Source organism: Heyndrickxia sp. FSL W8-0496, assembly GCF_038007825.1.
Taxonomy (GTDB): Bacteria; Bacillota; Bacilli; order Bacillales; family Bacillaceae_C; genus Heyndrickxia; species Heyndrickxia oleronia.
This window is the reverse complement of the sequence record NZ_JBBOXX010000001.1, coordinates 3749246-3806916: the sequence shown is the minus strand read 5'-3', so window position 1 is coordinate 3806916 and position 57671 is coordinate 3749246. Positions and strand designations below refer to the sequence as shown.

Annotated in this window: 58 protein-coding genes, 5 pseudogenes and 1 other annotated feature (2 of these 64 running past the window's edge); of the genes and pseudogenes, 51 read left to right on the top strand and 12 right to left on the bottom strand. The window is 35.7% G+C overall.

Features of this window, described 5'->3' with window-relative positions; all coding sequences use genetic code 11:
• From NST63_RS19305 to NST63_RS19210, 21 genes and pseudogenes are all read left to right on the top strand, one after another.
• Positions 1 to 161, top strand: partial view of a thioesterase family protein gene (locus NST63_RS19305; protein ID WP_058003414.1) — the 3' portion only. The gene continues 244 nt to the left of window position 1, outside the view; 161 of the gene's 405 nt are visible here — the last part of the coding sequence; its start codon lies beyond the left edge, outside the window; it ends in the stop codon at positions 159 to 161.
• Positions 162 to 193: 32 nt separating this feature from the next.
• Positions 194 to 1303, top strand: coding sequence for a Leu/Phe/Val dehydrogenase (locus tag NST63_RS19300; RefSeq protein WP_212945909.1), 1110 nt, complete (start codon positions 194 to 196; stop codon positions 1301 to 1303).
• 26 nt (positions 1304 to 1329) lie between these two features.
• Positions 1330 to 2391: a pyruvate dehydrogenase (acetyl-transferring) E1 component subunit alpha gene (gene pdhA, locus NST63_RS19295; RefSeq protein ID WP_341044222.1), complete on the top strand. Its 1062-nt coding sequence runs from the start codon at positions 1330 to 1332 to the stop codon at positions 2389 to 2391.
• A complete protein-coding gene (locus NST63_RS19290) occupies positions 2388 to 3386 on the top strand; it encodes an alpha-ketoacid dehydrogenase subunit beta (protein WP_212945910.1) in 999 nt (332 codons plus the stop codon). Before pdhA ends, NST63_RS19290 begins: the two co-directional genes overlap by 4 nt.
• Before the next feature lie 32 nt (positions 3387 to 3418).
• Positions 3419 to 4609, top strand: a complete 1191-nt coding sequence (locus tag NST63_RS19285) for a dihydrolipoamide acetyltransferase family protein (protein WP_341044221.1) — start codon at positions 3419 to 3421, stop codon at positions 4607 to 4609.
• Between the two features lies 1 nt (position 4610).
• Positions 4611 to 6041 carry a dihydrolipoyl dehydrogenase gene (gene lpdA, locus NST63_RS19280; protein WP_341043444.1) on the top strand — a complete coding sequence of 477 codons (1431 nt, stop codon included), beginning with the start codon at positions 4611 to 4613 and terminating at the stop codon, positions 6039 to 6041.
• Positions 6042 to 6618: 577 nt separating this feature from the next.
• Positions 6619 to 8973: an ABC transporter permease gene (locus tag NST63_RS19275; RefSeq protein WP_341043443.1), complete on the top strand. Its 2355-nt coding sequence runs from the start codon at positions 6619 to 6621 to the stop codon at positions 8971 to 8973.
• A 103-nt stretch (positions 8974 to 9076) separates the two neighbouring features.
• The gene (locus NST63_RS19270; protein WP_341043442.1) at positions 9077 to 9844 is read left to right on the top strand and encodes an ABC transporter ATP-binding protein; all 768 of its coding nucleotides are present in this window, start codon (positions 9077 to 9079) and stop codon (positions 9842 to 9844) included.
• Positions 9845 to 10354: 510 nt separating this feature from the next.
• Positions 10355 to 11293, top strand: a complete 939-nt coding sequence (gene qoxA, locus NST63_RS19265; RefSeq protein ID WP_058003420.1) for a cytochrome aa3 quinol oxidase subunit II — start codon at positions 10355 to 10357, stop codon at positions 11291 to 11293.
• Between the two features lie 21 nt (positions 11294 to 11314).
• Positions 11315 to 13258, top strand: a complete 1944-nt coding sequence (gene qoxB, locus NST63_RS19260) for a cytochrome aa3 quinol oxidase subunit I (RefSeq protein ID WP_212945914.1) — start codon at positions 11315 to 11317, stop codon at positions 13256 to 13258.
• Positions 13258 to 13866 (top strand): cytochrome aa3 quinol oxidase subunit III, encoded by a 609-nt coding sequence (gene qoxC, locus NST63_RS19255; RefSeq protein WP_212945915.1) that lies wholly within the window; start codon positions 13258 to 13260, stop codon positions 13864 to 13866. Before qoxB ends, qoxC begins: the two co-directional genes overlap by 1 nt.
• A complete protein-coding gene (qoxD, locus tag NST63_RS19250; RefSeq protein ID WP_058003423.1) occupies positions 13866 to 14153 on the top strand; it encodes a cytochrome aa3 quinol oxidase subunit IV in 288 nt (95 codons plus the stop codon). Before qoxC ends, qoxD begins: the two co-directional genes overlap by 1 nt.
• Before the next feature lie 156 nt (positions 14154 to 14309).
• Positions 14310 to 14852, top strand: a complete 543-nt coding sequence (locus tag NST63_RS19245; RefSeq protein ID WP_341043441.1) for a dihydrofolate reductase family protein — start codon at positions 14310 to 14312, stop codon at positions 14850 to 14852.
• A 64-nt stretch (positions 14853 to 14916) separates the two neighbouring features.
• The gene (locus NST63_RS19240) at positions 14917 to 15372 is read left to right on the top strand and encodes a GNAT family N-acetyltransferase (protein WP_341043440.1); all 456 of its coding nucleotides are present in this window, start codon (positions 14917 to 14919) and stop codon (positions 15370 to 15372) included.
• A gap of 547 nt (positions 15373 to 15919) precedes the next feature.
• Complete coding sequence (locus NST63_RS19235) at positions 15920 to 16132, top strand: DUF3951 domain-containing protein (protein WP_341043439.1); 213 nt, start codon at positions 15920 to 15922, stop codon at positions 16130 to 16132.
• 111 nt (positions 16133 to 16243) lie between these two features.
• The gene (locus NST63_RS19230) at positions 16244 to 16720 is read left to right on the top strand and encodes a hypothetical protein (RefSeq protein ID WP_341043438.1); all 477 of its coding nucleotides are present in this window, start codon (positions 16244 to 16246) and stop codon (positions 16718 to 16720) included.
• A gap of 122 nt (positions 16721 to 16842) precedes the next feature.
• Positions 16843 to 17049 (top strand): DUF3923 family protein, encoded by a 207-nt coding sequence (locus tag NST63_RS19225; RefSeq protein ID WP_071977109.1) that lies wholly within the window; start codon positions 16843 to 16845, stop codon positions 17047 to 17049.
• A 153-nt stretch (positions 17050 to 17202) separates the two neighbouring features.
• On the top strand, positions 17203 to 17745 hold the full coding sequence (locus NST63_RS19220; protein ID WP_341043437.1) for a GNAT family N-acetyltransferase: 543 nt from the start codon (positions 17203 to 17205) through the stop codon (positions 17743 to 17745).
• A 398-nt stretch (positions 17746 to 18143) separates the two neighbouring features.
• Positions 18144 to 18290: pseudogene (locus NST63_RS27820) on the top strand (RNA polymerase sigma factor); the annotation flags it as partial.
• A 43-nt stretch (positions 18291 to 18333) separates the two neighbouring features.
• Positions 18334 to 18900: a sigma factor-like helix-turn-helix DNA-binding protein gene (locus NST63_RS19215; protein WP_212945923.1), complete on the top strand. Its 567-nt coding sequence runs from the start codon at positions 18334 to 18336 to the stop codon at positions 18898 to 18900.
• Between the two features lie 3 nt (positions 18901 to 18903).
• Positions 18904 to 19827, top strand: coding sequence for an alpha/beta hydrolase (locus NST63_RS19210; protein ID WP_212945924.1), 924 nt, complete (start codon positions 18904 to 18906; stop codon positions 19825 to 19827).
• Between the two features lie 288 nt (positions 19828 to 20115).
• Here the strand turns inward: NST63_RS19210 and NST63_RS19205 are convergent, their stop codons facing one another.
• Together NST63_RS19205 and NST63_RS19200 are read right to left on the bottom strand one after the other, a co-directional pair.
• Positions 20116 to 20277 carry a hypothetical protein gene (locus NST63_RS19205; RefSeq protein WP_341043436.1) on the bottom strand — a complete coding sequence of 54 codons (162 nt, stop codon included), beginning with the start codon at positions 20275 to 20277 and terminating at the stop codon, positions 20116 to 20118.
• An 81-nt stretch (positions 20278 to 20358) separates the two neighbouring features.
• Complete coding sequence (locus NST63_RS19200) at positions 20359 to 20958, bottom strand: TetR/AcrR family transcriptional regulator (RefSeq protein ID WP_341043435.1); 600 nt, start codon at positions 20956 to 20958, stop codon at positions 20359 to 20361.
• A gap of 297 nt (positions 20959 to 21255) precedes the next feature.
• Here NST63_RS19200 and NST63_RS19195 point away from each other — a divergent pair, with 297 nt between their 5' ends.
• The 3 genes from NST63_RS19195 to NST63_RS19185 all read left to right on the top strand — a co-directional run bounded on the left by NST63_RS19195 (position 21256) and on the right by NST63_RS19185 (position 24191).
• A complete protein-coding gene (locus tag NST63_RS19195) occupies positions 21256 to 22035 on the top strand; it encodes a nuclear transport factor 2 family protein (RefSeq protein WP_341043434.1) in 780 nt (259 codons plus the stop codon).
• 256 nt (positions 22036 to 22291) lie between these two features.
• Positions 22292 to 23476, top strand: a complete 1185-nt coding sequence (locus NST63_RS19190) for a YhgE/Pip domain-containing protein (RefSeq protein WP_212945927.1) — start codon at positions 22292 to 22294, stop codon at positions 23474 to 23476.
• A gap of 295 nt (positions 23477 to 23771) precedes the next feature.
• The gene (locus NST63_RS19185; RefSeq protein WP_212945928.1) at positions 23772 to 24191 is read left to right on the top strand and encodes a GNAT family N-acetyltransferase; all 420 of its coding nucleotides are present in this window, start codon (positions 23772 to 23774) and stop codon (positions 24189 to 24191) included.
• A 304-nt stretch (positions 24192 to 24495) separates the two neighbouring features.
• Here NST63_RS19185 and NST63_RS19180 read toward each other — a convergent pair whose 3' ends face one another.
• The 3 genes from NST63_RS19180 to NST63_RS19170 are packed head-to-tail and all read right to left on the bottom strand — an operon-like array spanning position 24496 to position 25683.
• On the bottom strand, positions 24496 to 25167 hold the full coding sequence (locus tag NST63_RS19180) for an IS3 family transposase (protein WP_341044220.1): 672 nt from the start codon (positions 25165 to 25167) through the stop codon (positions 24496 to 24498).
• Positions 25168 to 25213: 46 nt separating this feature from the next.
• Positions 25214 to 25378, bottom strand: coding sequence for a hypothetical protein (locus NST63_RS19175; protein WP_212945929.1), 165 nt, complete (start codon positions 25376 to 25378; stop codon positions 25214 to 25216).
• 8 nt (positions 25379 to 25386) lie between these two features.
• Positions 25387 to 25683, bottom strand: coding sequence for a transposase (locus tag NST63_RS19170; protein ID WP_071977797.1), 297 nt, complete (start codon positions 25681 to 25683; stop codon positions 25387 to 25389).
• 187 nt (positions 25684 to 25870) lie between these two features.
• Here NST63_RS19170 and NST63_RS19165 point away from each other — a divergent pair, with 187 nt between their 5' ends.
• On the top strand, positions 25871 to 26326 hold the full coding sequence (locus NST63_RS19165; protein ID WP_212945930.1) for a DUF523 domain-containing protein: 456 nt from the start codon (positions 25871 to 25873) through the stop codon (positions 26324 to 26326).
• Between the two features lie 345 nt (positions 26327 to 26671).
• Here NST63_RS19165 and gltX read toward each other — a convergent pair whose 3' ends face one another.
• Complete coding sequence (gltX, locus tag NST63_RS19160; protein ID WP_341043433.1) at positions 26672 to 28336, bottom strand: glutamate--tRNA ligase; 1665 nt, start codon at positions 28334 to 28336, stop codon at positions 26672 to 26674.
• 240 nt (positions 28337 to 28576) lie between these two features.
• Positions 28577 to 28813 (bottom strand) — a binding site (T-box leader).
• Between the two features lie 416 nt (positions 28814 to 29229).
• Here gltX and NST63_RS19155 point away from each other — a divergent pair.
• On the top strand, positions 29230 to 29682 hold the full coding sequence (locus NST63_RS19155; protein WP_341043432.1) for an NUDIX hydrolase: 453 nt from the start codon (positions 29230 to 29232) through the stop codon (positions 29680 to 29682).
• A 471-nt stretch (positions 29683 to 30153) separates the two neighbouring features.
• On the opposite strand, the gene NST63_RS19150 is transcribed toward NST63_RS19155, so the two are convergent.
• Positions 30154 to 31020 (bottom strand): LysR family transcriptional regulator, encoded by an 867-nt coding sequence (locus tag NST63_RS19150; protein WP_212946585.1) that lies wholly within the window; start codon positions 31018 to 31020, stop codon positions 30154 to 30156.
• 568 nt (positions 31021 to 31588) lie between these two features.
• Here NST63_RS19150 and NST63_RS19145 point away from each other — a divergent pair.
• Positions 31589 to 32761 carry an MFS transporter gene (locus NST63_RS19145; RefSeq protein WP_341043431.1) on the top strand — a complete coding sequence of 391 codons (1173 nt, stop codon included), beginning with the start codon at positions 31589 to 31591 and terminating at the stop codon, positions 32759 to 32761.
• 388 nt (positions 32762 to 33149) lie between these two features.
• Here NST63_RS19145 and NST63_RS19140 read toward each other — a convergent pair.
• A pseudogene (locus tag NST63_RS19140) lies at positions 33150 to 33761 on the bottom strand (transposase); the annotation flags it as partial.
• A 333-nt stretch (positions 33762 to 34094) separates the two neighbouring features.
• On the opposite strand from NST63_RS19140, the gene NST63_RS19135 reads away from it, so the two are divergent.
• The 3 genes and pseudogenes from NST63_RS19135 to NST63_RS19125 all read left to right on the top strand — a co-directional run.
• Positions 34095 to 34610: a TetR/AcrR family transcriptional regulator gene (locus NST63_RS19135; protein WP_212946586.1), complete on the top strand. Its 516-nt coding sequence runs from the start codon at positions 34095 to 34097 to the stop codon at positions 34608 to 34610.
• 312 nt (positions 34611 to 34922) lie between these two features.
• The gene (locus tag NST63_RS19130; protein WP_212946587.1) at positions 34923 to 35489 is read left to right on the top strand and encodes an NAD(P)H-dependent oxidoreductase; all 567 of its coding nucleotides are present in this window, start codon (positions 34923 to 34925) and stop codon (positions 35487 to 35489) included.
• 757 nt (positions 35490 to 36246) lie between these two features.
• Positions 36247 to 36454: pseudogene (locus NST63_RS19125) on the top strand (MFS transporter); the annotation flags it as partial.
• On the opposite strand, the pseudogene NST63_RS19120 reads toward NST63_RS19125, so the two are convergent.
• Positions 36422 to 37048 (bottom strand): annotated as a pseudogene (locus tag NST63_RS19120) (CPBP family intramembrane glutamic endopeptidase); the annotation flags it as partial. The pseudogenes NST63_RS19125 and NST63_RS19120 sit on opposite strands and share 33 nt — an antisense overlap.
• A gap of 305 nt (positions 37049 to 37353) precedes the next feature.
• On the opposite strand from NST63_RS19120, the gene plsY reads away from it, so the two are divergent.
• From plsY to NST63_RS19100, 4 genes are all read left to right on the top strand, one after another.
• Complete coding sequence (gene plsY / locus NST63_RS19115; RefSeq protein WP_212946592.1) at positions 37354 to 37977, top strand: glycerol-3-phosphate 1-O-acyltransferase PlsY; 624 nt, start codon at positions 37354 to 37356, stop codon at positions 37975 to 37977.
• Positions 37978 to 38296: 319 nt separating this feature from the next.
• Complete coding sequence (locus NST63_RS19110; protein ID WP_180213790.1) at positions 38297 to 38662, top strand: hypothetical protein; 366 nt, start codon at positions 38297 to 38299, stop codon at positions 38660 to 38662.
• Positions 38663 to 38988: 326 nt separating this feature from the next.
• A complete protein-coding gene (locus tag NST63_RS19105) occupies positions 38989 to 39828 on the top strand; it encodes a PHP domain-containing protein (RefSeq protein ID WP_341043430.1) in 840 nt (279 codons plus the stop codon).
• A 300-nt stretch (positions 39829 to 40128) separates the two neighbouring features.
• Positions 40129 to 40824, top strand: a complete 696-nt coding sequence (locus NST63_RS19100) for an aspartate/glutamate racemase family protein (protein WP_212946594.1) — start codon at positions 40129 to 40131, stop codon at positions 40822 to 40824.
• Between the two features lie 163 nt (positions 40825 to 40987).
• On the opposite strand, the pseudogene NST63_RS19095 reads toward NST63_RS19100, so the two are convergent.
• Positions 40988 to 41193: pseudogene (locus NST63_RS19095) on the bottom strand (Asd/ArgC dimerization domain-containing protein); the annotation flags it as partial.
• 369 nt (positions 41194 to 41562) lie between these two features.
• Between NST63_RS19095 and NST63_RS19090 the strand changes: the two are divergent.
• The 3 genes from NST63_RS19090 to NST63_RS19080 all read left to right on the top strand — a co-directional run bounded on the left by NST63_RS19090 (position 41563) and on the right by NST63_RS19080 (position 43213).
• Entirely contained in the window at positions 41563 to 41799 is a 237-nt protein-coding gene (locus NST63_RS19090) for a hypothetical protein (protein ID WP_341043429.1), read from the top strand.
• Positions 41800 to 41979: 180 nt separating this feature from the next.
• On the top strand, positions 41980 to 42276 hold the full coding sequence (locus NST63_RS19085; protein ID WP_341043428.1) for a hypothetical protein: 297 nt from the start codon (positions 41980 to 41982) through the stop codon (positions 42274 to 42276).
• A 235-nt stretch (positions 42277 to 42511) separates the two neighbouring features.
• Complete coding sequence (locus tag NST63_RS19080) at positions 42512 to 43213, top strand: MBL fold metallo-hydrolase (RefSeq protein WP_341043427.1); 702 nt, start codon at positions 42512 to 42514, stop codon at positions 43211 to 43213.
• Positions 43214 to 43501: 288 nt separating this feature from the next.
• On the opposite strand, the gene NST63_RS19075 is transcribed toward NST63_RS19080, so the two are convergent.
• The gene (locus NST63_RS19075; protein WP_212946598.1) at positions 43502 to 44692 is read right to left on the bottom strand and encodes a cytochrome P450 family protein; all 1191 of its coding nucleotides are present in this window, start codon (positions 44690 to 44692) and stop codon (positions 43502 to 43504) included.
• Positions 44693 to 45317: 625 nt separating this feature from the next.
• On the opposite strand from NST63_RS19075, the gene NST63_RS19070 reads away from it, so the two are divergent.
• The 7 genes from NST63_RS19070 (at position 45318) to NST63_RS19040 (ending at position 50807) form a co-directional block, all read left to right on the top strand.
• On the top strand, positions 45318 to 45791 hold the full coding sequence (locus NST63_RS19070) for an Lrp/AsnC family transcriptional regulator (protein WP_341043426.1): 474 nt from the start codon (positions 45318 to 45320) through the stop codon (positions 45789 to 45791).
• A gap of 12 nt (positions 45792 to 45803) precedes the next feature.
• Complete coding sequence (azlC, locus tag NST63_RS19065; protein WP_341043425.1) at positions 45804 to 46571, top strand: azaleucine resistance protein AzlC; 768 nt, start codon at positions 45804 to 45806, stop codon at positions 46569 to 46571.
• Positions 46568 to 46900, top strand: coding sequence for a branched-chain amino acid transporter permease (locus NST63_RS19060; RefSeq protein WP_212946601.1), 333 nt, complete (start codon positions 46568 to 46570; stop codon positions 46898 to 46900). The genes azlC and NST63_RS19060 overlap by 4 nt, the downstream gene beginning before the upstream one ends.
• 32 nt (positions 46901 to 46932) lie before the next feature.
• Positions 46933 to 47388, top strand: coding sequence for a PaaI family thioesterase (locus NST63_RS19055; RefSeq protein WP_212946602.1), 456 nt, complete (start codon positions 46933 to 46935; stop codon positions 47386 to 47388).
• 683 nt (positions 47389 to 48071) lie between these two features.
• Positions 48072 to 49226 (top strand): MFS transporter, encoded by a 1155-nt coding sequence (locus NST63_RS19050; RefSeq protein ID WP_341043424.1) that lies wholly within the window; start codon positions 48072 to 48074, stop codon positions 49224 to 49226.
• Positions 49227 to 49450: 224 nt separating this feature from the next.
• The gene (locus NST63_RS19045; RefSeq protein WP_341043423.1) at positions 49451 to 50203 is read left to right on the top strand and encodes an SDR family NAD(P)-dependent oxidoreductase; all 753 of its coding nucleotides are present in this window, start codon (positions 49451 to 49453) and stop codon (positions 50201 to 50203) included.
• Between the two features lie 124 nt (positions 50204 to 50327).
• Positions 50328 to 50807, top strand: coding sequence for a DUF3291 domain-containing protein (locus NST63_RS19040; RefSeq protein ID WP_341043422.1), 480 nt, complete (start codon positions 50328 to 50330; stop codon positions 50805 to 50807).
• A gap of 356 nt (positions 50808 to 51163) precedes the next feature.
• Here NST63_RS19040 and NST63_RS19035 read toward each other — a convergent pair whose 3' ends face one another.
• Entirely contained in the window at positions 51164 to 51631 is a 468-nt protein-coding gene (locus NST63_RS19035; RefSeq protein ID WP_341043421.1) for a hypothetical protein, read from the bottom strand.
• Between the two features lie 478 nt (positions 51632 to 52109).
• Between NST63_RS19035 and NST63_RS19030 the strand changes: the two genes are divergently transcribed.
• From NST63_RS19030 to NST63_RS19000, 7 genes are all read left to right on the top strand, one after another.
• On the top strand, positions 52110 to 52733 hold the full coding sequence (locus NST63_RS19030; RefSeq protein ID WP_341043420.1) for a CGNR zinc finger domain-containing protein: 624 nt from the start codon (positions 52110 to 52112) through the stop codon (positions 52731 to 52733).
• Between the two features lie 278 nt (positions 52734 to 53011).
• The gene (locus NST63_RS19025) at positions 53012 to 53827 is read left to right on the top strand and encodes a nucleotidyltransferase domain-containing protein (protein ID WP_341043419.1); all 816 of its coding nucleotides are present in this window, start codon (positions 53012 to 53014) and stop codon (positions 53825 to 53827) included.
• Between the two features lie 117 nt (positions 53828 to 53944).
• Positions 53945 to 54382 carry a GNAT family N-acetyltransferase gene (locus tag NST63_RS19020; protein ID WP_071977137.1) on the top strand — a complete coding sequence of 146 codons (438 nt, stop codon included), beginning with the start codon at positions 53945 to 53947 and terminating at the stop codon, positions 54380 to 54382.
• A gap of 120 nt (positions 54383 to 54502) precedes the next feature.
• Positions 54503 to 55183 (top strand): phosphopantothenoylcysteine decarboxylase domain-containing protein, encoded by a 681-nt coding sequence (locus NST63_RS19015; RefSeq protein WP_341043418.1) that lies wholly within the window; start codon positions 54503 to 54505, stop codon positions 55181 to 55183.
• 435 nt (positions 55184 to 55618) lie between these two features.
• Positions 55619 to 56395 (top strand): MBL fold metallo-hydrolase, encoded by a 777-nt coding sequence (locus NST63_RS19010; RefSeq protein ID WP_341044219.1) that lies wholly within the window; start codon positions 55619 to 55621, stop codon positions 56393 to 56395.
• Positions 56396 to 56494: 99 nt separating this feature from the next.
• Complete coding sequence (locus NST63_RS19005; protein WP_326160701.1) at positions 56495 to 56854, top strand: ArsR/SmtB family transcription factor; 360 nt, start codon at positions 56495 to 56497, stop codon at positions 56852 to 56854.
• 71 nt (positions 56855 to 56925) lie between these two features.
• Positions 56926 to 57671: the 5' portion of an MFS transporter gene (locus NST63_RS19000; protein ID WP_341043417.1), read on the top strand. Its footprint extends 586 nt past the window's final position; the window shows 746 of its 1332 coding nt (coding positions 1-746); its start codon is at positions 56926 to 56928; its stop codon lies off the right edge, out of view.

Here is a 57671-nt window from a genome sequence, read left to right as displayed (position 1 = left end):
TAAAAGCAACATTGACCGAAATAAAAAATAATATAGTGATCACGCGAACAGAAGCTTGGAATGAAAAAGGTTTGATTGGTCATGGGGAGGTCAAACAAGCAATTTTACCAAAGGAAAAAATTATTCAAATGATCGCTGATTCAAAACAGGATAAGGAATAAGCAATAAACTTCTAGAGAGGAGAGCTTCGCAAATGGACTTTTTTACGAAAATGAATGAGCATGAACAAGTGATTATCTGTAATGATCCGAAAACCGGATTAAAAGCTATAATTGCTATACATAATACGACCCTTGGCCCTGCAACTGGGGGCTGTCGAATGTATCCGTATCAAACATTCGAGCATGCATTAAATGATGCGCTAAGACTTTCCAAAGGAATGACTTATAAATGTGCTGCTGCTGATGTTGATTTTGGTGGGGGGAAAACCGTCATTATCGGGGATCCAGCAAAGGATAAAACCCCGGAATTATTTCGTTCATTAGGACAATATATTGATTCCTTAAATGGTCGCTATTACACGGGGACTGATATGGGAACCACCCCAGAGGACTTCGTCCATGCGATGAAAGAAACAAATTGCATTGTAGGTATTCCTGAAGAATATGGCGGTAGTGGCGATTCTTCAGTTCCCACTGCACAAGGTGTTGTTTATGGATTAAAAGCGACCAATCAAGTATTGTTTGGTTCAAATGACATTGGTGAAAAAACATATGCCATTCAAGGACTTGGTAAAGTCGGATTTAAGGTGGCAGAAACCTTACTTGAGGAGGGGGCTTCACTTTATGTGACAGATATTAATTCAGACGCTATTCAGCAATTATTACATCGTTCTCAGGAAATTGGAAACAACCAAATAAAAGTCGTTCAAGGAAACGATATTTATGGTGTTGAGGCAGATGTATTTGTCCCATGTGCACTTGGGGGAATTATTAATGATGATACGATCGATGTATTAAAAGTAAAAGCAGTGGTTGGATCTGCAAATAATCAGCTCCTTGAAGACCATCATGGAGATATCCTAAAGCAAAAGAATATTGTCTATGCGCCAGATTATATTGTAAATGCAGGAGGACTCATTCAAGTATCAGATGAATTATATGGTCCAAATAAAAAGCGTGTGATGAATAAAACAAAAGCTATTTATAATTCTTTGATTGAGGTGTATCGCCACTCTGAGCAAAAAGGCATTTCAACTGTTGATGCAGCAAACCATTTTTGTGAGGAAAGAATGGAGGCAAGAAAACATCGAAATAGCTTCTTCTCACATCATAAACGTCCAAAATGGGAAATTAGACATTAAGACAAACAGGAGGGATTAGTTTGGAGATGTTTAAAAGGATCCAATACCTTGATGAAAATGGGAATCTATTAAACAATGATATTTCGAAAGCGCTTACAACAAGCTTTGTTCAGTCATTATATGAAAAATTAATTCTTGTAAGATCCTTTGACCGCAAAGCGATTAGCCTTCAAAGGCAAGGACGATTAGGAACCTATGCCCCTTTTGAAGGACAGGAGGCTGCTCAAGTGGGCAGTGCTCTAGCGTTACAAGCTGATGATTGGCTTTTTCCCACGTATCGTGATCATGCCGCAACGATCACCTTTGGACATTCATTAAAAACGATTCTTTTATATTGGAATGGAAGAGTAGAGGGATGTATCCCACCAGAGGGTAAAAAGATTTTTCCGCCAGCTGTACCGATTGCTACACAATTGCCACATGCCACAGGGGCTGCATTAGCAGAAAAAAGAAAGGGAACTAAAAATGCTGCGATTGTTTACTTCGGCGACGGGGCTACATCTGAAGGTGACTTTCATGAAGGATTAAATTTTGCAAGTGTGTTTAAAGCACCTGTCGTGTTTTTTAATCAAAACAATCAGTTTGCCATATCGGTTCCAATTGAGAAACAAATGAATTCAGAAACGATTGCTCAAAAATCTGTTGCTTATAGTATTCCAGGAGTACGACTAGATGGAAATGATATTTTTGCCGTCTATTTTGAAACTAAAAAAGCATTAGATCGTGCAAGAGAAGGGGATGGCCCAACACTAATAGAGGCTGTCACATGGCGTTATGGAGCCCATACAACAGCAGATGATCCAACCAAATATCGGAATCAAGATGAAAGTGAAAGAAAAAGAGCGACAACCGATCCAATATCACGATTAGAAAAATACATGAAAAATCAGGGGATATGGGAGGATGCTTGGCAGGAGTCCATTATAACTAAAGCTACGCAAAAAATTGAACAGGCGATTGAAGAAATGGAGGCATATCCACCACCCAATGTAGATGATTTATTTGATCATGTATTTGCCGTGCCAACCTGGACCATTAAAGAGCAAAAGGATCAATATTATGAATTTTTGCGAGGTGTGAATCAATGAGTACGATAACAGCAAAAACGCAAAAGCTATCCATCGTTCAAGCAGTCACAGACGGGCTCCGCACTGTTATGAAGGAACAAGAAGAAGTCCTTGTTTTAGGAGAAGATGTAGGGAAAAATGGTGGAGTATTTCGCGCCACCGAAGGACTTCAAGAACAGTTTGGTCCTGATCGGGTGATAGATACACCATTAAGTGAGTCAGGTATCGTAGGAACAGCCATTGGTCTCGCCATCAATGGATTTTTGCCGGTAGTAGAAATGCAATTTCTCGGATTTATCTATCCTGCCTATGAACAAATCATGACACACGCGACTCGGATACGAATGAGAACATTAAGTCATTTCCATGTTCCATTAGTTATTCGAGCACCTTATGGGGCAGGTGTGAAAGCACCGGAAATTCATTCTGACAGTGTCGAGGCTTTGTTTACACATATGCCGGGAATAAAGGTTGTTTGTCCTTCCAATCCATATGATGCAAAAGGGCTTTTAATAGCGAGTATAGATGACCCAGACCCAGTTCTTTTTCTAGAGCCGATGCGATCTTATCGTGCCTTTAAAGATGAGGTTCCTACTGACAGATATACAGTCGAAATAGGAAAAGCGAGTCTAGTTGAGGAAGGAACAGATCTCACATTGATTGCTTGGGGAGCAATGGTGCCATTGGCTGTAAAGGCTGCACAAAAAGTAAGAGAGCAGAATATTTATTGTGATGTCCTTGACTTGCGGACATTGTATCCACTCGATAAGGAAATGATTGCAGAATCCGTACAAAAGACAGGTAGAGCTGTTATTGTGCATGAGGCTCATGCAACAAGTGGGTTAGGTACGGATATTATTGCACTGATTCAAGATACCTCATTTCTGTACTTGAAATCTCCTATCCAAAGAGTGACAGGATTTGATGTGCCTGTACCATTTTACACATTAGAACAACACTATTTGCCTAATGAAGATCGAATTATTGAGGCGATTCATAAAGCGATTCAATTTTAATTAGAATTCTAGATAAAGTAGGTGATAGCGTGATCGAAGTAAAGCTTCATGATATCGGTGAAGGAATGACAGAAGGAGAGATATTAACATACTTTGTCAAGGTCGGCGATCAGGTACTACCGGATCAACCATTAGTTGAAGTTCAAACAGATAAAATGACCGCTGAGCTCCCATCTCCAACAGCGGGAATAGTTAAAGAAATTCTCGTCACTGAAGGAACAAATGTTGAGGTGGGGACGACATTACTAATCATTGAATCTTTAGGAACGAAACCGGTTCAACAAAAGATTGAAAACACTCCTATGAATAGAAACAGTATGACGATAAAAAAAGTAGATCGTGATAATGGTCCTAAGCGTTTGATATTAGCAGCACCATATACACGGAAAATTGCACGAGAATTAGGAATTGATATCGAGAAGATTAATGGGACTGGGCCAGCAGGCAGGGTGACTGATGAGGATGTATATCGTTATGTCAATCAGCCGGAGCCGGTTGAGGAGAACAAAAATGATATTCAACCAACTATAGCTGAAGTCGAAGAAATTCCTTTTAATGGTCGAAGGAAGCAAATTGCATCACTTATGAGTAAGTCTCTATATACAATTCCCCACGTTACTCATTTTGAAGAAGTCGACATGACGAACTTATTAGACAGCAAAAAACAATTAAATGAAGCCGGAGTCAATATATCGGTGGCAGCCTTTTTTATTAAGGCCATTCAACTAAGCTTAGCTAAATATCCTATCTTCAATTCAGTATTAGATGAAGAAAAGGGAGTGATTAAGCTAAAAAAGGAATATAACATCGGTATTGCCGTTGATGCAAAAGAGGGTCTGATTGTGCCAGTCATTCGTCATGTGGAGCAGAAAACATTGAGCGTTATTCATGCAGAAATGAAGGATTATATTGAAAAGGCGCAAAATAATACACTTACAAAACATGATATTTCGGATGGGACTTTTACAATTAGTAATGTTGGTCCATTAGGAGGGATTGGTGCGACACCAATCATTAATTATCCTCAAACATCATTAATCGCCTTCCATAAAACCAAAAAGAAACCAGTCGTCGTCAATGATGAAATTGTCATTAGAAGTATTATGAATCTTTCGATGTCCTTTGATCATCGGGTCGCCGATGGAGCGACAGCCGTGGGGTTCACCAATTATTTTGTTCAATTACTCGAGCAACCTACGAGAATGCTATTGGAGTTGAGATAAGATGGTCGTTGGAGAAATTGCCCAGGAAAAGGAAGTTGTTGTCATTGGCGGAGGACCAGGGGGATATACCGCAGCTATACGGGCTGCGCAATTAGGAAAAGATGTATTGTTAATTGAACAAACTCACTTAGGTGGTGTGTGTTTAAATGAAGGATGTATTCCATCTAAGACGTTTGTCCATGCTGCGAAACAGGCGAACAGATGGGGGCATTTACAAGAGATTGGTTATCAATTTGAAGTGAATCATTTTCAGTTTGAAACCTATCAATCTTATAAAGAAAAAATAGTGGGTCAGTTACGGTCGGGTGTTGAAGCATTATGTAAGGCGAACAAGATCGAAGTGATATACGGTCATGCCTCATTCATTTCTGAAAATAAACTCGGAATTGAAAATGGGCATCATTTTGAAGTAGTTAATTTCGAACAGGCGATTATTGCAACAGGTGCGAAACCGGTATACTCTCTGGAAAGTGAAACCTATCAGTTAAATTCAAGGCAATTATTTAATTTGCAGCAATTGCCGAAAGAGCTTATTCTAATTGGTTCGAATTATATTGTTTTAGAGGCTGCCTTCGCCTATAAAGCATTAGGTACAAAAGTTACGATGATAATGGAAGAGCATAAAGGATTCTCTTTCGACCAAGAAATAGAAAAAGAATTACGAAGGCAGATGAAAAAAAGAAATATTACTTTTTATTCTGGTGTGAAAAATGTGGAGATTGCAGAAAACGAAAATGGAGTAGAATGTTCTTTTGTCAGTGAAAAAAATGAGCGGACGCTCATTTCAGCAGAGCTGTTTTATAAGGAAGAAGGATATGTTGGGAATATAGAAGAATTGGGCTTTGAACGATTAGGGGTCTCTGTCGATCAACAACAATTTATCATTTGCGATGATCAAGGACGAACCAATATACCAAATCTATTTGCCGTTGGAGATGTAACAGGAGGACCATTTTTCGCAACAAAGGCCATCAAACAAGGAAAGGTTACTGCTGAAATCCTTTGTGGAAAGCCGAGCGAATTAGATTTCACCTGGATGCCCGAAGTCATTCACACTCAGCCACCGATTGCCACTGTAGGTATGACTGAAGAGGCAGCGAAGTCTGCAGGATATTCAGTAATAACTGGCACATACCCTCTTCTTGGAAATGGCTATGCCATGTTCTCAGGAAATCGGGACGGATTAGTGAAGGTTATTATTGAAAAAGAATCCCAGCGCTTATTAGGTATGCATATGATCGGTGAAGGAGCGATTGAACTAATATCGACTGCAGTGATTAGTGGAGAAATGGTCGCAAGAGATGAAGATTTGATCTTTCCAACGTATGCGCACCCAAGCTTGAATGAAGGAATTCTGGAAGCGATGGAGGATACCTTAGGGTTTGCAATTCATAAAGCTCCCAAAAAGGGGAAAAAGGTACTTAATAGATAGAGAAAGTACTAATGGGTTTATTATTGGCTTTTCCTCCTCCATGCTAAACAAAATGGCGCTGGCTCTTCTAATAGGCTGTTTTTTTAAGGAGTATATTCGATCATGATCCTATTTATATGGACTAAGCTTTTCTTTATAGGATACTGAACAACCTTATAAAATGATTAAAAAGTCTCTAGTATCGTGATATGCTAGAGGCTTTTTTTAGTGATAGAGTCCAAAGGGTTTACTATTATTTTTCTTTGAAAGAATCGACAAGCCAGAAACCATAGATAGAGAGACAAGCCTGGTTCAAGATTTCAAAATAAAGAGCATGTTTATCCAATCATTACATAGAGATTATGTGAAGGTAAAAGAGAAAAAAGGTAGTTACACCTCAGGTCTGAGCAAGAAATCAGACTTAAGGGGCTGAAGATAAATCTAATTATTATGTATAGTCTGAATATATGAGGAATCCTTTGTAAAATAAATGGGAGTGCATGTTTATATGGAATCAAATTCATCGTGGTAGAGAGGAGCTCCGATAGAGGGACGGAAGAAAAAATAGCTATTGAATGATCCGGAAGGAGAAGAAACGATGTTTTTGAAAATGTTTAAAAATGATTTCATCAGAAACAAAATTGCCACGCTAGCAGTATTTGTTTTTATCACGCTAGCAGTGATATTGGCAGCCAGTTCCATCAATAATATTGCTAATTTAATTCAGTCGATGAAGGAACTGCAGGAACGCGCAGTACCAGCTGACATAACACAAATGCACTCCGGAGAATTTGACCAGCTAGAAATTGATCGATTTACAGAAGGACAACGTAAGAATATAGCGATGCAGGAAACGATGGTTCTTCTGACTTTTGATGGAAGTAATATTGTGTTTGGTGAAAACCAAACAATGGCTGACACAGTACAGGATATTTCCTTTGTTGTCCAGAATCAACAATTTGACTTTATATTGGACCTCAATAATAAAAAGTTGGCTATAAAGGAAGGGGAAGTGGCGGTTCCCATCTATTTCATGCAGCAATATGATTTAAAAATCGGTGAGACGATTACAGTGAAAAATGGAAATTATAAGAAGAGTTTTGTTATTTCAGATTTTGCAAGGGATTATGAAATGAACTCTTCTCTTACGTCTTCGAAACGGTTTGTTCTAAATCAGGCGGATTATGATGAAATGCGCAGAATGCTGGCAGGGGAACTGGAATATTTAATTCAATTCAAACTAAATGAAAATGGAGATGCGCAAGCTGTACAGACAGCTTATATCGAAGCAGGTCTTCCGGCAAACGGTCCTACAGTCGGAGGGAAAATTTTTCTACTATTTAATGCTTTATCAGATACAGCCGTTGCAATGGTAATTATCCTTATCAGTATTCTCCTGATTATTATCGCTTCACTATGTATCAGACTTACCTTTTTAGCAACAATTGATGAAGACTTAAGAGAAATCGGAGTTATGAAAGCAATCGGAATATCGAAAAAGGATATTAAGAAAGTATATCTTAACAAATACAGAGTCATGTCAGTAATTGCTGGGATCCTAGGCTATCTACTTTCCTTTGCTACGGTTAATCTGTTTAACAGTAATATGAAACTGTATTTGTCCTCGGATTTATCAGGAAATTTAAAGTATGTACTATCTCTTATCGCTCCAATATTCGTCTATTTCATGATTGTGATGTACTGCAAAAAGGTACTGAAAAGAATGGATAAAATTTCTGCGGTGGAAGCAATACGTTCCGATATTATGGAGCGTGGAAAGAATCGAAAATACCGGTTTTCATTACTTAAGAATAATGTTCTAAGTACTAACATTTACATGGGAATGAGGGATGTATGGAAGCGATTCAAAATATACCGTTTACTGTTATTCATATTTATTGTTTGTACATTTATAGTAATTCTTCCTTTAACTATGTATAACACTATGAACTCTCCAACGTTTTCTACCTATATGGGAATCGGAAAATCTGATATGAGAATCGATCTTCGAAGGACAGACCGTATTACAGCGGATTTTAAACAGTTGCAGGAAGAGCTGAAGAATGATTCTGACATTGAAAAATATGCAGCGTATATTACTAGCTCCTACCAGATTAAAAATGCAGAAGGCTCTTGGGATTATATTAATATTGAAACAGGGGATTTTTCCGTATTTCCATTAAAATATCTGGAAGGAAGAGCACCTGAAAGTGAAGGAGAGATCTCCCTTTCCTATGAAAATGCATCAAAAGACGAATTAAATAAGAAAATAGGAGACCAGGTAACAGTAAAAGCTGGAGGGACTGAAAAAAATTTAATAGTAACTGGTATTTATCAAGATATTACAAATGGAGGAAAAACAGCAAAAGCGGATACCAGTTTCGGTATAAATAAAGATGCCGTTCTATGGTATATCGTAAGCATTGATCTAATCGAAGGCGTTGATATACCTAGTAAGATGGCATACTACCAGAATACGTATGATTCTGCGCAAGTGAATGATATCAAGGAATATACACAGCAAACTCTTGGAAATATCATAGATCAAATGAGTACGATTGTAGTAGGTGCAATCATTATTGCAGTCATCATTAGTGTATTAATTACCTCGTTATTTCTGCGGATGTTATTGTCTAAGGACATGTCTCAGATTGCCATTATGCGATGTGTTGGGCTAACTTCCAAACATATTTGTCAGCAATATATGGCAGGAACCATGTTGGTGCTAGTATTGGGAATCATCTTTGGGGTTATTGCCTCAAACTATTTAGGAGAGCTATTAGTAAACATGGCGATGTCCTCTATGGGTGCTGCAAAAATTGAATTGGTTAATATTGTCTGGCAGACTTGGTTGCTATGTCCGCTGGCACTGATTGCAATAGTTGGAATGACTATTTACATGTCCTGCAGGATAGCTATAAAAGAAGATTTGTCTGTAATTTTAAGAAGATAGAAATAGGATAAAGGGTTCTTGCCTGTCAAGGTATCCAATGAAATCAGGGAGCGGAACAAGATATATAGCTATTGAATGAAAAGTTCGGGTGGGAGGAATAAAGATGAGTGCAATATTGGAAGCAGGAAAAATGAATAAAAAGGTTGAATTAGGCAAGGGGAATCGGCTTCATATTTTAAAGGATATAAGCTTAAAGATAGATGAAGGTGAATTTGTATCGGTTATGGGGCCATCTGGGAGCGGAAAATCAACACTGCTTTATAATATAAGTGGGATGGATAGAATTACTTCGGGAAGTGTGAAATTTAAAAATCGTGATATTGCTAGACTAAAAGAAGAGGAACTAGCACGGGTTCGATTAAATCATATGGGGTTTATTTTTCAAGATATTCATCTATTAAAAAATTTGTCACTGATAGATAATGTTATGTTCCCTGCTCTTGTATCAAAAGATGCGGATAAAAAGGCAACATATCGAAAAGCAAAAATGTTAATGGAAATGACAGGGATTGATAGGATTGCTAATAATACGATTATCCAGGCATCTGGAGGGCAACTCCAGAGAGTCGCAATTTGCAGAGCATTAATAAATGATCCGGACATCCTATTTGGCGATGAACCGACCGGAGCATTAGATTCCAAATCAACAGCAGAAATCATGACCATACTTGCGGATATTAATAAAAAAGGGACAACCATCCTGATCGTTACCCATGATGTAAAGGTCGCAGCTAAAACGGAAAGAGTGTTATTTATGGTGGATGGCACTATTGTGGCACAGAAGAAAATGCTTAAATACAATGTCCAGCATGAGAATAGTAAGAAAAGAGAAGAAAGTCTTATGAAATGGTTAGTCGATAACGGGTTTTAGTAAAATAAGTATTTAGTAAATGTCTTAAATATCCCATTAAAGGATTATTAGAATTAGATGGCGTTTCGTACTATTTTTCAGAAGAAAATGATTAAAACGATATAAAGATTTCTTTCATGATAGCCCTAAAAAGACTCTATATCTTTTTGGGTCTTTTTTATATCTTTCAATCTTTGAATACAAATTACATTCGATTATGTGAAAAAAACTGAGTGTAACTATTTTTTTAGTAAACTAATAATTCCATGTTTTAACCACTATTTCCAGTATTTTGGGACGTAAAAAATGTCAATATACTATAGGAGAATATTTTTTGTATTATTTATGAATAAATATTGTCTAGTTTGTGAATTAGTGAACAAAACAATTTTAAAATCTTATAAATTGCAGTACACTATTCGAGTACCAATTTTGAGTATAGATATTCGATCAAGTGACGAATATGTCATTTTCTTATTTTACTTTGTGAAATATTATACATATTTCTTGAATTGGAAGGAGAGGAAACGAATGAGAGCAAAAAAACTACCATGGAAAATAGTGTCTTTGGTTCTACTATCATCTATTTTTCTATTAAGTGGATGTGATACTAGTAAAATTGCAGTTTTAAATCCACAAGGACCAGTTGCACAAAAACAATATGATTTAATTGTTTACTCTTTCTGGTTAATGATGATTATTCTAGTTGTTGTTTTAGGACTATTTATTTTTATGGTTTATAAATATCGGGAAAAACGCTTAGCAGCAGATTATATGCCACCAGATCAACACGGGAATACGTGGCTTGAAATCATTTGGACTGCTATACCAATTGTCATTATTATTGCTGTAGCTATTCCAACTGTTAAAGCAAACTATCAATTAGAAGATATCCCAAAGGGGTATGAAGACAAGAAGCCGATCGTCATCAATGTGACTTCAGCAGATTGGAAATGGATATTTAGTTATCCAGAACAAGGAATTGAAACAGTCAACTATGTAAATATTCCTGAGGATACTCCTGTTAAGTTTCAATTAACATCAGCAGGAACAATGGCTTCATTTTGGGTGCCTGAGTTAGGTGGTCAAAAATATACGATGCCAAATCACTCAATGGAATTAATCCTTTTAGCTGATAAACCAGGTTCTTACCTAGGAAGAAATGCCAACTTTAATGGTGAAGGCTTTGCCCATATGGACTTTGAAGTTCTTTCACAGACACAAAAGGACTTTGATCAATGGGTGAAAGATGTGAAAAACAGTGCTCCAGCTTTAACAAAGGCTGATTACAACAAAATTCTAAAACCTGGTGTCGTAGGTCGTATGACGTATACAGGTACACATTTGCCATGGGTGAAAACACCACATCAGCACGGAATGATGGAGAAAAAAGAAACCAATCAAGAACATGATATGAAAGACATGGACATGGATATGGATGGTATGGACATGTCAGAACATCAACATTAAGAAGATTGGAGGAGAAAATATATGAAGCTAGATGAATTTTTCGTCACAGGTGAACCGATTATATATGTGACCGAAGCTGGTATAGCCCTAGCAATGATCGGTATCATTTTTTATCTAACCTATTTTAAAAAATGGAAATGGCTTTGGACAAACTGGCTAACTACCGTTGATCATAAAAAAATCGGTGTAATGTATGTTCTAGTTGCGGTATTAATGCTATTCCGCGGCGGTGTCGATGCCTTAATGATGAGGGCACAGCTTACCGCACCGAATTTAAAATTACTTGACGCTAATCACTACGATGGGATCTTTACGACTCATGGTACAATAATGATTTTATTTATGGCGATGCCATTTTTAATGGGACTCATTAATATTGCGGTTCCTCTTCAACTGGGCGCACGTGATGTTGCGTATCCAATGCTTAATGCATTCAGTTTCTGGACGTTTGCAGCAGGTTGTGCATTATTTAATATTTCTTTCATTATTGGAGGATCTCCTACAGCTGGATGGACTTCTTACTTCCCATTAGCGGGAACAGAGTTTAGTCCTGAAGTAGGTAATAACTATTACGCAGTAGCCTTGCAGATTGCTGGTATTGGTACATTAATTACCGGTATCAACTTCTTAGTGACCATTCTTAAGATGAGAACTAAAGGAATGTCACTAATGAAAATGCCAATGTTTGTTTGGTCTGTATTAATCATGTGTGTCATTATTATCTTTGCATTCCCAGTATTGACTGTTGCATTAGGTTTAATGACATTTGACCGATTATTTGGTTCACACTTCTTTACGATGGCATCTGGCGGTATGCCGATGTTATGGAGTAACTTATTCTGGATATGGGGACATCCTGAAGTATATATCGTTCTATTACCGTCCCTAGGTATTTACTCAGAGATTATAAGTACATTTGCGAAGAAACGATTATTTGGTTATAAATCAATGGTCTTTTCAATGTTAGCAATTGCATTATTTAGTTATTTCACATGGGTTCACCATTTCTTTACAATGGGGAATACCGCAGCAGTGAACTCGTTCTTCTCTATTTCAACGATGCTCATTGCGATACCAACAGGTGTAAAATTATTTAACTGGCTCTTTACAATGTATAAAGGAAAACTTAAATTAACATCAGCAATGCTTTGGTCACTTGCCTTCATTCCGAACTTTTTAATCGGTGGGGTAACCGGAGTTATGCTTGCAATGGCGGCAGCAGATTATCAATATCATAATAGTTATTTCTTAATCGCTCACTTCCATTACACATTAATTCCAGGTGTAGCCTTCGCATGTTTTGCTGGATTACATTATTGGTATCCAAAAATGTTTGGTCATATGTTAAACGAGAAACTTGGAAAAATTACATTCTGGTTCTGGATGGTTGGATTTAACGTATGTTTCTTACCACAATTTGTACTAGGTTTAAAAGGTATGACACGTCGTATGTACACATATCAAGATGGTCTTGGTTGGACAGGCTTAAACGTTGTTTCTACCATCGGTGGTGTATTAATGGGTATCGGATTCCTAGTACTTGTATGGAATATCATTTACAGCCTTAAACATGGTGAACGTGATGTAACAGGTGATCCATGGGATGGTCGTACATTAGAATGGGCAACACCAACTCCAGTCCCACATTATAATTTTGCAGTGGCACCAGAAGTGAAAGATATTGATGCTTATTGGGATATGAAACAAAACAAAACACCTCTTTATAAGAAAGAGGAAGTTAAACCGATCCACATGCCTAGTAACACCGCTATGCCATTTATTTCGGCTGTAGGCTTCGGTATTGGTGGTTTTGGTCTCGTCTTCTCTTGGTGGTGGATGGCCATTATCGGATTAATCATTATTTTAGGCTGTTTAGCATGGCGCTCCCTAGATCGTGATGAAGGATACCATGTTGAAGTTGATGAAATTTTAAGTACTGAACTTGCAGCAAGGGGTGAAAAATGATGAGTAGTGAACATTTAGACACGTCTTTGCCGTTAGAATATCAAACTGAACAAAGCAGATTAAATATATTTGGTTTTTGGATTTTCTTAGGTGCAGAGATCGCATTATTTGCGACTCTCTTCGCTACTTATTTTGTTCTTTCAGGGGCTACTGCAGGTGGTCCTGATCAATTAGAATTATTTAAGATCAAAGATGTAATGACCGAAACAATTCTCCTTTTAGTAAGTAGTTTCACATGTGGTCTCGCTATTTTTTCAATGCGAAATAATAATAAAAAGGGACTACTCCTTTGGTTTATTGTGACACTTCTTTTGGGAGCAGGGTTCATTTATTTTGAACTTCATGAGTTTATTGATTATGTCCACGAAGGAGCAACATTACAAACAAGTGGATTTCTATCAGGGTTCTTTGTTTTACTAGGTACCCATGGTCTGCACGTATCAATGGGGATTCTTTGGGGAATTCTTCTCATTTATCAACTAGTAAAAAGAGGATTAACACCTGTAACTTCAAGGAAATTTTTCATTATCAGTCTTTACTGGCATTTCCTTGACGTTGTTTGGATCTTTATCTTTACATTTGTTTATTTAGGAGGGCTGATTAAGTAATGGGACAACATCATTCAAAATATCCAATTGGACATATTGTTGGCTTCTTTTTATCATTAGTCATGACGATTGCGGCAATGATTGTTGCATTGCATACTAATCTTCCTAAATCAACGATTATGAGCATTATCGGTATTCTCGCCTTCCTACAAGCTGGAATGCAGCTATTCATGTTCATGCACATTAAAGAAAGTGAAAACTCTAAAGTTCAAGTTGGGAACATTATATACAGTATCATCATTGCCCTTACCATTGTATTAGGTTCCATTTGGGTAATGCATAACTAAAAGAAAAAACGTCCATGTCCGAGTGACATGGGCGTTTTTTTGTTGAATGCAGGTGGGGAGAGAGGAATAAAATTTAATCTCAAGAATTAAAAGGAAATAATAAAAGTTTTATAGAAAGTATTTAGAAAGTTCGCGTTTAAAGGGAGGGATTTCTGAATGGCAAAATTGATTTATCATACTGCAATTACACTTGACAATTTTATTGCGGATTCGAATGGAGTAGCTGACGATTCTATATTTTTAAACGAGGGTGATCATGTTACAGATTTCATATCCGATATTCAGCAATATGATGCGGTATTAATGGGTGGGAAAACATATGAATACGGCTTTCAATTCGGTCTTAAGCCGGGTGAGCCTAGCCCTTATGAGTTGAAGCATTATATTTTCTCAAACACAATGCAATTTGAATCAAACGATAAAGTGAAATTAATTAAACATAACGCGGTAAGCTTTATACAAGATCTCAAAATGAAGGAAGATGGAAAGTTGTGGCTCTGTGGTGGAGGGAAATTGGCGGGTTCATTAATTGAACATCAACTTATTGATCAATTAGTCTTAAAGATTAACCCTGTAATGATTGGCACGGGGATACCTTTATTTGGCAATGTTAAACTACGTTTGAATTTGGATTTAGTTGACATAAAACAATATTCGAACGGTGTCCTTAAATCAACGTATAATATCATCTATTCTTAGCAATAAAGGTGAAAATCAAGTGTGGATGGATCTCTTATTATTATAATATACGAGGAGTATGAAGATGGAATTACAGACAGAAAGACTTAAAATCGTACCTTGCACAGATGAATTATTATCAACGATTTCAACAGAAGAATACGAAATAGGCCCTCATATAACGATGTTTTTGGAGAAACTTAGAGAGGATTCTACTCAATTAGGTTGGGGTGTATGGCTAGTTATCAATAAAGAAAATAATACGATTATTGGTGATATTGGATTTAAAGGTAAACCTAATTCAGAAAATACGGTTGAAGTAGGATATGGAATTATACCTTCAGCACAAAACAAAGGTTATGCAACTGAAGCCGTAAAAGAAATTATTAATTGGGCGTTTACAAATGATGATGTTGATAAAGTAGTAGCTGAGTGCCTACATAATAATATTCCATCCATTAAAGTGTTAGAAAAGTTGAATATGAATAAAATTGGAACAGTGAATGATATGTTAAAATGGGAATTAAAAAAGAGAAGATGAGCTCCTATTAATCATTTTGATACTAGACTATTTTTTATGGAAACTAATAAGGATTGTTTGAATTCCTATTCGCCTCCAGACGGTAAATAATCTTTCATTTTTTTATAAGAAAATCAAATTATCAACTAAACTTATTTAAGACAGGGGCGCTTTTCTTTAGTAAGAATGCGTCTTTTGATATGTCCATACACAAAAATTGTGAAGACTTTCATTTAAACTATAGGGACTTTAGTAAAAGAAGAGATGGCTGCGAAGATCCTCTTTTTTTTTATTGTGCTAAAGGGGGCAGGTTTCCATTTTGTCAAAGAAGGTACATTTGCCCATTATAATAATGACTATGAACAAGCAATGCTCATTTTAAAAAAAGTTATCAAAATATAAATACTACTAAGCTTGGGGGATTTAATCTTTAATCCATAAAGGGTTAAGGTCTTTTTTTTGTTGTTGCACTTCTTTAACAATCCGGGCAGTTTTGTCAAAGAAGGAATTTTATAGAAATTATAAGAATACATAAGTAATTAAATTAAGTTTATAAGGGGATGGTTTAATGGCTTATGTCTATACTTTATTCGTTATTTTGTTAATTGGATACGTAATTTATCGAATCTATAAGAAGAACTCATCATCGTCAAATAGATATACACCATACGATGACATAACAAAGGGAAACAAAATTGATGTGAAACGTGATGATCCAATAGAAGACACTAAGCACATTATTCAATATGATGAAAAAGTAGAGAATGATAAAACTATCTAATGCTTAAGTTATATAGTGTTATATTTAGCTGAGGATGCGATTCTCAATAAAGAATCGCTTTTTTCTTTTCGTGCTATAGGGGCAGAAGAGTTGAAGAGAGGGGAGAGGTTTATGAATAGGAAACTACTATCTATTTTCACGATGTTTTTATTGTTAAGCATAAGTGTTTGGGGATGTTCTTCAAATGAAACACAATCGTTAGAAGCGAGGTTCAAAGATATTATGAATGAGAACGAAATCCCTTTTAATTCTATTTGGCATTTTGAAATTAAGGACAATGTAATAATTGTCTTCTATGAAGAAGAGCAAACATTAAATTTAGGATTTATAGAAAACAAACAAGATAATGAATGGAAATGGGTAACAAGTTCAGGTTCTATTGACATTCAAGATGGTGGCTATATAGCAACAGCCGAAATGGGTTTACCATTTTATATTACTGCAGTTGTTAATAGTGATGAAAATACTAAAGAAGTTGTTGTTCAAGATGAAATTGCAAAGCTAGTACAAGTAAGTCCCCAAAAAAAGGTGTGGTTTGCATTTACTGACAAGCCAGCAAATGAAGTAGATATTAAGGAAATGAAATAATCCTTCTTAAACTAAGGGGAACAGGTTTGTTTAATAAGATATAAACAAATTATGGAACTAATATCTCATTTTTCCGTATTACTATATATATTATTTGGATATGGCGAAAGGAGGAGAAACGGATGAAGCTCTGGTGGGTTGCAAATGTTTTTTGGTTAGTAATTTTCTCTATACTTGCTATCATTATCGGAACAAGACATGTAGATGGAGCCGGGGTTGTTCAAACTCCTGAAATAAGAATTATTACATTTATAATTTTAGGTGTTGCATTTGTGTTTATTCTTATCATACAACTAATCTGGTTTTATTTTGTTCGTAAACGAATATGACTATCATAGACATCCTTTTTTTATCCTAATGGATAAAAAGAGTTAGCATTGGTGAATAATTTGTGTACCCTATATTGCGAATTATGGAAATGCTATTTGGAATGTTTTAGGCCATGTTTGGAAGTGGCTTGTCTTAGGAGAGGATATAAAAAAATGATTGAATTAAGAAAGATAACCGGGGATAACATAGATGAAATAATAGCACTTAAAGTTGAAGAAAACCAGGAAGACTTCATAGAAACTACTAACCTCAGAAGCTTTGCAGACGCTCATATGTTGAACGCAGACGGGATACCAGCGAATCCTATTGCTGTTTATGTCGATGGAGTTGCGGTTGGATTTTTGATGTACATTTATGATACGTTGGACCATGAATCATTTGAAAATGAAGTTTTTTATGGGAAGAAGAGCTATTTTATATGGCATATTATGATTGATAAGAGTTATCAGGGGAAAGGATATGGCAAACTTGCCTTTGAAAAAATGTTGATGGATATTGAAACTATGCCATATGGGGAAGCAGAATATGTAACCCTCTTTTATCGAACAAGTAATGTCAAAGCTAAAACATTATACGCTTCATTTGGTTTTGTAGATACAGGAATCATTCAGGATAATTCGATGTTAGCGATTAAAAATCTAGATGAGAAAATAACAGAATCCATAGTAGAAAGGATATCTCGGAAAGAAATGTAAGCTTTTAACGTCTCGACCGATAATAAACATAAATATCCAGAAGAAAAAACCGATTTTGTTAACTCTGTCTTAGCAAAAATATAATATTTATACCGCAATTGGGCGCTTTCCTTGAGTAAAGAAAGCGTCTTTTTCCTTCATAAAAATTTGTAAAGATTATCACTTGAATTATAGGGGACAGGTCTGTTGAAGAAGGATTAATATCCTTTATTGTTGAATAAAACAAGTTAGAGTACATTTAGTGAAAAAAATGGAGATTTATATGCAAATTGAAAATCTCATTAAGTAATGATTTAAGAAAGATTGATCAAGAATTTAAACAAAAAATTGAGCCGTATCGAAGTGATTTGTGGAATTATTGTTATAAATTAACAAGATCCCCCTGAGATGCTGAGGATTTAGTGCAAGATACCCTATTAAGATCATTGTCAATTCTAGCTAAAATATTTCAACCTTTAAATACGAGAGCTTATTTGTTTAAAATTGCTACTAATCTATGGATTGATCAGTTAAAAAAAAAAACATACAAATTTGTCTTTCGATGATGTAGTTTTTAATGAAAAGGAAACCTCAAAAGAATTTTTAGTAATGGAACACTTGGATTTATTGGTAAGGTATTTAACTCCGAACCAATACGTGGCACTAATCTTATCAGATGTTCTTCAATTTAAAGGAAGCGAAGTAGCAGAAATTATGTCATCTTCGGAAGGGGCAGTTCATACAAACTTGAGTAGAGCAAGAAACAAAAGGTGTGAATACCATAATTCTAATAAAAAAATTAGCTATGCCCATGCAGTAAAAGAACTTCCTATTAATCTAACGATAGATTTACTATTAAAGGGATTTAGGGATAAGAATCCAAAACTAATAGCTTCTTTATTAGATGAAAAAGTAATGACTGACATAACTCATTCTGGACTAGAAATGGGTAAAAATGAAACTGAGAAAAACTCATTAAAAGATTGGGCAGAAATTGTTCAAAAACAACATAAAATCGTTTCCCAGTATATAGAGCTATGGGGACGGAATGTTATTATTGAGTTTGAGCGGAAGTTAGATAAAAAATTATATCTTAACGGAATACATGCATTTAAGCGGAACCATCTGCTTTTCCGTCACAATGAATGGTATCAGAATAGTTGGAGGTATAGATAATCTATGAACGTATCTTTTAAAGAAACAAAAATGGTAGTTGTATTGCTCATTTTGTTAGTAACAATTACAGGTTGCAACACAAAAATGCCTGTATCTTCAAATGAAGATCATTCTTTATCCAATCAATCTCAAGACACAGACTCTATAACCGAGACTGTAAATGAAAAACCACTTACCGAATTGACGAGCATACCATCAAACCCACCGGTTGAGTATGATCCTGCCTGGTCGGATCGAACGGTGAAGTCTTCTAACGGCCATCTTGTGAATAGTTGTGTTCCAGATGAGCTACGTGAAAAAGCAACTACATTGAAAACCAGTGATGGGGTGTATCTGTCGGCACTTGTGCTTGGTAGCGGAGATAAAGGAGTCCTACTTGCACACGAGCAAGGCTATAACATTTGCTCATTTCTTGACATGGGAACTGAACTGGCAGAGAGTGGATATCTAGTCGTTATTCCTGAATATCGTAATCACGGTGCCTCACAGAAATTCCAAGAGGATAATCAAAATATAGATCGTGATGCAGATGCGGCCTTAAACGAACTCAAACGATTGGGTGCAAAAAAAGTATTTTTGGCAGGCGCATCATGTGGCGGTAGTACAGCAATCATTGCAGGCGTTCGTCAAGAGCTGCCTATTGTGGGGCTAATTATTCTTTCTTCTCCTGCACAATGTGGGCCTCTTGATGCAATTCCAAGTGTCAAAAAGATTAAAGCGCCATCCTTGTTTGTTTTTTCGCCTGGTGATTATGGAGGCTCAATTGAAAAAGAAGTACGCAAATTATATCAAGCATCTGGAGCAACTGATAAAGAGCTAATTGTGGATGAGAGCGGTTATCACGGAACAGATATGTACCATAGGGGAGATCAGGGGGACGCATTAAAGTCCCAACTCATTGACTTTGTTAAAAAGAAGTTCAATTAAAGTAAAATCAAAATGAACGAAGCAAGTTCGGGTCTACTCGCTGATGCAACGATCGGACTTCTGTTCATCCGGCTCCAGTCCTAGAATCCGGGAGAGAAGTGAAGGATCTGAATGGCGGTACGATTCAAGTCATGCTAAGAGGGAGCCGCCAGTGAAGTAACGGGGGCAAGAGTTTAATATCCAGCTGCCAATTTGGTGGCTTTTTCTTATTATACTAAAGGGGTAGGATAGTTCAATTATGGACCGATTAAAATAACAGAAAAAGCCGTATCATGTAATCGATAAGGTTTAATTATTTGTTTCTAAGAAAGGATAGGATAATAATACTATTTCTAACAAATACAAAATAACTAAAAAATTTACGGAAACTAAATGTATAGGTGTTGTATGTCCAATATACATTTGCGTTCCAATCCCTACTGAAACGCAGTTAGTAAATGTACTTTGCATACTAGCTTTTCACCTTTTTTTGCAGAAATAATTTACTCTCGTAATACTTATGCTCCGTCTTCCCTTGCTCTATCTTTATTCTTAGAGATCGATGCTAGCTGCTTTATAATGCCCGTAGGAAACGATTCTACTAAACTGAGATGCAACTTCTCCTGCAGGAAGAGGAAGATCGTTTTTAATCCACCAAATTACAATTCCCATGAAAGACGATACGAGGTATTCGAGCAACAATTCCTTAGAAATTGTTAAAGGGGAATTTCCTTGAGCGGAATTCCAACCTTCGTTTAATTTATCTTTAATGATATTCTCCATTTTCTCTCGAAACTGATAGATTCTATTCTCTCCAATTAACATGGAATAGTAAAAAGAGATGTTACTTGAAATTTGTTCCAATATCGCTTGCATGACTGTCTCGAGTGTAGAAATACTAAAGGGACTCATATTGATCGGACACAGAACGACAACCTCCTTTAATTCGCTCAACAACTCATCCATACATGTATTTAATAAATCAGGTTTATTTTCGTAGTGGAGATAAAAAGTATTTCGATTGATTATAGCCCGATTGGCAATATCTTGGATTGTTATCGCTTCATATCCTTTTTCCTGAATAAGCTCGTAAAATGCCATTCGAATCGATTGTTTAGTACGCATTATTCTTAGATCGGTTTTTTTGTTCATAGTTTTCTCCCCCTAAATTTAAAAGAATTTTGATTATAATCAACAAAAACTTATTAATTGTATTTTATCCTTCAAAAGTAAAAATATTGAATATTGTTCGTTGTACTCATCACTATTATAATGAGCATTAGATAAATAAACAACATAGTGTTCATTATTTATCTAATGACTATAGACCCAAATGGAAAGATGGTGAAATAAGATAAAGATGATGGTTAATGTTAAAGATAGTCCGAGATGAGGACCATCCATCGCAAACGGAAATATTAACTTTTTATAAAATAGGAGGCTATTCTAATGACAGTTAACAATCAAAATGAACTTGTCCATAAGGCAATTGCTGTGCTTGAAAGTTTAGAAAGCGGCAATCCGGAAGCTATTACAGCTTACATTAATCCAGATAAATATATTCAGCACAACCAGTCCTTGCTTGATGGTCGTGAAGCTATGCTTAGTGCACTTGATCATCTAAAGGAAATTGGTACAAAGGTAAGCATTAAGCGCACTCTAGTCGACGGAGAGCATGTTGCCATTCATTCCGTATATGATTTTTTGGGCCCAAAAATCGCTTTTGATATCTTCCGTTTTGAGAATGGACAGATCGTCGAACATTGGGACAATATACAAGAGATGGTGGAAAGGACACCAAGCAATCATACGATGATTGACGGACCGGTTATGATTAAGGATATTGACAAGACTGATGCGAACAAAGTATATGTTAAGAGCTTTGTAGAGAATATTTTAGTTGGAAAGAACCCGGGCCTGCTTACCTCTTACTTTGATGGGGATAGCTACATTCAACATAGCCCACATATTGCAGACGGCCTTTCCGGTCTCGGTGCTGCATTGCAGGCACTAGAGGAGAGAAATATTAAATTTCAATACACTCATATTCATCAGGTTATTGGACAAGGCAATTTTGTTCTTACGGTGAGTGAAGGTTTATTTGATGGTCAACAAACTGCTTTCTACGATTTGTTCCGCGTAGAGAATGGAAAAATAGCCGAGCATTGGGACGTTATCGAGGCCATTTTGCCTGAAGAAAAACGGAAAAATTTGAACAGTAGATTTTAAAGTTTATATATCTGTTTGGCAAGAAAGTTATCTTCGAATTTAATTACGGCGATGTCTTTCATATCAAGAATGTACAGAAGTATTAAGTTTTATCATCAAAGGGGTACAGAAGCGTTGCGATAGCAACGCTGTTTTGGTTAATAGTGACTTAGTAAACGTGTGGTGCATCCGTATTTTATGGTGAACTTTCACAAAATAACATTGCACTTAATAATTAACTATAAGTTCAAATGAAAGAGATAGGGAGAAGAGGAACATGATAATGCTGAAACAAAAAATCACATGGTTGGGAGTTGCAATCGTCCTAGTGGTAGTCATCATATTTGGGTTGGCGATGATGGGATCGATTCTTGGAGCAAAGCCAAAGGAGCTACCAGTTGCCCTCGTTGTTCTCGACCAGACGACGGAGCTTCAATCTGGAAGAACATTTAAGGTTGGGGAGAAGATTCGAAAGAAATTGGTGTCTAATTCAGCACTGCCATTCGTCTGGCATCTCGTAGACTCCGAGGAAAAAGCTCAGGAAGGACTGGATAACCGCGAATATTACGGGGTGTTGGTGCTTCCGGCGGATCTGAGCAGCGGTTTGCTCTCACTGGCAACTTCCTCTCCTAATCCCCCTAATGTCAAGATCATCGTCAACGAGGGTATGAACACTCAAGCCTCGACGGTCGTAAGTCAGGAATTATGGAAAGCGATAAAAATGATCAGCGGGGATCTGTCACAGCTACTCTTTGAACAAATCGGACAGCAAGTTCCGGTTGAGGAGGCTAAGGCGTTAATATCACCAGTGAACATCCAAGAAGAAGTCGTGCATCCGTCGGGGGCGAACAATGCGTCAGGGAATGCGCCGGGATTGCTGTCCCAGATTATGTGGATTGGCAGCCTGGTGACCGGTGTAGTCTTGTTCCTGGCTAGCCAGAAAGCGGTAGCTGCGGGGTCAAGGAGGTCGATGGTCAGCGTGCTGCAAGCAATTGCGGGACTTGCGATTGTCGGCATAGCGTCGGGCTTCACCTTATGGATGGCTTCGTCGTGGTACGGCATGGAACTGGCGAGTATGAGGGCCACTTGGTTGTTTTTATGGTTGGCCGGATCAGCTTTTTTCTTAATGCAATCTTCCTTGTTGAATTGGATCGGATTCTCGGCTATGCCGCTGCTCGTACTGCTGATGTTCTTCTCTGTGCCACTGCTGAACATGCCTCCGGAGTTCTTATCGCAGATAACCCGAGATTGGATCTATTCATGGACACCACTGCGATTCGCGGCAGAAGGACTGCGGGAAGTGATGTACTTTGGTGGGGTGAGAGCGGTATGCATAAATGCGTTCGTCTTGTGGAGCGTCGCTGGGGGATTTCTGATGCTGTTGTTATCTTCCGGATTTAAAGCTAGCCGAGCGGCAGATGTAACTCCTACTTCTATGACAAGAGGTTATAAATCAAAGTAAAGCAATCAACGTTGTTTTGTTGGTATTTTGAAAATTATTGGCACTAGATTAACTTTTTTCATTGAAGGGAACTGAGCAGGGAAATAACTTTTTTTCTGTTGCAAAAAGATTGTGGACAAGTACACTTAAACAAACAGGGGCTTTAGTAAAAGAATGGATGGTGCGGCGATCCCCTTTTCTTATTGTACTAAAGGGGCAGTTTAGTGTAAGAAGAAAAGCCTAGATTTAAATGTAAGATATATAGATTTAAAAAAATGTTAATATTATTTATATAAAAGAAAGTGAGAGTGAAAATATGAATATTAGAGTAGCAAGTGAATTAGACTACCCTGATTTAAGACTTATATACCTAGAATCTCGTCGTAAAAGTTTTCATTGGGCAGATATAGAAAAAATGATTTTAGAAGACTTTGATATGCATACTGAAGGAGAGTATATAATTTTAGCAGAGGAAGATACCCATATCCTTGGGTTTGCTTCTTTGTACTTGCCAGATAATTTCATACATAATTTATTTGTACACCCTGATTTCTCAGGTAAGGGTGTTGGTAGTCAATTGGTTAATGCCTCCATAGAAAAAATGAATAAACCAATAAGATTGAAATGTGTATCTGAAAATCAAAAAGCGATGAGGTTTTATGAGAATAATGGTTGGAAGAAAGTTGTTGAAGAAGGTAAACCAGGAGAAAAATATTGGGTTATGGTATTTGATTAATTGTCTAGTATCAATTTTAATTTTATTATCAAACTCTGAAATTACTAAAACCATCTAACTTTAACTCGGTTATCCACGAATCGTTTTCAAAAGGTTGATCTATCTTATTCAATAACATTGGTGATAAAAACATATGAAACACCTCATATCAATTTTAACACGTTAAAATATGTAAATTTACTGGTGATTGAAGTAAGTTAAAGAAACATATTCAACAATAATTGAATATGTGGAAGAAGAAGAAAAATAAGCCCCTCTCATTTGGAGTGACCCCTGTCAAGTAGACAGTACTAAGTAAGCACCACTAAATAACCTGAGTTCTATATTCATAAGGACTCAGGTTATTTAATTTCTTTTGAAACCTCTGATGATTATAAAATCGTATGTATTTTTGTACGGCAAACTTAACGTTTGCAGCTGTTCGGAAAGAATAGAGATTAAAACATTCCGATTTAAAGTGGCTGAAGAAGCTCTCCATACATGCATTATCCCAACAGTTCCCTTTCCGAGACATAGACTGTTTCATCTGATTCTTTTTAAGAAGTTGATGATATAAACGCGATGTATATTGAAATCCTTGATCACTATGAAGGAGGATTCCTGTTACATCATGTTTCATTATTGCTTTCTTAAGTGTATCTACTACTAATTTTAAATCATTTCTACTACTAATTTGGAAAGCGACTACCTCATTGTTATATAAATCTATAATGACGGAAAGATAGAGTTTTTGCCCATTAAAAATAAGATATGTAATGTCTGTAATCCATTTCTCATTAGGTTTTGAAGCTTGAAAAGCTCTATTTAAATGGTTGTTTGAAACAATATAAGCTTTCTTTTTTCCGTAGTATGGTCGTTTCTGTCTAATTCTTGCGCGAATGTCAAGTTCATTCATTAAACGTTTCACACGTTTATGATTGATGCACAGATTATAAGTTAAACGTAACCACACTAGTATTCTTCGATATCCGTAAATACCCTTTAATTTTTTATGACACTCTAAGATCTTTTCTTTGATCTCTTCATTTTTCTAATTGTTTTGGAGAAGGGCATGACTGCCTTTTAACCCACTTATAATAGCCACTCCTTGAAACTCCTGCAATCTTACATAATAATTGGAGAGAGAAATCTCCTCCAGCCATATCTTGAATCACCTGATACTTCTTTTTCTTAGGTACTTCATCCATTCCTCCTTTCACATTTCTAAGAGCTTTTTTAGCATTTCGTTCTCTGCTTGAAGTAATTTTATTTTAGTTTCTGGATCTTCTGAAAGAGTTCTAGGTCTGCCCATACCGATTCCTTTAGACTTCCCCCGTTTCTCTTCAAGTCCCATCATTCCTTCATTATTAAAGTGGTTCACCCATCTTCTTACTTGATTTTTATCTATCCCTAACTCTTTAGCAATAAGGTTATAACCCATTCCTTCTTCTAGATGGAGGTCCACCACTTTTTTCTTGAAATCTATATCATAAGTTTTTCGCTTTTTCTCCATAAAAAAATCCCCTCCATAGTAGACATTAATGTGCTTTCTTTTTTCTGTCTACTATTAGGGGATCATATCAATTTGAGAAGGGCTTTTTCAGCTCTATTTTCTTATTTGACTAAAAGAGCAGGATAGTTGAACAAGAAAATATTTGGTAGAATTCAATTAGAAGGCCTTTGTAGAAAGGGGTTAGTATATGATATTGGTGAGTTCCTGCTTAGCAGGGTTAGATGTGAGATATAATGGGACAAATTGTTTAAATGATAAAATAAGAAAATTGGTTGAAGAAAATAAAGCTATTACAATATGTCCAGAATTACTTGGTGGGTTTTCAACGCCTAGAGAACCAGCTGAGATCATTGGTGGAAACGGAGAAGATGTACTGGATGGAAAAGCTAAAGTAGTTGAAAAATCAGGTAAAGATGTTACCCAACTTTACATAAAAGGAGCATATTCTACGCTAAAACAAGCAATAAAATTAAATGCGACTTTGGTGGTTCTAAAGGAAAATAGCCCATCATGCGGAAGTTTAACCATATATAACGGTGAATTTACAGGAAAAAAAATTATGGGGATGGGAGTCACTTCAGCTCTACTAAAAAGAAATGGAATAAAAGTAATTTCAGAGGAACTATTTGCAGCTACTTTTTAGTTCCTAACTAATACTGGCGTATTAATATTGTTTGTTTTATAGAGATTATGAAATATTGTATTTAAACCTAAGGGGTTTTTGTAAAAGAAGAGATGGCTGCGGCAATCCCCTTTTCTAATTGTGCTAAAGGGGCCAGGTTTGTTGAAAAGTGGTATTTAACTTTTGTTCAGCACACGAGGCATATAGGTAATCATTCATTTATGTACCTAAACCAGTGACCGTAACACAAATAGTATAAACTGTAAGGTGAAGATAGTGGTTAATATGAAAGATGCTGCTATGTAAATATAGCTAAATGACCGGAAAAGAGAAGTCCGGTCATTTTTTTATATGATTTTAAGTTGATTAAATAGAATGTCCGAGAAATGTATGCAATCTTGAAAGAACCCTCTTTTCGCCCATTACTTTCATAATATCAAACAAATCAGGTGTATTAGTTCTGTTAGTTAGAGCGACCCTAATTACCATCGCTACATCACCAACATGTCCTTTGTAATTGTTAGGATTGGCCTTATATTCTTTCATATCCTTTGCAAATCCGAGCTCATCTGCAAGTACTTTAATATTATGGAACCAAGTATCCTTTTCATTAGTAAAACTATAAGTTTTGCTGAAACCTAGTACTATTTCTTTCGCAATATCAAAACTTACATTTGTTGGTAACTTATAGCCACTCAAGACATCCTTTTCAAACAATTCATCATAAAAGAAAGCAATCATTGGCTTTACATCTGACCACTTTGAATAGTCCTTTCTTGGTTTCTCAATTGTTCGACCTATATTTAGAATGTCTACTGTGTATTCCTGATATTTGTCTATTAAAGTATGAAACTCAGAATCAAATTCTTCTGACCAATCATTTAAATAATCAAATACTTGTTTACCAGTGAGCCTAGAGATAACATCCCTGCTGACATCACTCAGTTTATTCATATCTAATAAAGCACCGCTGGCATTCATTTTATCAGGATAGATAAAAAAGTCTCTAAATGTTTTATTAGGGTTTGTCATCTTCCATTCTTCAAAGTCAGAATTGATGAGATTCATGAAGTATTCACTTATTGCCATTCCTGGATACCCTTGTTCTCTGTAATACTCAGCGGTACCATCAAGATCCTTTCGTTTACTAAATTTCCGCTTAGAAGCTCCAACTTGCTTCATGATTGGAGCAATATGACCGTATTGGGGTAATCTAAAACCCAAGGTTTCAAACAACTGAATATGGATCGGCACTGAAGAAAGCCATTCATCGCCCCTAATAACATGGGTTGTGCCCATCAGATGATCATCTATGGCATGCGCAAAGTGATATGTTGGTAAACCATCCGTTTTCATAATTACGATATCTTGGTCATTTTCAGGTAACTCAATCTCGCCTTTTACTAAATCATGGTACGTTATTCTTCTATCTGATGAACCCGAAGATTTAAGTCTAATAACAAATGGTTGACCATTTAAAATCTCTTCCTGTGCTTGTTGAAATGATATATCCCGATGTTTCGCCCATTGACCATAATAACCTGTTGTGACTTTTAAGTCTTGTTGACTTATTCTTATTTTTTGTAAATCATCCGTATCACAGAAGCAAGGATATGCTAAACCATTTCTGACTAAATGCTTAATAAATACCTTATAGATTTGTATCCGTGAGCTTTGTTTATAGGGCCCGTAATCCCCCATATCGTCACCTGAAAAGGTAGGTCCTTCATCGAAACGAATCCCGAAGTATAACAATGAATTAATGATGTTTTCGATGCTACCTTTAATTTCACGTTTTTTATCTGTGTCTTCAATACGCAAGAAAAAGACTCCATTACTTTGATGGGCTAATCTTTCCGATACTAAAGTTGCGTATAGCCCACCAATATTCAACGAACCCGTTGGACTCGGTGCAAAACGTGTCACCATAGCATATGAAGACAAATTTCTTGGCGGATATAGTGAATATATATCAGCCGGTAACTGTTTAACATCTGGAAATAATAGTTCTGCCATGCATTCATTTGACATGTCATATCCCCCTATAGATTAAAAATAAAGGTTGTATTCGTATAGTTTGTTGCTTTTGTAAAAGCCCAACTGCAGGCTTTTACATCCAATAAAGGATTCAGCGATTCTTATCGAGTTTACAGCACTTTTCTCAGTAAAATGAAAGGTGTAGTCGTGTTCAGTCGATAGTTATTAGTTAAAACTTTACTTAAATTGCAACAATGTTTGAGAAAAGAGACAAAATAAAAAGCCCTTCATCCTGCTAAGGACGAAAGGCATACTTCCGCGTTACCACCTAAATTGGTTAAAACCCGCTCATTATGCAGCTCATAATTACTTTACTGCACATTTCCTTAACGGGATTTCCCGGTTGACTTACTCCGATTTTTCAGTCAACTGCTCCAAGGCTTCTTTCATTAAGCTCGAATGCCCAATCTCACCAGCATGGGCTCTCTATGATTCGAGTGATTAATTACTCTTCCTCTTCACTGCATTTTACAATATGTGGATATATTTAGTGATACATTAATACATTTTTTTTAAGCTGTCAACATCTAATTTGGACTTAAAGGACGACATCTTTAGAACTTTCCGTTGGTTGGTGACTGTGGAAAGTAGAGGCTAAGAGATGCAAGTGAAGAGAGGAAGAACTGTATGAAAAATGAACCTTACTAATATTTTATTTTATATATAGAATAACAATATTGTTTTTGCCATCTTTATTTATTGTTGAATTAAAGTTTGTGAAGAAATGTACTTACATTAATGGGGGGCTTTCCTAAAAATCTGGCTGTTAAAATATAGTCTTTTTCTTATTCGACTTACGGGGCAGTTTAGTGAAAGAAGGAGGGATATATTTGCGGTTGTCGAAATATGTTTCTTAGAAAAAATAAAGTGTTTTTCAGGAGGAGACTATGGGATATATTGAAGATTTACGCAAGGTTGTTGGCAATCAACCTTTAATATTAGTTGGAGTTGCGGTAGCTGTAATAAACGAAAAAGGAGAATTTTTATTACAAAAACGAATTGACGGACTTTGGGGAGTTCCTGGTGGATTTATTGAATTAGGAGAATCTACTGAAGAAGCAGGGAGAAGAGAAGTCTTAGAGGAAACAGGAATTGAAATTGGTCAACTGGATTTGCTAGGCGTATTTTCAGGAAAACAGCATTTTGTTAAATTACCAAACGGTGATGAATTCTATCCTGTTACAATCGCATATATCTCAAAGGAAATCAAAGGTGGAGTTCTTAAAGCAGACGGTCAAGAAACTACTGAAGCAAAGTTCTTTAAAGCAAATGAGTTACCAGAAGGACTAAATCCTCTTATAAAAAATCTTATTAAACAATATTCAATGTCTTTTTCATAATTAGAAATAACAAAATTGTGAAGAAGTATACTTAAGGGTAATGGGTGCAATAGTTTAAGAACCAGCTGCCATTTTCGGTGGCTTTTTCTTATTCGACTAAAGTGGCAAGTTAGCTTAAGTAAATTATTTCACAAAATACCAAAATGCTGATTCTCCTAAAAAGGAAAATCAGCTTAAATTAGTTGTTTATTTAATATCTTCTATATATTCTTCTCTAAATTTTGCTTTAAGGTAATCTACTTCAATATTTAAAATTCCAATTTATTCCTGATGATCAGGAATAAATATGTACTATTAATGTAAAACAATATATAGCGGGTACTAATAATATTATGGGTCCATTATAATGAGGAAATATTAATGTATAAACCGACTGCACTTTTCGCATCTTTCTTGTCAATACGATAAATATGTTGAATAATTCATACACCCTCAAGGTTTTTAGCTGATATTCTAGGTGAGAAAGTTGAGTTAGTTAATATTATTATTTTCTATAACGTTTACAAACGCCGCTGCTGCAGGAGTTAATTCTTTAAAAGAATGAGCAATCAAGCCTATTTCCATCTCTATTGGAGGGTGAATACTACACTTTACAAAATCGTGGGAAATTGAACTTAAGATAAACTCAGACATAACACCAATTCCAACACCATTTTTCACCATATTAATTAATGTGTCAGCGTTTTGTACAATAAAGCTATTATCAAAGTTAATTTTATTATCTTTAAAAATCTGTGATACGACTTTTTCGTAACCTGCTTTACATAATATTAAGTTATTCTGGTGAGCAATTAAATCTATATTATTTTTCACTTCATGTTGATCCTGTAATATCCCAACCATCTTATCTTGAATAAGAAATTTATATTCATATCCTTCAACAGGAGACAAGACAATTCCAAAGTCAACCACTCGTTCTTCAACCCATTTGTTTATCTGATTTGGTGAACCTTCCATTAGGTCGATACTGACTAAAGGATATTTCTTTTTAAATAAAGCAATTGCTTTTGAAAGGAAAATAGTTGATGCAGCTGGAAAAGAACCAATTTTTACTCCTCCACCAAACAAGTTATTTTCTCTATTTGAAATTTGAAAAATTTTATTTTCAATATTCATCATTTGTCTCGCAAGAACTAATACTTCTTTTCCTACATCTGTTAGTATAAGTCCTGTTTTTTTATCTCGATGAAATATCTTTACATTAAGATCATTTTCGATGTTTTTAATAGCTTTACTAACAGCAGGTTGTGATATATATAAATCATTTGCTGCCTCTGTAATGCTCATTTTGTCTGCAACTTTAATAAAGATTTTTAAATTGTTAGTTGTCATAACCATTTTGTTATCACCTCATAACGATACATGTATTTGAGTTATATGTATATATAACATAAACTACAGATATACAGCAAGAATAATAGAATGATATCTAATTGTATCCGGATACTATTTTAAGGGGAATGAATTTTATTAGCTCTAGCTGTTACGTAAAATTTATAAAAACAAATAATTATATATAACAAGGAATCTTTCATTTTATAAAGTTTGTCTACCTTATTTATCTAAAGGGATATTTGTAGGTTCAGTAATAGTTACCGGTTTTGGAAAACCAGATACCTACTATGATCCAAGTTAATCGCAGAGAAGTATTGGGAATTATACGAAGTAGGAGGCTGCCCTTTAGTTGTGCAGCCGATCGCTTACACCACCGTACGTACCATTTGGTATACGGCAGTGCAATCGTATATCTGCATGCACGTACTGTTCTTGGAAGTCAAATTAACCAGCCAGTGCGAGCTTTTCGTTTGTTATAGAACTGGACAGCACTGGACTTCTAACAATGCGCCAGATAAATTTCGATATTCTTAAAAATATAGCTATTTAAAACACATCGGGAGAGTGAATTATGAAGAACACATGGAAAGTTTACGTTCTAGCATTGATCAGCTTTTTAGTCGGTACATCCAATTACATCGTTTCCGGGATATTGGACCGGATCGCAGAGACGTTGGGAACAAGCGTTGCGGCAGCAGGCCAGCTTATTACGGTTTATTCCCTGGCCTATGCGGTTGGTACGCCTATTTTGATGGCGCTGACGGCCAAAATGGACCGGCGTAAGCTCCTCCTTTATTCGCTTGGCCTCTTTATTGCAGCAAATCTGCTGACATTTATATTATCAGGCTTTGGTTTCTTCATAGCCGCGAGAATTATTACTGCGTTAGGTGCCGGAGTGGTCACAGTTAACGCGCTCAGCATCGCCGCCAAAATCGCTCCGCCAGGTAAGCAGGCCAGCGCCATCGCCAACGTCACCATGGGCATTACCGCATCACTCATCATCGGCGTTCCGCTCGGTAGAATGGTAGCCTCGGCTTTTGGCTGGAAAGCGGTATTTCTGGCCATCGCAATTGTCGGGGTTATGACCATGCTTGTCATTGCTGCGGTTATTCCACGTATGCAGGGCGACAAGCCTGTCCCTTTGATCAAACAATTTGCTTTGTTAAAAAAACCTCAGGTTTTGGTTGCTTTAGCGATTACTTTTTTCTGGTTGGGAGGATATTCCCTCGCCTATACTTACATTTCTCCTTTTTTGCTAGATGTGACTCATTTAAATGAATCATTAATTAGTGCAGCTCTATTCGTGTTCGGCATTGCCAGTTTGATTGGCTCGAAAGTCGGCGGTTACAGCGCGGATAAACGGGGCATCAAATACACGCTCGTTTCAGGGATGGTGCTTCACGTCATTTCGTTTATTTTGCTATCCTTCGTAGGACAGTCGGTCATTGCTGTATTCGCCATTTTGATCCTTTGGTCTTTTGCCGCTTGGTCATCCGCTCCGGCGCAGCAATTTAACCTGGTTTCGCTTGTTCCTGAATCCTCGGGAGTCATGCTGAGCTTGAACAGTTCCATGATGCAGCTTGCCATGGCTGTCGGCGCAGGAATCGGCGGGCTGATTGTTAACCGTGTTTCTTTGGCATCCATTACCTGGTTCGGATTACTTGGAGTAGTCATCGCCATCATTGCCACGTTTGTATTGTCCAGCATGGTACCACGGCATGCGGTGATTCAATCAGTGGATTAAGGTATCTGAATTTTGCCTCCTAAACATTGCCTGCAAAAACTGCACCTCAATGGTTTGACACAACCATCGAGGTGCAGTTTTTTGTCTAAATGGAGGATGGTTATTTGGACGATAATTACTTAGTTCCAAATTAGCTGACTTGAGTGATTCTAATTTTTCTTTAACCTAGAGCCTTACTTTCTGCTACAAAGGGGCAGCATTCCTGTAATAAAAGAGATTGTTTTAAAGTTTGTGAAAGAATGTACTTAAGCTAAACCAGCTAATAGTTTGTAAATATTTTTCAATAAAAACTTAAAATATCTCATGCAATACTAAAAATGTGCATGCCAAATAACCTTCCGTTGTTATGATTTTGGAAGGTTTTTTGTTATTTAGTTAGATATAGGTTTCAATCTATATCTTGGAAAGTTGTTTTATTCTTTAAAAGGGCAAATATCCAATATAAGACCTTATTTACACAGGCAATGACAGCTACTTTAAAAGGTTTTCCTTCATCACGTTTCTTGTCATAAAACTCTCGTAATTTTTTATTTCGAGGAATGACTTCATTGCTTGTTTGGCTCTTACGATAGACACGTATCGCACACCGAACAGCCATTTATAAGGCGTGACGAAGCCTACTGGAACCTCTTTTTGTGATTCGATTTTTGGTAGCTGTAAACTTACCAGATTCACATACACTAGGGTAAACTCCAGCGAACGCTACCAGCTTTTTTGGATCAGTAAATCGATCTATCTCATTAATTTCCGAAATGATCTTTGCCGCGATCTTTTCTCCGATACCAGGGATAGATTTGATAATATTATATTCTTCAACTTCTTTAGCGAGGCCATCTATCTCAGACTCTAACTTGGATAGGTGCTCTTTGTATTGAAGAATGATGCTTATATACATATATAGACTTAAAATATGACTCTGACAAACAGTCTTTTCAAACGGATTTCGATTTGCTACTGCTTTGAGCTGAATAGCTTTTTCATTAGCCCTTCGATAAGACTTTATAGCAAATAGCATTGCAAACTCTATATAAATCTAAATAACACATATAATCTTAACCAACAGCAAAGAGCCAAATCAATTAGGATCAATTGTTTGGATTTTTGGACTTTTTTACGATTAGGTATCATTCTATTCCTCTTAAAAAATGTGTTGGAGTAAATGTATCGAAATAGAAAGGAACTTCCTAACGAATATAAACTTAACAGCTCATATTTTTAGTCTTTGTAAACATCATCAAAAAATGTCATTGTACTTGCACTAGAAGTTAAAATGTACTATATTAATTTATAAGTGATTAATCAATAAATAAATAAAAATGAATGGGTGCTTAATATGGCAAGATCAAAAAAGGGAAATCGTAAGGAAGATATTCTTGAAGCGGGATTAGAGGTATTTGCGGAAAAAGGATACTATACTACTACTACTGCACATATAGCAGAAAAAGCTGGCATATCACAACCGTATGTATTTAAATTCTTTAAAACAAAAGAAGAGCTATTTATTGCAGCCTTAGATCGTGCGTTTGATAGAATTATTCAAACCTTTAAAAATGTTGAGTCGAGTTCAGAACAGCTTGTTATCAAAATGATTGAAGCTTATGAAGAAATGTCTGTATTACATCCCAATGAAATCGCTTTGCAGGTAATAGGAATTTCAGTAACGGATAAAGCAATACAGGAGGCTGCAAAGAATGGCCTGGCCCTTATAAGAAGCTACACTTTAGAAAGGTTTAAATCAGCTGGGATAGAGAATGCTGAAAGAGAAGTAACTACTTTTTTAGCTAGAGGGATATTGTGTAATATTTCCTATTTCTTAGACTTCCCTGAACTTATTGATGAAAATAAATAATCAAATTAAGTTGGTTATTTATTTAATAAATAGTTATTGATTGATTAATAACTATTAGAGAGATGAAACCAATGTATGAAAATTAAAAGACTCCCTTATCTACTAGACTAGGAATTATAGTTATATTGATTGTAATGTACACGTTATGGGACTAACTTATTATCATCATTTCTAATTTTTAGTTATTGATTAATCAATAACTAAATAAAGCTATAAAAAATAGATAGAAGGCACTTTTTTATAAAATTGTAATTGATTAATCACTAACTTTTTACTGTAATGAAAACTGAAAAATTGAGAGGAGTCAATCTTATGAACCATTTAATTGTGTACGCTCATCCAAGAAAAGAAAGCTTTAACCATGCCATTCTGGAAGCAACCATCCGAGGTATTCGCCAAAAAGGACACGAATATGTAGTTCGCGATTTGTACGAGATGGAGTTTCAACCCGTCGTCAGCAGCAGTGAGATTTTGGGTGGCATTGGCGAGGAAATTGAACGGGAGCATAATTATCTGAAGTGGGCAGACGTCATCATTTTCATCTATCCGATCTGGTGGACCGGACTGCCTGCAATCGTCAAAGGCTATATTGAACGGGTCTTTACTTACGGGTTTGCCTACCGTTACGTGAATGGTGAACAAATGGGAATGCTGAAAGGCAAAAAAGCCTTAATTTTCAACACGCAAGGAAAATCGCATGTCCAATATGCGGCCATCGGCATGGATAAGGCGCTATTATTAACTTCTGACAGGGGTATATTTGAATACTGCGGCATAGAAGTGTTGCAACATGTATTTTTTGAGTCTGTACCGAGCTCCGACAAGGCGACGCGTACTGCTTGGCTGGATCAAATCGAGGCGATGGTAAGTCAAGCATAAGTGATATTTTTATTATTTGTTATATGATTATTAAGAGTCATCTTTTAAACTTGGTCTTAACAGTACAAGTTCTTGTCCTGAGTAGAGGATATGCACTTGTACTGTTTACAGAAACGGCCAAGTATCTAAGATGACTTTATTATGTAGTACCAACATAGCTTACACCATCCATAGTTGCGGATACTACAATTGAGACATTTTCACCTAATCCTTCAATCATGTCAAAAGCTTATTGATTGATATCTGCAGAACATCACGGATTGTCTTTACTTCCGTTATTTTCCATCTAATGTTCTGATCACCCGAGACTTCAATTCTCTGCCCATTAACCTAGCGATTGTCCGATCTGAGTAGGTTAGTGACTGCGGGACCAATGTCATCGGGTACGCCGACTCGACCAAGGGTAGTCATTGCGACAAACGTGACATTGTTAGCAGGAATGTCGCGTACGGAACCTCCTAGAATTATGAAATTATATTGTTAATATGAGGGGAGAGTCAGGAAAATTCGAATTTACAACGTTTAGGAATTTTCAATATTAAAAAGCCTAATTTCTCAGTACAATGCGAAGAAACTAGGCTTTTTTCATTACTCATTTAAAGCATCCTTAATGGAATAACCATAATATATCTCAATCATAAAATCACTTAAATCACCTATAAAATATGTAGCATCTTATTGAGGAAAAGAGAGGAGATTTGTCTGCTGATCAAAAGTTGAGTGTTGAAATTGATTAATAGAGGTATTTTTATGAAAAATAAAAAAATATTTTAATTTTTACAAGCTTTGGCTAGGACAGTCTATAAGTTTGTTTAGGTATCCAATTTACAGTAGTAGCTTTGCCTCTTTTAGCATTAGAGGTGCTAAAAATATGGGAGGCGAATGCTGCATTTCTTCGTAGGATTATATTCATACCCTACCTAATTTTCGGATTAGTAGCCGGTGCTTTGATATTTGTCATATATCACAACGGTTACAATTGAAACAAGAACAATCACAGCATTTGCGGCAATGGTTCCCGCCCAAGTCATAGTCATGGTGCCGAAGATGGGGGATGCTGCATTGAACATGGTGTGGAATAATACGCACATAAACACTCTGCCTTTTCCTGATATTTTATAGATTGCCCCGTTGAAAAACCGAAACGCAATTAGTTGAACTGCAAACATCCAAAAGTTAATGAGTCCTTCTCCGTGATTCGTCCCCGGAATGAAGAAGAGAGGGATATGCCATAAAATCCAAATGATTCCAACGAAAACAGAAGACAAAACAAAACCGTAATTTTTGTCAAGCTCAGGCTGCAATATGTACATCCATCCAGCTTCCTCCAAGCCACCGATAATAAGATTACCAAGCAGGGAAAGGAAGAACGTATAAAATGGAAGCACCATTTCCGTGCGGTCTGAAACTGCAATATGTATCAAAAAATACAGTGCGAGTCCTGCAATAACGAACAAATAGAGAGATATGCTATTTTTGGCATAAAAAATAGTTCTTAACCATTCCTTGAAACCTGCTACTTTATTATTTTTCTTAAGAACGATATATGAAGCAAGAATAGAAGAAATTGTGAAGAATTCTATTTAAACAATAAGGGGCAAGAGTTGAAGATCCAGTGAAGATCAACAGCTCTTTTTTTATATTCGACTAAAGGGGCAGTTTTGTCAAAGAAGGGTTTCAAGTTTTATATAGAGAATAATAACTTTAGAGTACTGGTTATTTCAGTTGTTTTTTATTAATTTTCTTATTAAAAAGGTAAACAATCATGTAGCTTCTTTTGGTTTATTCTTATGATTTGGTGAGGGTACAACCCTGTATTGGTGGAGAAATAAAAGAAAATTAAACATGCCAAGGGAGAAGAGTGATGATTGATATTTTAAAGCTTTTTGCTGCCTTAATTTTGGGTTACCTCTTAGGGAGCCTTAACACAGCTGTTATTGTAGGGAAGATATACGGAAAGGACATAAGAAGCCATGGAAGCAATAGTGCCGGGCTTACTAATACTTTGAGGGTACTTGGGAAATCTGCTGCGGTGTTTGTTCTTGTGGGAGATATATTAAAAGGGATAATCGCCTGTTTTATTGGCTTGTTCCTTGAAGTTTACTTTTATTCGGGAGAGGTTAAAGATTGCGTAAGCCTTTTAGCTGCAGGAGTAGGAGCGGTTATAGGGCACAACTGGCCAGTATATTTCAAGTTTAAAGGGGGCAAGGGAGCACTTACGGCAGTGGCTGTTCTGTTTATGGTTGACTGGGTTATGGCACTTTTATGCCTTGGCTTTTTTGTAATAATAGTAGCTCTATCCCGTTATGTTTCTTTAGGTTCAATATGTGCTACAATGCTTGTTGCGGCTATTTCATTTATTCCTTTTTTTGGCTATACCCTATATTTTAATATATTTATTTGCCTAATGGCGTTTATGGTTATTTTTAGGCATATGAAAAATATACAAAGGCTACTTTCAGGGACGGAAAATAAACTGAATTTTTGATTTTTATAGCAGCCTTGAGCATAGGTAAAATATCAAAAATAACCAGTTCGCAAGTTATAAATAGGTCATATGTGGTACAAAAAAGGTAGATGAAGCAAGCCTTATCTTGTTTCATTTGGGGTGCAGTTCAAGAAGAATGAACGCTTTTTTGTAGAAGTTACTAATGCTTAAACAGTGACAAATCCCCGAGCTTTTGATGCATTAACGAATTTGTATAACATAGTAATTGGACTTTTGGATTGAAAGTACTTTTTTCAAACTTAATAGTTTTATTATCTTTGAAGAAGAATGACAAAAATTATTGAAGGTGGTTTAACTGATGCATATATATTGGTTAGGTGGAGGGCTTTTTCCTCTTGACTGGGAGTTTTGCTTTTTAACAGTTTCTGAATACAAAGAGAAATTAATTGAAAAAAGAGAGAGCAACCCTGATTATTTTGATTTACAAACAGGTGGAGTGGACAAATTGTTTGCTCTTATAGATAAACGTGTGACGTTTGCTCTAAATAACTTTAATGAGGAACTAAAAAAATATAGTCATGAATTAAGATGCCCTGCCATGATTATTCCAATTCCTAGAGGGGATGCAAGTAATGGGGCAGATTTTATTATCATTTTAAAGCGAGATGAAGATGGAGATACAGCAGTTTACTCTCCATATCCGATTTCCTATTTAGAAAAATGAGAGGGAGGAGGCGTTCAAATAATTATTTTAAATGGTTTCACGTTTTTGAAGACGAACTTAATCTTAGAGGACAAATAAGGATAATTATTAAAAGGATAAATAACGGGGGCTTCCTTTAATAAGGGATGCTTTTTTCTTATTGAACAGTTGTGTTTTTATCTATCCAGATATTATTAAATGAGATGGAATTCAATGAAATTACAAATGCAGAAACATAGCTAACAAGAACGAAGAAGAGTCCATGACTGTCATGGTAGAATACAACTAATCAATATATAAGAAAAAAGGAATTAGACATTCAATTACAAGTTAGAGGTGAAATTATAATGTATGCAGATTTACATATTCATTCACACTATTCGGATAGTACCCGTTCTCCTGAGGAAATTGTCAAGAAGGCAAGAGAGCTTGGCATTGACTTATTATGTGTAAGCGACCACAATACAACAGCAGCTTATAACGAGCTTATACCTTTGTGTAAAGCGAACCAAATTAAATTAATTCGAGGAGCAGAAATCTCTACCTCTTTCGAAGATAAAGAATTTCATGTCCTCGCTTATGACTTCAATTTTGACAATAAAGAGATAATTGATATTTGCAAACAATGCGAGACGGTTTATGCTGATATTGATTTAGAATTAATAAAAAAGATGAGTGTTGACTACAAGGAAATAAGTATAGAAGATTTTAATTCTTACAATCGAAATCTAAAAAACGGTGGTTGGAAAGGTTTTGACTACCTAAAGACCAACAACTTAGTTATTGATGTTCCTAGTTTTTTTAAGCTCATCAGTGATTATAATATTAAACCAAAAAATTCATTTCCATCAATAGAATATGTAATAAATGTAATACATAATGCAAATGGTAAAGCAGTTATTGCCCATATCGGAGAAACAATGAAGAATAATCTTTTTGAAATAGAACCTCGTTTAAAAAAACTTAAAAATATGGGCGCAGATGGCTTTGAATGTTATTACACAACTCATACAGAAGAAACAACAAATGTTCTTATAGACTTTTGTCAAAAAAATAATATGTTAATAACCATAGGCAACGATGACCACGGTGGATTTAACAATAGATCAAATGTCAAATATGAAATGGGGGCAATAAAGGTTGATTTTAATAAGCTGAATTTGAAAGATATTGAGATTTTGGGTTAACTTTAATAACCATGTATGGTAGCACACAAAACAGGCTTTTTTTTATAATAAAAAATCGTCATTAAAAACGGTGCGGTGAACCCCACTATGTCTTCAGAGCAAATAACTTGTCTTGAAAATGCTGACAATTTTATTGTGTTTTTAAAGAAAAGGTTTACAGAATAGTACAACCATTGTTTCATTAACGGGGGCGATTGTTCAATAAAGAGGTATCGCATTTTTAATTGAACTGAAGGTGCAAGTTAATAAAAAAATCTAGTTATGATATACAATGGACACAAAATAGGGGGAGTAATCACAATGTTAAGCAACAAATTTTGTAGAATCGGTATTTTGGCAGGGATGGGGCCACGTTCGACCGCTCCATTTATTGAGTCGGTTTTAGATGAATGCGAACGACAATATGGTGCAAAAAATGATATAGATTTTCCACATATGATTATTTATTCATTACCTACACCGTTTCATCCAAAAGAACCTATCATTAAAGAAGATATGATGAAATCTTTACACATAGGAATAAAATCTTTAACAGAAGCTAATTGCGATTTTATTGCTGTTCCTTGTAATGTAGTCCATCAATTTTATGAAGATATGACAAAGATGACCAATGTACCTGTTCTTAATATTATACAAGAAACTATTAACGCTATTGGTGTTCACAGTTCAAAAGTTGGTTTAATTGGTACAAGAAGCACAGTAGAAAATCAGCTATACCAACCTTACCTATATAATAATAATAAAGATATTTATTGGACAGAGAGTATTCAAAGCAAGGTTGATCAATTAATTTATGATGTTAAACAGAATGGTGAAATTGAAGATGTTATTCAACAATGGAAAAACATAGAAAATGAGCTTGTAAAAAATGGTGTAACAGATGTGATTTGTGTATGTACTGATCTATATTTTTGTGGATCTTATACCTCTTTAAAGTTCTTCGATTCATCAAAAATTCTTGCTAAAAGTTTAGTTGAAAGATATTTAGCCTTTTAATTAGGTGCTATGCGCTCTTCAACTATAGGGGGGGTTTCTTCAATAAGAATCATCAAAATAATGAAACCTTAAAAAAATATATATGTAATCACACAAAGAAAGACTCCATTTTAGTCAACCTTTTTTCAAAATGGAGTCTTTCTATTGTTTGTATTGTTCCATTTTAATCGCGCTGGGACTTAATAATATCTTTCTCAATCATTGTCAATAAAATTTGGACTGAATTCAAAGCAGCTCCTTTTAATAAGTTATCTGATACAATCCATTGGTGGAAACCATGTGGATTGTCATGATCATTTCGGATCCTTCCAACAAACGTATCTGTTTTTCCTATTGCGTAAAAGGCATTGGATATAGCTGTTCACTTGGACATACTCCCCGATATAGTAGTGGAAGATAATTTCAAAAACAATCAATTAATCTTTAAAACAATCGAGGGGTCACAACCTATTAAAAGTAATATAATACATCATAAATCTAGATGGATTTCGCCAGTATTACAATCTTTCCTTAAGCTTCTTTAAAGTCCTTTAACGAATTAAATTAGAGGATAATAATTAGCTATACTATATTCAAGTGGGATTTTGTTTAAGGCTTCGCTATCATTTTCGTGCCTTTTTCTTATTAAACTAAAGGGGCAGGATTGTTGAATTAATAATTGTAAAGTTAAATAAAAAACTAAGTCCATGGGTGGTTATAATCAGGTTAGAAAGTATTCACAAAAAGGGGGTATTAAAAGTGGAATTAATGCTATGGGTAACTGTAGGTTTTATCATATTCGGATTTGTTGTGCTTGTTTCTATGAGGAAAAATATGGAGAATAAACTCGCCTTTATAAAAACAAATATGGAAAATAATATAGAAAGCACAAAAGGTTCGACCAAATTAATAGTTTGGTGGATACTGGGAACTACGGTATGGGGGATAGTAAGTATGACTCTTATTGTGGGGTGGTTTCATAAATATTTTGGCTAATTGTGGGTTCATTTTTGTGAGGAAAAGTATTTAAACGAACGGGTGCATTTCTTCAAGAAGGATGCCCACTCTTCTTGTTGAATATATTAAAGCTGATACAGTCAGTTGAAAAATAATTGTATCAAGAATGAGATTAATAAATTGAGATTGTGAACTATAAATGATCGGGGTGGAGGTTTAATGAATAACAATTCTTATAATATTGTCGTGCATGTTGTCAATTTAATCCTATTGGGAGTTATCGGTTTTCTCGCGTTTTTCTCTGTGGTAAATATTAGCCCAGCCCAAGACCCCATCTTTGACATATTTAAATTCGGTCTTTTTGGTTTTCTGCTCGTCATGTGGGCAGTTAATTACTGGATACAATACAAGAAGCAAAAATGGATTCTACCAATAGCCGGAACCATCCTTTACGTCGCCATCGCTTTGTTTGTCTTGGGAGTTGTTATGCCATTCCTACGCGAAATTGTTTATTAAATCAACCCGTAGACATACCAAATAACAATTAAACAGATTTATCGGGTTTGATAAGCCTAGTTCTTATTCCATTAACGTGGGCTTTAGTTAAACAAGAAATTAGCCCCATCTAGTGAGAAGGGCTTTTTTTAGCTCTTTTTTCTTATTCGACTAAAGAGGCAATTTATGTGAAGAAGGTATTAACAAAGGATTGAACGAATATTCCTTAATAACCGTAGAGTATTGGGGGAATAAAATGAAAACATATCTCGAAGAAATAGCGAAAGATGTGTATGCTTTTTTAGTTTGGGATGAATCCTGGAACTCATATAATAACTGCTACTTGTTGCTCGAAGACAATGATATTTTACTTATTGACTCAGGAAAAGAAGAACATTCTCGCTTCCTGTTCTCGGCTCTAAATAGTAAAGGGATTTCTAATAGTGATGTAACCCACTTTATTGCCACACACGGTCATAAGGACCATATTGGGGGAATTCAACACTTAGGAGAAGTAGACGGATTTATTCATAAGAAAGATTTAGAATTGGTACCCAGAAATCTTAAACACAAACTAAAGATGAATCTCCCCGATAACGGTTTAACTGCAGGCAATTTAGAATGTGTTCTTCTTGGACACCATACAAAAGGTTCTGTCTTACTTTATCATCGTAAAAGCAGAGCGTTATTTTGTGGTGACCATATTTGCTTTTTTGCAGAATCTTTAAACGATAATAAAGTTGTAGATTTAGGTACTCTTGAAAGAGAAAAGTTTAAGCAGTTTGTGTCTGATTGGTCTCAAAACGAAGAAATGAAAAGAGAACATTATTTTAATTTATTTATCGATGGTTTAAGGGTTATTAACAAATTTGATGTTGAATATTTATGTACGGGACACGGCACGATCTTAAAAGGAAATATAAATAGATTTATTTCGGATTTACTCAAATTTGAATAGTAAAATCAAAGATTCCTTATTCACTAAACAGGTGTAAAAAATAAAGTAAACTAAAAAAATTGTGGTTATATTATTACATCCAAAAACTTCAGTGGATTCTCCGTTAAATAGGAAAATCCATTGAAGTTGTTAATTAAAGAAAAGAAAAACATAATCAATAAAAAATTAATTTTCCATATTTCTTAATTGCTTAGAAGTATTACAAAAACAAATCTTCTTGTTTTGTAGAAGGAATAACATGTCAATCTCAATGGCTCCAATCGCTGTTTGTTTCCTTGATGAGTTTCATTAAAAAAGCTTGATAGGCAACTGTTTCAATCCACGAATGACAAGGCTTTGTCGCCATTCAAGTTCATTCAGTTCAGCTGCAAGGCTAAGATTTGGGTATTCTTCCAGCAAAACGCGTAGGGCTATTTCTCCTTCCAGCCGGGCAAGAGGTGCACCTAGACAATAGTGGATGCCTTTTCCAAACGCAAGATGCGGACTTTTTTCCCTTGTAATGTCGAGGGTACTGGGATCCGAAAACGCAGCTGGATCGTGATCCGCTGATGCAAGAGACACAATGACATGGTCCCCTTTCTCAACCTGTTGCCCCATAAAGGTAAAGGACTCCTTCGCCCAACGGTCTGTACTGAACTCAACTGGACCATTAAAACGTAGCAATTCTTCAATGGCTTGTGTTACAAGGGAATGGTCTTCTTTTAGCAATGCAAGCTGGTCTTGGTGTGTAAGCAGCGCCAGTAAACCATTGGCAATTAGATTCACAGTCGTTTCATGTCCTGCCACAATTAGAAGCATAACGACACCATACAATTCACTTACAGTTAAACGGTCTCCTCCTTCCTCTGCTTGAATTAAATCAGACAGCAAATCCTCCTTAGGAGATTCACGCTTTTTTTCAATCATTTTCTCTAGATAAGCCATAAATTCCACCATAGCCTCATCGTATCTAGGACTATCACTAATCTCCACTATTACATTGGACCAGCGCTGGAAATCAAGACGATCTTCAGACGGGATGCCAAGCAATTCACAGATGACTCTAATTGGAATCGGAAACGCATATTCTTCTATAAAGTCAACCGTTTCTTTGTTTCTCATGAGCCATGCTTGTTCTCTTGCAATATCCTCAATGCGCCCTCTTAACATCTCAATCCTTTTGGGCGTGAAGCCACTTTGTACAAGGCTGCGTAGGCGGCGATGGTCAGGTGGATCAACAAAAAGCATGCTTTGAGTTATTGGAGGCAGATTTTCGTCTGTCACTTCATCAGGGAAGACTGTCCGCATATCTTTTATAAACCTCGGATCTTTTAACACGGCTACCGCTGCTTCATACGTAAAAGCCATCCATGAATAATGATGTCCTTCATTAAACATCTTCACTTTTGCAAATGGTTGGTGTGGTCGGATTTTATTGTAATAATCATAAGGATTTTGGTGAAACTCCTGCGAAAACAAGTCAAGCGATTTAGTATCCATGCTTGCTATACTCCCTTTCTAAATCATGTCTTTTTATCATATATTCGCGTTTACATATTCTTTTCCTGCAAACATGGCTGGAAAAACTAGTATTAAATATATTCTTCATTTAAAAACTAATTCCTGGGAAACTCTTGTGTTCAACGTTCGGACCAGGTTGGAGGAGGAACTTCATTGTCAAATTAAATGGAAAATATTGATGAAGTATATGGTAGGTCATAAAGGACCTTTAATAGAAGTGATGAGAAAAGGATGGGAAACGTATAGTGAATACCGTTCACGATATGTACGGTTTTAGATGAAGGGAAATTTCCATTCGAAATGGTGAAAATCAATGATTTCAAAGATATTAATTAAGTATTTGAAGTAGCTAAGATTTGTAAATTTCCACAAAAGAGACAGGGCCCAAATGAAAATGGGTACTGTCCTTTTTTATTTAGATGAAGATGATTAACTTTTACCAGCAACTGCATAAACTTTAAATTGAATTTAAATAAATTTTATTCTTGTTTTGGTTATTTTTTGTGAATTTATATTTAATTATTTATTGATAAACAATGAATAATTCGTTAATATATGAAATATACAAAATAATATTTACTAAATTATATTGAGGGGTAGCGAAATGGCGTTTATTCTGGACAATTACGATAAGGCAATATTAAGGGAATTGCAGGAGGATGCATCGATATCCAATCTAAATTTATCAAAGAAAATTGGACTTTCACCATCTGCTTGCCTTTCAAGAACAAAAAACTTGGTGGAAACGGGTATTATTCAAAAGTTTACGACGATTGTCGATGAGAAAAAACTAGGAATTGAAGTCACAGCATTAGCTCTCATTAATTTATCACCTTTAAATAAGGAAACCATTCATTCATTTATAGAGGATATAAACAAATATCCGCAGGTTCAAGAGTGTTACACACTAACAGGAAGCCATGACTTTATGCTTAAGATTGTAGCAAAGGATATGGAGAGTTACCGGAATTTTATCATTGATTCATTAATGCAGAATCCTGCAATTAATGGAGTTGACACAAGCATGGTAATGAGTACAGAAAAAAGAACGGTCAGTGTGCCAATTGATGAAGTTTAGGAGGTAACTACTTTGAATACAAACAAAGAATCTTTAGATGTAAATCCGGTTAGGATATCCAAGCAAATAAAAAATAGAAATCAAATATGGATTGCCTTTCGAACGGCTTTCCCATATACACTCCCGATTTTTGCAGGATTTGTCTTTTTGGGGACTGCTTATGGAATCTTTATGAATTCATTGGGCTTTACTGCTATTTACCCTATTTTGATGAGTCTGTTAATATTTGCAGGTTCAATGGAATTTGTGGCAGCAAATTTATTGCTTATGTCTTTCAATCCGATAAGTGCATTACTACTAACATTAATGGTTAATGCACGACATTTGTTTTACGGCATATCAATGCTAGATAAATATGGGGGAGCGGGAAAGAAAAAGTGGTATATGATATTTGGTCTCTGCGACGAATCTTTTGCAATCAATAGTACAATTAATGTACCAAAGGATGTAGATAAAAACTGGGTAATGTTTTTTGTTACACTATTCAATCAATTTTATTGGGTATTAGGTGCAACCTTAGGTGGTATTTTTGGATCTTTTATTAAGTTCAATACGGATGGGCTTGAATTTGTCATGACTGCTCTGTTTGTCGTTATCTTTATTGAACAATGGATGAAAGAAGAAAAACATATAAGTTCACTTGTAGGTTTAGGAGCTTCAATTGTCTGTCTAATTGTTTTTGGTGGAAACAATTTCATTATCCCTGCCATGATAGCAATTTTGGGGCTACTTACTCTGTCTAAAAAGTCATTGGAGAAAGTTGAGGTTGAAGTTAAATGACAATGAATATAACTCAACAAATTATTATTGTTGCCATGGTGGTTTTCGGTACAATGCTTACAAGGTTTGTTCCATTCATCGTTTTTCCATCGGGAAAAAACACACCGAAGTACATACAATACTTGGGCAAAGTGCTACCATCATCGGTATTCGGGCTTTTGGTCATTTATAGTTTAAAGGATGTAAGATTATTATCTGGAAGTCATGGCATCCCTGAATTATTAGGAGTGATTACCGTTGTAATTCTTCATTTTTGGAAGAAAAATATGTTCCTCTCGATAGCTGGAGGAACGATTATCTACATGTTATTAGTGCAAATGGTCTTTTAAATATTGCAAAATCTAGTAAAGGGGTCGGTTTTGTGAAAAAGAAAATTGATGAGTATCAAATTTATGAAAAACACTACGAACAAATTTATAACCAAGTGAAAAATGATCCATATGCTCAATCCTTAGGCATTAAGTTAACAAAATTTGAGGCAGGATTTGCAGAAGCAACCCTAGATGTGCAAAGCCATATGGTAAATGCATACGGAACGGTTCATGGGGCAATTATGTATGCGTTAGCCGATCATGCATTTTCGGTAGCCTGTAATGCATATGGAAAAACTTCGGTAGGACTATCGACGACCATTCAGTTTATGGAATCGGCAAAACCTGGAGACAAGATAGTCGCACGTGCAACGGAAGTAAGAAGAAACTTTCGTACCGGATTCTATAGAATTGAGATTTTTCATGAAGAAAAACTAATCGCTACAATGGAGGCCGTTTCGTACCGTAAGGATCATTATTTTATTGATCTTGATCAACAAGAATAAAAGTGGTACAAGTTTTAGGTACTCATTATTGTTCATACCTCTTTACAAAAATTGTGAGAGCTTTTGAGTTTGATTCATTTCTATATAAGATAACTCAAATTGAATCCATTTTTCCTTTTATTGGATTTACTAAATTACTTTCTATTTCAGGTTCTTCAATTTGCTGTTTTTAGATGGATTTGCTTTTTATATTAATCTATATTACTATATATAAAACTATTTACTGATAATAAGAAAGGAGGCAAAAAGTTATGGACGCTGTTTTCAGAAGTATTGCAACAGAAGTAAAGTCATATTTACATCTAGGAGATTTACGGTCAACGGGAGTAGTCTGTCCTTTTTTAAGCAAACTTCATAGAGAGAGCAGTACCGGAAGCTTTTTGTCTTTTTTATCATAGAATCATAGATAAGCCATAAATTTTTTGTGCATTTTGATTCAATACGATGCAATAACTAGACGCCGGTTTAATAGGGCGTCTTTTTGTGTTATACAGGATGTGAATTTTATCAATTAGGTAAGGACTGACCAAATAATGAACAACCTAGTTGCATTCATTGGTATGGTTCTAGTCTATTTAGAAAGGGTGAGACAATTGTTTAAAAAACTTAGGCAATATCGCAATGTTTCAGTGTTCAAAGCGCTTCTAATTTAGAAAAATTAATTAGAAGCGAGGAATAATAATATGGAAAAACAAAAAATCTTTAATCAATCATTTTTATTTTTGTTTATAAGTAACTTTTTGGTATTTATCGGGTTTGAAATGTTACTCCCTATTTTACCAGCCTATTTGTTAAGCATGAATGCATCTTCCATTCAAGTAGGTCTAATGACAACATTATTTACACTAGGCGCTGTTCTTATTAGACCTTTTGTAGGGTACTATTTAATTGATAACCAACGGAAAGGTCTTGCGATTCTTGCAAGTGTAGCTTTATTGATTATTACAGCGCTATATCCTTTTCTTACTATTATTTGGCTTTTGCTATTGTTACGGCTTTTTCATGGCGCAGCATGGGGAGTATCAACCACAGCCAATAGTACAATCGTAGTCGATTTAATTCCAAAGAATCGATTAGGAGAGGGGATGGGGTATTTTTCTATTTCAACAACGGTCGGTGCTATCATTGCTCCGAGTGTAGGGATCCTTATCTATGACTCTTTTTCGTTTAATATTTTAATTTGGTCATCAGTAGTATTCAGTCTACTAGCAGCAATTGGACTTCAATTTGTCTATTCACCTTCTCCTGTTAAAAAGGATAGGCAACCATTTCAATTTTTTGACGCGATTTTTGAAAAAGACGCTTGGTTCCCAGCATTATTAACGGTTATAACAACACTTGGTTTTGGAGCGATCATTACTTTTTTAGTTCTTTTTGGAAAACAAAAGGGATTAGATCATATTTTTCTATTCTTTCTTATCAATGCGACTGTCTCAACTTTACTACGTCCATTTACAGGAAAATGGTATGATAAAAAAGGACCTTGGTCGATCATCATTGTATCAGCAGTTCTAGGATTTTTGTCACTTGTCACGCTGTCTTATACGACAAATAATGCTTGTCTTATTATTGCAGCGATTTTGTTTGGAGCCGGGTATGGAACGGTTATGCCTTGTTTACAAACATGGACGGTTCAAAAGGTAAGTGAAGAAAAAAGTGGCGTTGCCAACGCAACCTTTCTTTCCAGTTTTGATGTTGGTGTTGGATTGAGTGCGTTAGTCTTAGGAATTGTCGCTGAATGGATTAGTATTGATATGATCTTCCGGATGGTTAGTCTAAGTTTTATTTTTGTTGCTATTTTAGTCTATAAAGACTTTTTAAATGAAAAAAAGGAATAAAGATACGCAAAACACATCCACTTCTATGTTGAGAGAGGTGGATGTGTTTTGTTATAGGAATAGGTACTAAAATAATAGGGTAGCTTAGTTCAACTAGGAATACTGGCAAAGCTAGCTAATACCTTTACTAGAACGTCAATTTAATAGATAAAAATCTTCTTTAAAAGGATTAGAACCGAAATTGTCGAATTACTATTATAACGATATCTATTAGGAGGAAAGATATGCAGGACTTATCAGGCAAAGTGATTCTTATAACGGGGGCAAGCTCGGGAATTGGACGTGCTACAGCCGAATTACTCGCATCTAAAGGGGCAAAGGTCATTGTTAACTATCGTTCCAATGAAAAGGGTGCCTTAGAGGCGGTACAGTGTATTCAAGAAAATGGTGGAGAGGCGATAGCGATTCAAGCTGATGTCACAAATAAAGATCAAGTGAATGCAATGGTTGAACGGACTATAGCATCCTTTGGTACAATTGACGTTTTAATTAATAATGCGGCTGGGGGCATCCGACAAAGTACATTTATGGAGGCAAGTGAAGAATTGTGGGAAGAAGCATATAGACTAAATATTATTAGTGTTCTTCTGTGTTCACAAGCTGTCTTAAAGCATATGATCCCAAGAAAAAAAGGGAAGATTATTAATATATCTTCAACAGCTGCTCGCATCGGAGGCGCTGGCGAAAGCATTCATTACGCTTCTACTAAGGGAGCCTTAAATACTATGACTATTGGAATGTCCAGAGAATTAATCGAATATGGAATTATTGTAAACGGAGTAGCCCCTGGAGTGGTTGAAACACCTTTCCATGAAAAGTTTGCTCCTGACGATGATCGTCTTACTCGTATGTCTTCTTCTATTCCTATTAAACGAATAGCCAAACCGGTAGAAATAGCTGAATGCATAGCTTTTCTTTCGTCAGATGCTTCAAATTATATATTGGGAGAAATCATCAATGTTAGTGGTGGAAGGTGACTAAAAAAGGGAAACAGCGACAGAATTCCTTCATTATTACTAAACGAAGGGACCAGGTCAGTGAAGGAATTTTCACCTTCTTACTTGAATATATCTAGTAAAAGACTGTTGAAGGGGGATCTTTATGGGATTAGTTGCAATCTATACTGTAGGTAGGTTACATCACCCCTATGACCACCCTATTTCTCGCGAATTTTATGAAATGGGATATAAAGTCATGCGTCAGGCATCTTTATCAGGGAATATGATAGAAGAGTTTTCAGCAGAAGGAGTGCCTTTCCCTGAAGAAGCTAAAGGAGATGGTTACCCTGTTTTAACCCTAACCGTATGGAAAAGCCTTCAATCATTATATCAGTTTACCTATTCAGGGAGGCATAGCCAAGCGTTGCGTAGTAGGCGCAGATGGATGGAGCCTTATCAAGATAAACACCTATCATATGTAGTGTGGTGGACAGAGAAGGTGAGAGATGTTTCTTGGGAGGAGGCATTCAAGAGATATAACTATTATAAACAAAATGGATCTACTTCTTTTGCATTTGATTTTAAGCAGGCATTTGATGAACAAGGAGAGACAATCTCAATGAAGTATGATGGGACCCTATGAATATTCGGAAAAGCTTTTAGAGGTAACTTGTATAACGTTTTACAATAAATAGTAATTCTTTTACAGATATTCGATAAATTGCAGGGAAAACGAGATCAGTCATAGTATTCTGGTGCCATTTTTCATCTTATTTACCGAGCTGGAAATCCCCCGAAATCGACTGAAATGGCTGAATATCGGAGGATTTGGGTGGCCTCTTTAAACGATTCTTAATTGATAAACGATTTAACTTTCTAAGACGTTAATCTGGAGTAGTTTCCCGCTTTGTAAAAAGCTCAACAATGCATATACTGGACAAGTACACCTTTACGTCTACTATACTTCTACTCGTATAATGATCAAACTTAATGCCTAAGCTACATCTTGACTACTTTTAACATTTGTCGAATGGCTCCAAGATGATAGGCTGAATGAGCTAAAGAAGATAACACCTCATTAGCCAGTAGTTCATTCCATTCAATAGCGTCAATCGATTCTAACAGTGTTACGTATTCATTTCGCAATTCTTCCTGAATTTGGTTCCATTTCTGTTCATCTACTGTATGAATTTCCCAACTCTTTTCCCAATCCATTTTCGGTTGTTTCCCATTTTTTATGATTTCATTGGTTCCCCACATGTGATAGCGAATGTGATCAGTATGGGCAGCTAATGTTGTTCCCTGAACGGACATGGAGGCTTGGTCGCAAGACAATCCCTCTATTACACCGAAAATTCCAGAATTCGGTTCAGAACTTGTGAACCAACTTCCTTTTACAGGCACTGGGGGTCCTTCGAATGTTTCCTTTACCATCGTTTTAACCGAGTTTCTTAATGTTTCACTCATTATTAGCCCCTCCAAAAAATATTTTTTATGCCTACGTACAACCGCTAAGTGTAGGTCAAATATAAGTCGATTTGCACCACCTCTTTTCGTGTTCCTTCCACTCTTCAAGCAAATTCTTCCACCATTCATGTTTAGACTGTCTTTGTTTCTATCTATCTATCTGAAAAAAACACTTCAGGTTTTAGGAGATTTTATATTCATTCAACTGCTCCCCTCAAAAAACGTCAATAATTGATTTTCCCGTAGGGGGTGACATCCTTTGCGAACCATTTTTAAAGTTACGTTTACAAAATGACTTTCGAGTGAAATTAGTACATTGTTCTTCAATATATATATAACCTTCTATAATCATTTTGATGGTTATATTATGATGTGGTTGATTCTAACTGTCAATAACTTTTATAATGGTTATAGAAAAAAATCAAAGTTATATAGCCCGGACTGTCAAAATACTGATGGTAAGACAAGGAGAAGTCACATGTCTGATATAAATAAAGATGTACACAAGCATGCTTTGCTAGGCGGACGTTTGTGTTTGGATTTTGCCAATACAGTAAGTTGGCATGATAGCAGTGAGAAATCACAGGAGTTGCTGACGAGTTATGAGAAGCTGGTAAACTGGAGTTTACAAGTCGATATTATTAACAAAAAACAATCAGTTTCACTACTAAAAAAAGCAGAAAATCGACCTTCTGAGGCAAAGGAGGTTCTCCAACAAGCTATTGAACTGCGGGAATCGATTTTCCGTATTTTTAGTCTAGTATCAAACAATGAAAAACCAGCCACTAAAGATCTTTCTATTTTGAATGAAGCCTTAGGCAAAGCTTACGCGATGATACGAGTAGTGCCTGATGAAAATAAATTTTCCTTGGAATTTTTAAATTGCGAAGAAAGATTAAATGGAATGCTTCCAGCAATTATTCAATCGGCTATCGACATTCTTACATCTGAAAAAGAACTTAGTAGAGTGAAAAAGTGTGAAGGGCATCCATGTGGTTGGCTGTTTTTGGACACAAGCCGTAATCGTAGCAGACGCTGGTGTTCGATGGCAGACTGCGGGAATCGTGCAAAAGCAAATCGATTTTATCATAATAAAAAATAATAGCTTCTAAGAAGGGCTTTACCTAACCTTCCATGTCATCAATAAATTAATATTCTTAAATAAGAGGGCATCTTTTTATAAGCCTCACATATAAAAGATTAGATCTGGTTAGGAAAAAGAAAGTGATTGAAAAAAACCTCAAGAATTTTAATGATGTGAAGTAATATCATTTTGGCTGCATTCCTTTTAACAAGGGATGCTTTTTTCTATTGAGGAAAGGAGCCGTTTAGTGCACGTTTTCATGGTGATATAATTAGGAAAATGCGGATAAAAGGTGGTTGATTGAAATCGGGAAATTACATGCAGGATATGGTCTAGACCCTAATAGATTTATCGTAAGCGATGTGAGTAGAGACAAAATTGATGATGTCTATATGACTTGCATTCAAGAATCTGTCGAGTGTCTGAAACGTTTATTTCATCAACAATTGCATAGTGTTTATGTGTACGGCAGTGTCGCCAGAGGGGAAGCGATTGTAAAAAAATCAGATTTAGACCTTATCGCTATGTTTGAAACCAAACTGAGTTCTGTTCAGTTGTCTGAATTAAAGCAGCTTGCAGGAGAACTGTCTCAAAATTACCGTTCTTTAGTTCGTGATGTCGGTATTGCTGTAGCTGATTACGACTATACGGTTGACCCCACAAATTATTATGAAAATGCTTTTCTTAAGGAACTCTGTGTTTGTGTGTATGGAGAGGATATGGGAGAAAGATTTGGTCCGTATAAACTAACATCAGAGATAGCAATCCGTTTTAATGGTGATATTTATGAAGCTCTTAATCGGACGTTAAAAAGGTTAGAAACAGCTTCTTCAGAAGAAGATTTTAAAACAATTACACAAGCCTTCGCTCGTAAACTCATCCGAACCTATTATTCAATGGTCATGGTACGTTCTCAAATTTGGACGACACGACTTTACGAACAGTCTGAAGTCTTTATTCACTACTTCCCGGAAAAAGAATCCATTATTCGTACTCTACTAGATTGGATAGATGAACCGTCGACGAACCAAAAGGCAGTCTATGAGTTGTTCAAGAGTGAGGGTGACTGGGCTAGTGCAAACTTTTCAAATGAGGCAAAAATCCGTTATTAAACGAAAGGGCAGTTTAGTTGAAGAAGGATTTCCTTTTTTTTTATCGAAAAGAATATAAATCAGACTCTAATTAGAATAGTTTCCTAAAAAGGATACTGAAAGGATTGCACTTAATTAATGGATATTAGAAAACCAAATGATTCGGAACTCAAAAGGATTTTATCACTTTCTCCACAAGCTGTATTTGATGGGACGTTAGGTGAAGTAAGACCCACTAATCAAAAAATTGAACAACTTATTGAACCACTCTTAAAGAAGGGAAACTATTACTTAATCGCAACAGAAAACAATACATTAATGGGGTGGATTCTAATAGGGGCAAGCAAAGATCAATTTACTGATAAGATCAATGGATTTATTTATGAGCTATTTGTTTTAGAAGAATTTAGAGGGAAAGGAATTTCCAAAATGTTAATGAGAACAGCTATTGATTATCTGAAACAAGATGGATATTCCGAAGTTCGTCTAAGTGCATTTGCAGGAAATCAAGCAATTAAACTGTATGAAAAGTTTGGATTTAACATTAGAACAATTACAATGAGTTTGCCAATATAAACAACTCTAACTCTGCACTAACAGGAGCTTTACACCAATATTGGTTTTGAAAAAAATGCTAGAATTTAAGAGAAAGAGTAATCAACAGGACTAATAAGTAACTTAGTAGAAGGTGATTTCATGAGTTCTTTAAAAGGAAAGAAGATTTTGATAACAAGTGGAGGAACACTTGAAAAATGGGATAATGTCAGAGGACATACTAATTTAGCAAAGGGTACAATTGGGTGTTATTTAGCTGAAGAAGCGTTGAATAAAGAAGCAGAGATTATATATTTACATGGTTATTTTGCTAAACTTCCTGAAAATCGTAGGAAAATGCGTTTAATTCAATTTGGGGGTATATTTGATTTAGGTGAAAAAATCAAAAATATCGTCCAATCTGAAAATATCGATATTGTAATTATGGCAGCAGCTGGTTCAGATTGGATTGTTGATAAAGTATTAGATCAACGAGGAAATCCTATTTTAGAATCAGGAAAAATGTCTAGTGATGAACCTCCAATCATTTATTTTAAAAAAGCACCGAAAGTATTATCGCAAATAAAAAAATGGAATCCAAACTTATTACTTGTCGGATTTAAGTTAGAACATATAGATGATCTTAATTACTTATTAGACAGAGCGAATGTTCGGATGACTGCTTCCAATGCTGAATTTATGGTTGCTAATAAAACAGGTTCACTATATGGCGAGGAAGCAGAACATTATATTGTTTCAAAATTTCAAGCACCCAATAAATATAGTAGTAAAAATGAGACAGCGGCGGGTTTAATTCATTTGCTTGAATATTATATAAACTAACTATTTACTTCTATTAAAGAGGGTATTCCAGGCTGCCGACTGTGTTAATGGTTTGAGCTAACGTCAATCAGTCATCTTAAGCAGAATAATACTGTAAGCTTTAATGAAATAACAATATGCTGTCAAAGCAGCTAAGGGATTGAGAGCCATAGTAAATAAATTTATGAGTCGATATGATAACAAAATATTGCTTAGAGGTTACAAAAAATTTGTAATAGTTTGTATAAGGATTTATCACCTGAACATAAAATAAAAAGGAATGGGACAACGGAACCGTCCCTCTGTCCGAGAGGAGAAATGATGAAGACAAGATATGTTAATTTGAATGATGTGTCGAATAAGAAAACGTTTCGTGATATACGTAAGTGGCAAAAGGAAAGACGAAGTAAAGAGAAGGATTTAACTGAAAATATACTATAATGTTCAAATAAAAGGATCCAAGAAATTAAGGAAAATCGAAGTCGAACTTCTTATACCTGGATTGGACATTCTACTTTTTTGCTTCAACTTGATGGACTTAATATACTTACTGATCCAGTATGGGCGAAGCGAATGGGTTTTCAGAAGCGATTAACTGAACCAGGAATTCCGTTGGAGGATTTGCCAGAAATTGATGTTGTGGTCATTTCTCATGGTCATTATGACCATCTTGATTTTCCAACATTGAAAAAACTAAAAGGAAATCCATACTATTTTGTTCCCATTGGAATGAAATCTCTTTTTATAAAAAAAGGTTATCAAAATGTAAGAGAAATGAGCTGGTGGGAATCGTTTGAATATGAAGGGATCAAAATCCACTTTGTACCAGCTCAGCACTGGACAAGAAGGTCGCTTAACGATATGAATACTTCCCATTGGGGTGGGTGGATATTTCAAACAACCAGTAAAACATTTTATTTTGTAGGGGATACAGGATACTTCTCAGGTTTTAAGGAAATAGCTGCACGTTTTATGATTGATATCGTATTTATGTCAATTGGTGCCTATGAACCAGAATGGTTTATGGCAGACTCGCATATTTCTCCAGAAGATAGTGTGAAGGCATTTATTGAACTAGAGGCGAAGCAATTTGTTCCTATGCATTATGGTGCTTATCGATTGGCAGATGACACAGGTCCCGAAGCCTTAGAGCGTTTACTGCGTGAATGGAAAAAATTCCAACTGCCAAAGGAGCAATTGAAGGTTTTATCAATAGGAGAAACCGTGATGTAATTAATTTGAAAAATGGTTTCGAATGAATGTTAATTGAACGATAACTACAAATACAAAAAAGAATCAACAGCCATTCATATCCAAATTTGTTGAATTCTAATGGAGAGTTGCCCAACATTAATCCATATTCTAAGCATTGACATTTTCTTATTTTATTTTTACAATAGTTTTATGACTTTAGAACAATTGAGTGATGACCAAAGAGTTAGAATATTTAACGCTTTAGCAGATGAGAAAAGGATCAACATCATCCGAATATTATCTCAGCAAGATACACGCCCGCGATGCTCGGATATTGGTAGGAGGCTAGAAATAAGCAAATCAAATGGTTCTTATCATTTGAAAATCTTGTCCGAAGCGAACCTGGTGCATATCGAAAAAGAAGGGGTAACGAAATATGTTTCTTTAAATAAAGAGACATTTAAACAATACTTACCCGGATTTTTGGCTACGTTATAAGGTAGCCAAATTTTTTTCTTCATTAGTTCTAAAGTTTTATGACTATCAAACAAAGGAGAGCTTAAACTAAGATGAATAAACTTATAGGTACATTATGTTTAATTGTGCTGGCAGGTGTAATGAATTCAATATTATTTAATGTAACGTTGGAAGATATGGCTATTGATTTAAAAGTGAATAGTTCTGCAATAAGTTGGATCGTTATTGCTTACACGCTGGTCACAACATTTGGTTCGGTTATATACAGTAAGCTTGCTTCTTATTTTCAAATTAAAAAGTTGTTGTTAATAGGAGTAACATTATTTACTTTAGGTTCTTTAATAGGATTTTATTCTAGCATCTTTACTGTGGTCTTGATAGGCCGTATTATTCAGGCAATGGGAGGCAGCTCATTTATCGCTCTATCCATGATTACAGCTACACAATATATTCCTTTACCTAAACGGAATGTTGCTCTTACCCTGATAGGTGGGTGTTTATCTTTAGGTTCTGGTTTAGGTTTCTTAATAGGTGGAATATTTGCTTTTACATGGGGCTGGCACTCTTTGTTTTTGCTAATGAGTCTAACATTCCTAACAGCAATTGGTATTTATTTTCTATTTCCTTCTGGATATGCAAGCAAAGAAAGGATAACAAAGCCCTTTGATATTCTAGGAATGTTCTACTTGGTCATATTTGTCACTTTTTTCATTTTAGGTGTAAAACTGAATATCTACCTACTTTTTCTATGTATAATCTCAGTATTTTTATTAGGATTACATAGTAAAAATAAAAAAATTGTTTTATTAGTTGATCCATCTGTATTTAGAAATTATTC

Excerpts from the sequence above, each read along its gene's own strand:
- NST63_RS19270 (WP_341043442.1), top strand. The coding sequence starts at position 9,077 with ATGAGTGCAATATTGGAAGCAGGAAAAATGAATAAAAAGGTTGAATTA.
- NST63_RS19155 (WP_341043432.1), top strand. The coding sequence starts at position 29,230 with ATGGGATATATTGAAGATTTACGCAAGGTTGTTGGCAATCAACCTTTA.
- pdhA (WP_341044222.1), top strand. The coding sequence starts at position 1,330 with ATGTTTAAAAGGATCCAATACCTTGATGAAAATGGGAATCTATTAAAC.
- NST63_RS19110 (WP_180213790.1), top strand. The coding sequence starts at position 38,297 with ATGCATATATATTGGTTAGGTGGAGGGCTTTTTCCTCTTGACTGGGAG.
- NST63_RS19210 (WP_212945924.1), top strand. The coding sequence starts at position 18,904 with ATGAACGTATCTTTTAAAGAAACAAAAATGGTAGTTGTATTGCTCATT.
- NST63_RS19075 (WP_212946598.1), bottom strand. The coding sequence starts at position 44,692 with ATGGATACTAAATCGCTTGACTTGTTTTCGCAGGAGTTTCACCAAAAT.
- NST63_RS19225 (WP_071977109.1), top strand. The coding sequence starts at position 16,843 with ATGAAGCTCTGGTGGGTTGCAAATGTTTTTTGGTTAGTAATTTTCTCT.
- NST63_RS19165 (WP_212945930.1), top strand. The coding sequence starts at position 25,871 with ATGATATTGGTGAGTTCCTGCTTAGCAGGGTTAGATGTGAGATATAAT.
- NST63_RS19060 (WP_212946601.1), top strand. The coding sequence starts at position 46,568 with ATGACAATGAATATAACTCAACAAATTATTATTGTTGCCATGGTGGTT.
- NST63_RS19170 (WP_071977797.1), bottom strand. The coding sequence starts at position 25,683 with ATGGAGAAAAAGCGAAAAACTTATGATATAGATTTCAAGAAAAAAGTG.
- qoxC (WP_212945915.1), top strand. The coding sequence starts at position 13,258 with ATGAGTAGTGAACATTTAGACACGTCTTTGCCGTTAGAATATCAAACT.
- NST63_RS19220 (WP_341043437.1), top strand. The coding sequence starts at position 17,203 with ATGATTGAATTAAGAAAGATAACCGGGGATAACATAGATGAAATAATA.
- NST63_RS19195 (WP_341043434.1), top strand. The coding sequence starts at position 21,256 with ATGACAGTTAACAATCAAAATGAACTTGTCCATAAGGCAATTGCTGTG.
- NST63_RS19150 (WP_212946585.1), bottom strand. The coding sequence starts at position 31,020 with ATGGTTATGACAACTAACAATTTAAAAATCTTTATTAAAGTTGCAGAC.
- NST63_RS19050 (WP_341043424.1), top strand. The coding sequence starts at position 48,072 with ATGGAAAAACAAAAAATCTTTAATCAATCATTTTTATTTTTGTTTATA.
- NST63_RS19085 (WP_341043428.1), top strand. The coding sequence starts at position 41,980 with ATGAATAACAATTCTTATAATATTGTCGTGCATGTTGTCAATTTAATC.
- plsY (WP_212946592.1), top strand. The coding sequence starts at position 37,354 with ATGATTGATATTTTAAAGCTTTTTGCTGCCTTAATTTTGGGTTACCTC.
- NST63_RS19245 (WP_341043441.1), top strand. The coding sequence starts at position 14,310 with ATGGCAAAATTGATTTATCATACTGCAATTACACTTGACAATTTTATT.
- NST63_RS19030 (WP_341043420.1), top strand. The coding sequence starts at position 52,110 with ATGTCTGATATAAATAAAGATGTACACAAGCATGCTTTGCTAGGCGGA.
- NST63_RS19105 (WP_341043430.1), top strand. The coding sequence starts at position 38,989 with ATGTATGCAGATTTACATATTCATTCACACTATTCGGATAGTACCCGT.
- NST63_RS19230 (WP_341043438.1), top strand. The coding sequence starts at position 16,244 with ATGAATAGGAAACTACTATCTATTTTCACGATGTTTTTATTGTTAAGC.
- NST63_RS19100 (WP_212946594.1), top strand. The coding sequence starts at position 40,129 with ATGTTAAGCAACAAATTTTGTAGAATCGGTATTTTGGCAGGGATGGGG.
- qoxB (WP_212945914.1), top strand. The coding sequence starts at position 11,315 with ATGAAGCTAGATGAATTTTTCGTCACAGGTGAACCGATTATATATGTG.
- NST63_RS19205 (WP_341043436.1), bottom strand. The coding sequence starts at position 20,277 with ATGCAAAGTACATTTACTAACTGCGTTTCAGTAGGGATTGGAACGCAA.
- NST63_RS19015 (WP_341043418.1), top strand. The coding sequence starts at position 54,503 with ATGAGTTCTTTAAAAGGAAAGAAGATTTTGATAACAAGTGGAGGAACA.
- NST63_RS19080 (WP_341043427.1), top strand. The coding sequence starts at position 42,512 with ATGAAAACATATCTCGAAGAAATAGCGAAAGATGTGTATGCTTTTTTA.
- NST63_RS19215 (WP_212945923.1), top strand. The coding sequence starts at position 18,334 with ATGGAACACTTGGATTTATTGGTAAGGTATTTAACTCCGAACCAATAC.
- NST63_RS19020 (WP_071977137.1), top strand. The coding sequence starts at position 53,945 with ATGGATATTAGAAAACCAAATGATTCGGAACTCAAAAGGATTTTATCA.
- NST63_RS19240 (WP_341043440.1), top strand. The coding sequence starts at position 14,917 with ATGGAATTACAGACAGAAAGACTTAAAATCGTACCTTGCACAGATGAA.
- NST63_RS19185 (WP_212945928.1), top strand. The coding sequence starts at position 23,772 with ATGAATATTAGAGTAGCAAGTGAATTAGACTACCCTGATTTAAGACTT.
- NST63_RS19275 (WP_341043443.1), top strand. The coding sequence starts at position 6,619 with ATGTTTTTGAAAATGTTTAAAAATGATTTCATCAGAAACAAAATTGCC.
- NST63_RS19035 (WP_341043421.1), bottom strand. The coding sequence starts at position 51,631 with ATGAGTGAAACATTAAGAAACTCGGTTAAAACGATGGTAAAGGAAACA.
- NST63_RS19145 (WP_341043431.1), top strand. The coding sequence starts at position 31,589 with ATGAAGAACACATGGAAAGTTTACGTTCTAGCATTGATCAGCTTTTTA.
- NST63_RS19070 (WP_341043426.1), top strand. The coding sequence starts at position 45,318 with ATGGCGTTTATTCTGGACAATTACGATAAGGCAATATTAAGGGAATTG.
- NST63_RS19005 (WP_326160701.1), top strand. The coding sequence starts at position 56,495 with ATGGAGAGTTGCCCAACATTAATCCATATTCTAAGCATTGACATTTTC.
- qoxA (WP_058003420.1), top strand. The coding sequence starts at position 10,355 with ATGAGAGCAAAAAAACTACCATGGAAAATAGTGTCTTTGGTTCTACTA.
- NST63_RS19200 (WP_341043435.1), bottom strand. The coding sequence starts at position 20,958 with ATGAACAAAAAAACCGATCTAAGAATAATGCGTACTAAACAATCGATT.
- NST63_RS19175 (WP_212945929.1), bottom strand. The coding sequence starts at position 25,378 with ATGGATGAAGTACCTAAGAAAAAGAAGTATCAGGTGATTCAAGATATG.
- NST63_RS19290 (WP_212945910.1), top strand. The coding sequence starts at position 2,388 with ATGAGTACGATAACAGCAAAAACGCAAAAGCTATCCATCGTTCAAGCA.
- gltX (WP_341043433.1), bottom strand. The coding sequence starts at position 28,336 with ATGTCAAATGAATGCATGGCAGAACTATTATTTCCAGATGTTAAACAG.
- NST63_RS19045 (WP_341043423.1), top strand. The coding sequence starts at position 49,451 with ATGCAGGACTTATCAGGCAAAGTGATTCTTATAACGGGGGCAAGCTCG.
- NST63_RS19135 (WP_212946586.1), top strand. The coding sequence starts at position 34,095 with ATGGCAAGATCAAAAAAGGGAAATCGTAAGGAAGATATTCTTGAAGCG.
- NST63_RS19300 (WP_212945909.1), top strand. The coding sequence starts at position 194 with ATGGACTTTTTTACGAAAATGAATGAGCATGAACAAGTGATTATCTGT.
- lpdA (WP_341043444.1), top strand. The coding sequence starts at position 4,611 with ATGGTCGTTGGAGAAATTGCCCAGGAAAAGGAAGTTGTTGTCATTGGC.
- NST63_RS19130 (WP_212946587.1), top strand. The coding sequence starts at position 34,923 with ATGAACCATTTAATTGTGTACGCTCATCCAAGAAAAGAAAGCTTTAAC.
- qoxD (WP_058003423.1), top strand. The coding sequence starts at position 13,866 with ATGGGACAACATCATTCAAAATATCCAATTGGACATATTGTTGGCTTC.
- NST63_RS19190 (WP_212945927.1), top strand. The coding sequence starts at position 22,292 with ATGATAATGCTGAAACAAAAAATCACATGGTTGGGAGTTGCAATCGTC.
- NST63_RS19235 (WP_341043439.1), top strand. The coding sequence starts at position 15,920 with ATGGCTTATGTCTATACTTTATTCGTTATTTTGTTAATTGGATACGTA.
- NST63_RS19040 (WP_341043422.1), top strand. The coding sequence starts at position 50,328 with ATGGGATTAGTTGCAATCTATACTGTAGGTAGGTTACATCACCCCTAT.